Below are 43,747 nucleotides of genomic sequence, written 5' to 3' on the forward strand. Positions count from 1 at the left end.
AGCCCCGGACGCTTTGCTTATAATCCCAATCCTGCCGATTCAAAGTCGTTCCAATATCCATGGAAGCCAAACCGCAAGCCGGACCGCGCCGTACCCGGGACCGCATTCTCGATGTCTCGCTGCGCCTGTTCAATGAAGTGGGCGAGCCCAACGTCACCACCACGACGATTGCGGAAGCCATGGAGATCAGCCCAGGCAATCTCTACTATCACTTCCGCAACAAGGACGACATCATCAACTCGATCTTCGTGCGCTTCGAGCAGGAGATGGAGCGGCGCCTGAAGATGCCGGAAGACCACAAGGCCACGCTTGGGGAGAGCTGGGGCTACCTGCAGTACATGTCCGAGTTCCTGTGGAACTACCGTTTCCTGTATCGCGACATCAATGACCTGCTGGCGCGCAACCGGATGCTGGAGACCAACTTCAAGCGCATCGTGGAGCAGAAGAAGCGCTTTGCGCTCGAAATCTGCCGCCAGTTCCAGGAAGACGGCGACATGGAAGCCACGCCCGAGCAGGTGGATGCAATCTGCACCAACATCGTGGTGATCGCCACTTACTGGCTGTCGTTCCAGTTTGTGCAGCATCCGCGCCAGTACAACGATCCCGAGCAGATTCGCGGCTATCTGCACGGATCGAGCTATCACATCTTCTCGATCCTGGCACCGTACCTGCGCGGCAAGGCGCGCGATGCGTTCGACCAGCTCGCGCGCGAGTACGCCGCCCAAAAGGCAGAATCTGAGGCCGCGAAGGCTGACAAGGAAAGAAAGTGAAATCGGTTTGTGTCTATTGCGGGTCGAGCCCCGGCTTTCGCCCCGAGTACGCCGAAGCGGCGCACGCGCTGGGTCAGGCCATGGCGCAGCAGGGCCTGTCGCTGGTCTATGGCGGCGGCAAGGTGGGCCTGATGGGCGTCGTGGCGGATAGTGTTCTGGCGCACGGCGGCACGGCCATCGGCATCATTCCGGATGCGCTGATGCAGAAGGAAGTGGGTCACCGCGGCCTGACGGAACTACACGTTGTGCGCAACATGCACGAGCGCAAGCAGATGATGGCTGACCGTGCCGATGCCTTTATCGCCATGCCTGGCGGCGTGGGCACCTTCGAAGAACTGTTTGAAACGTTCACGTGGGCGCAGCTCGGCTATCACGACAAGCCGATCGGCCTGCTCAACGTGGCGGGGTTCTACGATGGAATGCTCTCGTTCCTGAGCCACACGGTGGGCGAGGGCTTCCTGAAACAGGTGCATGCCGACATGCTGCACGTGTCGCCTTCCCCGGCAGACCTGCTAGGCAAGCTGGCCGCGGCGCCACGCGTGCATGTGGACAAGTGGCAGGAAGGCCGCGAGAAGGCCTGAATCAGTGCGGATTCTGCCCCGAGGGTGACCGTTCTTGACGCCATCCGGAAGCGGGCTGGCAATTTTGGCTGAATTGCGATTTTTTGTTGCCGCGGCGTGGTGAATACTCCGGATACCGTAACTCATGCATCGAGGAGATCATCATGAAGCGTATCCACTATGGAATCGCCGCACTTTTCGTCGCCCATTTAGCGGCTTTCGCCACGACGACTCTAGCGGCAGAATCGGCGGATCTGGCAGTCAAGGGTATGATCCGGCCTGCCGCGTGCGATATCTCACTTTCCGATAACGGCGCCGTCAACTTCGGCAATATTTTTGTCAAGGATCTTAGCGATACCACCTTCAACAGGATCGGCGGAAGAAACCTGACGCTGACAGTGACCTGTGATGCGGCGGCCATGTTCGGTATCACTGCCACGGATGGACGCGCGGGAACGGCTACGCCTGGCGCTGCTGCCTTCTTGCATTCAAATCAGAACGACGCGGCTGCATTCGGTGTTGGTAGCGTGGATGGCACGAACGTTGGCGCGTACCTTCTCTATCGCTCGGCGGCCGCGAATGGCGACGGCAATGCCATTGTGTCGCTTTCCACCAATAACGGCGGCACAACGTGGACCAGTGCCTGGGACGCCAACAATGCCTTTGTCCCGGGAGCCCGAATGCACGCCTGGGCAGCGACCGGCCAGACGGCCCCCGGCAGTTTCCAGAGCGTCAGCCAAACCTATACGGTGGCGCTTGCCCTGCCGAAGACTGGCGATTTGCCTGATCTGACTCAAGCGGTGCCCATAGATGGTCTTGCCACCCTTACCATCAACTACCTTTGATCGAGCAAGGTCGATATCCCATTGCGGACGTCGACCTACTTTGCCGCTGGGCTACCCGAACAGCATCCCCACCCACCGCACCACGTGCGGTCCGCCGATTGCGACCCACGTGCCGCCGCACAGGATCAACGCCAGCATCACCGCCGCGCTGCCGAAGTCCTTGGCGCGCTTGGACAGGCTGTGGCGCTCCAGCGAGATCCGGTCGATTGCCGCTTCCACGCTCGAATTGAGCAATTCCACGATCAGCACCAGCAGCAGCGTGCCCAGCAGCATCACGCGCTCGACCACCGATACCGGCAGGATGAACGCGCACGGCGTCAGGATTGCCACCAGCGTCAGTTCCTGCCGGAATGCGCTCTCTTCCAGGACCGCATAGCGTAGCCCCGACATCGAGTTGATCGCCGCGTGCCATGCGCGTGTCAGGCCGCGATTGCCCTTGTGCGGATTGTTGGCGATCGAGTATTCGGTTTCCACTTCAGCCGCCACCTGGGCGGCGGTCGGCCGGTGCAGCGACGGATCGGGCGGTAGCGTGGGATGGGGCTTGGCCATGATCGGGTGCGACGGAGGACGCCGGTTTGTCGGTTCCGTCCGCCACGGTTGGCAGCGGACGCAGATGGGCGAGGAACTGCTCGGACGCAGCGCGCCACGAGAATTTCTCCGCGTGGGCACGTGCCGTTGCGCGATCGATGCGCAATGCTTCCAGACAGGCCTCTCTCAAGTCTTCGTGCATCACGCCGGCAGGGCTGTCGCCGAGCACGTCGATCGGCCCGGTGACCGGATAGGCGGCGACGGGGAGCCCGCTGGCCAGTGCTTCGAGCAGGACCAGCCCGAATGTATCGGTGCGGCTCGGAAACACGAAGACGTCCGCCGAAGCATACACCTTCGCGAGTTCCGGTTGCTTCAGCACACCGAGGTAGTTTGCCGAGGGATAGCGTGCCTTCAGGCCCGCCAGCGCGGGGCCGTCGCCCACGACCCACTTCGAGCCCGGCAGATCAAGCTGCAGGAAAGCCTCGACGTTCTTTTCCACCGCCACGCGGCCAACGTACAGGAAGATCGGATGCGCGGTGTTCAGGACGTTCGGCCGCTGTGCGGTGAACACGTCGAGATCGACGCCGCGCGTCCACAGCACCCCGTGCGTGATGCCATAGTCGTGCAGATCCTTGAGCACCACCGGCGTCGGTGCCATGACCGCGCGCGCCGGACCGTGGAACCAGCGCAGGAAGCGGTATGTCCAGGCCAGCGGAATGCCGAAGCGTGCCTGCACGTATTCCGGGAAGCGCGTGTGATAGGCCGTGGTGAACGGCAGGCCGTGCTGCATCGCGTAACGGCGCGCGGCCAGGCCGAGCGGGCCTTCAGTCGCAATGTGGAGCGCGTCGGGCTGGAACGCATCGATACGGCGGCGCACCTTGGCCGTCGGCAGCAGCGAAAGCCGGATTTCAGGGTAGGTCGGGCAGGGGACCGTCGTGAATTCGAGCGGCGTGATCAGGTCCACCATGTGGCCCATGGCCTCGAGTTCGCGGCGCGTGGATTTCAGCGTGCGCACTACGCCGTTGACTTGCGGTTCCCATGCGTCGGTAACAATCAGGACTCTCATCGAATCTCCTTGCGCAAGCACCATGTTGTTGTTGGAGCGGACAGCGCACGCACTTCGCTGGCGAAGGCGTGCAGGTAGTGGATTGGGGGTGTCAGGCGGTCAACTCGGCCGTGCGGCGACGGCGGCGGCTGACCGGTACGGGTGGATCGAGAAGCGTGGTCCAGTAGACGATCTTGAGCTCGCCTTCCATGGTCTCTACCAGGGCCGACAGGCTTTCCACCCAGTCGCCATCGTTGCAGTAGAGCTGGCCGTCTACCTCGCGGATCTCGGCCTTGTGGATGTGGCCACAGACCACGCCGTCGCAGCCGCGCCGGCGCGCTTCGTCGACCATCGCGTGCTCGAACGAGTTGATATAGCTGACGGCGTTCTTGACCTGGTGCTTCAGGTATTGGGAAAGCGACCAGTAATCGAAGCCGAGCTTTGCCCGCGCACGGTTGAAGTGGCGGTTCACGGCCAGGATCATCGTGTATAGCGAATCACCGAGATAGGCCAGCCACTTCGCGTGCTGGACCACGCCGTCGAACAGGTCGCCATGCACGACCCACAGCCGCTTGCCGGTGGCGGTCACGTGGATTGCATCCTCGCGAACGGTGATGTCGCCGAACGCCATGCCATCGAACTGCCGCGCCGCTTCATCATGGTTGCCGGGAACGTAAATGACGTCGGTACCCTTGCGTGCCTTGCGCAGCAGCTTCTGCACCACGTCATTGTGGCTCTGCGGCCAATACCAGCCGCGGCGTAGCTGCCAGCCGTCGATGATGTCGCCTACGAGGTAGAGCACGTCCGATTCGTTGTGCTTGAGGAAATCGAGCAGGTAGGTGGCCTGGCAGCCCGCCGTGCCCAGATGGATATCGGACAGCCAGATCGCGCGATAGCGATGTACAGGGGGTTCGGCGTGGGGAGCAGTGCGGGGGGCGGAACTGGAGGGTTCGCGCAGCGGTGCGGCAGGTACAGAGGACAGTTCGGTGGGCGCCGGCATGTATGCCGCGAGCGCGGCTGACAGCGGGAGCGTGGCGTCAGGCTTGCCGCGCAGGCGCTGCGCGACTCTGGAAAGACGTCCGCGGGCGAATCGAATTGCTTGAACCATGGCGGCCCCGGTATCGGCGATGGCTGCATTGAGCCAGCGCGCCGTGACGGAACCGTGACGGAAACATGAACGTCACATGAACCCTGTCGGGGCGTCTCCGCGATGCAACGCGCCCGCAATTTCCGGTGCAGGAGCGATGGGTGCCCGCAGCGCCGCGAGCGCCGCCAGCGTAGCGTCCACTGCACGCCGGTCGCGCAACAGCGAAACGTGGCCAATGCCGCTGAGCGCAATATGGCTTGCTCCTTCGAACCACGAGGTGCCGGGCGGGCCGGCTATCGAATCGTGCCAACTGAATACCGAGACAATGCGCGCGCGCATCTCCGGCGTTTCCGACGCTGCCAGGGTCGTCAGCCAGGGGCTGGCCCAGCGCATCTGGCGAGCATTGCGGCCGCCGCCGAAGCGTGCCAGCGCGCAGCCGTAGTGCGGACTGCCGAGTGTCACGATGCCCGCGCACGGGGCGGGCTCATCCGCCTTGTTGGCCAGCACCTGTGCCGCGCGTGCGACGAGTCCGCCCATGCTGTGGCAGACCAGCAGCGGAGCGCTTCCCGTGCGCGCGTGCATTTCACGCAAGCGGGTCAGGAGTTTCGGCGCGTAGTCGTCGATATCGCCAAGCACCGGGGTCAGGTCGATGCCTTCGCAGCGATAGCCGGCGGCGGCCAGCGAGGGTGCCATGTCCAGCCAGACCGCATGATTGCAGCCGTAGCCGTGAACCAGCAGGACGCATGGCGTATCGGGCAGCGGAGTGGCGGGTTGTGCGAAGGCAAGTCGCGAACGGAACGGCTGTAGCCAGTTGAACATCCGGAATACGGCCCGGCATTCGGCCAGGTAGCACGCCAGTGCTTCGCGCCTGCCGAGTGGCAGTGGGGTGAGTACGTCGGGAGGTTGTGGTGGCCGGGCCGAGGCCGGGACGGCAAGCCCGCCCAACGTCGCGATGAACGCGATGCCGACACTGAGTCCGAATGTGGCCAGCAAGGCCAGGACGCCTGCCAAGGCCGCCACGGGCCACGACCAGCCCGCCCCGGCAGCCAGAGCCGCCGCAAGCCCGCCGGCTGCCGCCACCTGTACGGCAACGGCGGCGCGGCGCAGCGCGGCGGCCGTCAGGCTCATGACTTCGGCGCAGGCCTCAGATCGGTCAGCCGTGTACCGGCCAGTCGGTCATGGAGGAATTGCCTGCGCGGATCCAGCCAGGCCAGCGAAATCCAGATCAGCAGGCCGATTGCCAGTGCGCCGATAAACGGGCCCTTGGTCAGGCCGAGCGCGTGGCCCACCGCCGCCGCCGGTGGCAGCCATAGCCATGCCAGCGCAAAACGCAGCAGCGCCTGCGGCCAGCGCGGCGGTACGCCAGCGGCCGTTTCCAGTCGGATGCGCCAGGTCTGCATGGCAAGGGTCTGGCCATTGCGTTGCCAGAACCACGAGAAATAGAACGCCAGGACTAGGAACATCCATGCCTGATCGATATAGGGCCGGTCGAGCCCGATCTGCTGCAGCAGCGGTCGGGCGATCAGGTAGACCGCGCTGGCAGCCATCAGTACGCCAAACAGCAGCACGCCCTCGTAAAGCATGCAGAGCAGGCGGCGGCGCAGTGTTGGCGTGCGCGGAAACGGATCGGGAATGTGACGGGTAGAAGCGGCAGGCGTGGCGGCAGGCATAGCGCAAGGCGTAAGCGGTAAGCGGCCATTATGCCAAACACCGCTGTGGGAGCGCGTCGGGGCCGGGCCAGGTCGCGGAAGGGACGAGGAGGTGCTGGTGGAGGTGCTGGCGGGGATTACTGGCGCTGCGAGTCGGTAGTGCTGAATTCTGTCGCGGCCTCGCCGGTGACCGGCGGCGACAGCGATGGCGACACTGCCGAGGCCGCTGGCGCGGGCGCCGCTGCAACGGGTGCGGCCATCGCGGGTGCCGGAGCGATAGGTGCGGAGGCGGCCGGTGCGGCGCCTGTGGCCGCCTGCGCTGCCGAAGCAGGGCCGGCGACTGCGCCCGGGGCGCTTGCCGGCCGCTTCTCCGGATGAAGCTGGTGACCTGTATCGACCGGTGGGCGCTTGCCCGAGGGCAGCGCGCTAACCGCGCCGGGCCGGCGCGGCACCTTCTCCGCAGCGGCGAGCTTCTTTTTCTGCTCTTCCGGCAATTGCTGGTAGCGGTCCCAGGCCTCCGCTTTCTTTTCCTGCGGCAGTGTGCGCGTGATCTGGTAGTTTTCCCGGGCCAGCCGGCGCTGCTGCGGGGTCAGCTTGACCCATTCGGCCATCCGTTCCTGCAGGCGCTGCTGCTCTTCCGGCTTGAGCTTCGGGTACCGGTCGGCGATTCGTTCCCACTTGTGCCGATTCAGTTCCGGAAACGTCTCCCAGATCGGCTGGAGCGGCGCAAGGATCTGCTGGTGAGCGGGTGAAAGCTCGGCCCAGGTTGGATGCGCATTAACAATCGGGTGCGGTGCGGCTGGCTGACTGGCTGCCGGGCCCTGGGCCTGCGCCACAGGCGTGGCGATGCCGCCACAAAGTGCAGTGAGGATCAGGCCGGTTGCGAACAGTCTGGCAAACCGGCGGTGGAAGGCGTCGGAAGGGGGCGTCGCTCGAACCATTTGTTATTGCCCACGTTTCAGGTACACGTGGAAGCCCTGATCGGCGTACGCCGTCGGCGGGAGATCGTCGAGCAGCATCGCGGTATCCACGTCTGCCAGTTCCTCGACACGCTTCTGCTGTTGCCAGTGGTAGATGCCGATCAGGCCGGCACCAAGCGCCACCAGTGTCCAGACGAGGGCGAGCTTGCGCAGCCACGAACCTGCACGATGCAGTGGCGTGTCGTCCTCTTCCTCGAAGGCATAGCCATGATGGCCGCCAGGCAGGGCAAGCTGGGGCACGTGGGCGCGCACTTCCGCCTTCTTTGCGGCAAGCGCCATGCGCCGCGCGGCGGCAAGCCGTTCGGCAATGTCCGGCGGCAGTGCATCCGCCGAGGCATCTAGCGCCAGGCGGATCTCGTGGGCGAAGCGCCGATCCTGGATATCTCGTTCGTTTCTGCTCATAGTCGGACCCCACGCGCGCGCAGGGCTTGCGCCAGAGTGTGCGTTGCACGGGAACAGTGCGTCTTTACGCTGCCTTCGGAGCAGCCCATCACGGCTGCCGTTTCGGCCACGTCCATATCCTCCCAGTAACGCATCAGGAAAGCCTCGCGTTGACGTGTGGGCAGACGCTGGATTTCCTGCTCGATGATATGCATGACCTGCGCCCGCTCGACCTTGTCTGCGCTGCTTTCGGCCATTTCCGTACCGGCTTCTGCCTCCAATGTGTCGAGCAGGTCGCTATCGTCGCCATCGCGCTCGTCGCGCAGGTTCGAGAACAGCGTCACCCAGGTATTGCGTACCTTCTGGCGCCGAAACCAGTCGTGGATCGTGTTCTGGAGGATACGCTGGAACAGCGGCGGCAGCTCGGCGGCACTTTTGTCACCGTACTTCTCCGCCAGTTTGATCATGGCATCCTGCACGATGTCCAGCGCGGCCTCGTCGTCCCGCACGGCAAAGACGGCCTGCTTGAAGGCGCGTCGTTCCACGCTGGCGAGAAAGTCGGAGAGTTCCTGATCGGTGGCCATGCAGGCAAATACAGCAGTTGGGCGCGGGATTCGGGCCGAATGTGCCGCCTAAGTCCTGCGGCACCTCTGAAATGTCTGCGATCCTAGCAAAAAACACGTGGCTTCTGCCACTGCTGTATGCAAGTGCAGACATGATCGCGGCCTGTTCGGCACCTGCCGTTGCGTCGCCGCCGCGCCAGTGCCATGAATTGATGTGAATTGCCCATAGACCGCGCTGGTGCATTGCAGTATCATCGACGGTTCACGACATCAGTGGTTGTCTCATCGGACCGCTTATGAGGCGGTCTTCTCATGCAGACGCGCACCGCTTGAACCCGAGCCACAAGCCCGGCAGAGAGCATCCAAACAATTTTTTGCCGAAAATTGCAAAGGACTGAAATGAACATGCCCAGCGCGGAATTCTCCCACGCAGATAGCAATTCATCCTCCGCTCGCGAAATGATCGGAGCGGAAATCCTCGTCAACGCACTTGCCGAAGAAGGCGTCGAATACGTCTGGGGTTACCCCGGCGGCGCAGTGCTCTATATCTACGACGAGCTCCACAAGCAAAAGAAATTCGAACATATCCTGGTGCGCCACGAGCAGGCCGCCGTCCACGCCGCTGACGGGTATGCCCGTGCGACCGGCAAGGTGGGCGTCGCGCTGGTGACCTCGGGCCCGGGCGTGACCAATGCCGTCACCGGTATTGCCACTGCCTATCTGGACTCGATCCCGATGGTGGTGATTACCGGCAACGTGCCGACTCACGCGATTGGCCAGGATGCGTTCCAGGAATGTGACACCGTCGGCATCACGCGTCCGATCGTCAAGCACAACTTCCTCGTGAAGGACGTGCGCGACCTGGCCGCGACGATCAAGAAGGCGTTCTTCATCGCCGCCACCGGCCGTCCCGGCCCCGTGGTGGTGGATATCCCGAAGGACGTGTCGCGCAATTCCTGCAAGTTCGAGTACCCCAAGTCCGTGGACATGCGGTCGTACAGCCCGGTGAACAAGGGTCACTCGGGTCAGATCCGCAAGGCCGTGGCGCTGCTGCAGGGCGCCGAGCGTCCGTTCATCTATTCGGGCGGCGGCGTGGTGCTGGCGAACGCCAGCGAAGAGCTGCGCGAACTGGCTGCGCTCACCGGCCACCCGGTCACCAACACGCTGATGGGCCTGGGCGCGTTCCCGGGTACGAGCAAGCAGTTCGTCGGCATGCTTGGCATGCACGGCACGTACGAGGCCAACATGGCCATGCAGAACTGCGACGTGCTGATTGCCATCGGCGCGCGCTTCGATGACCGCGTGATCGGCAATCCGTCGCACTTCACCGCGCAGGCCCGCAAGATCATCCACATCGACATCGACCCGTCGTCGATCTCGAAGCGCGTCAAGGTGGATATCCCCATCGTCGGCAACGTCAAGGACGTGCTGCAGGAACTGATCGCCCAGATCAAGGCCAGCGACGTCAAGCCGAAGCGCGAGGCCCTGGCCAAGTGGTGGGATCAGATCGAGCAATGGCGCTCGGTGGACTGCCTCAAGTACGACCGCAATTCCGAGATCATCAAGCCGCAATACGTGGTGGAGAAGATCTGGGAACTGACGCACGGCGATGCATTTATCTGCTCGGACGTGGGCCAGCACCAGATGTGGGCTGCGCAGTTCTACAAGTTCAACGAGCCGCGCCGCTGGATCAACTCTGGCGGCCTGGGCACGATGGGCGTGGGCCTGCCGTACGCAATGGGCATCAAGAAGGCGTTCCCGGACAAGGAAGTCGTCACCATCACCGGTGAAGGCTCGATCCAGATGTGTATCCAGGAACTGTCGACCTGCCTGCAGTACGACACGCCGGTCAAGATCTGCTCGCTGAACAACGGCTACCTGGGCATGGTGCGCCAGTGGCAGGAAATCGAGTACGACAACCGTTACTCGCATTCCTACATGACCGCGCTGCCCGACTTCGTCAAACTGGCCGAGGCCTATGGCCACGTGGGCATGCGCGTCGAAAAGACTTCCGACGTGGAGCCTGCGCTGCGCGAGGCCTTCCGACTCAAGGACCGCACTGTGTTCCTGGACTTCCAGACCGACCCCACCGAAAACGTGTGGCCGATGGTTCAGGCCGGCAAGGGGATCTCCGAAATGCTGCTCGGCGCGGAGGACCTGTAAATGCGACACATCATCTCGGTCCTGCTGGAGAACGAACCCGGCGCGCTGTCGCGCGTGGTGGGCCTGTTTTCGGCACGTGGATACAACATCGAGACGCTGACGGTGGCTCCCACCGAAGACGCGTCGCTGTCGCGGATGACCATTGTCACCACCGGTTCGGACGACGTGATCGAGCAGATCACCAAGCACCTGAACCGTCTGGTGGAAGTGGTCAAGGTGGTGGACCTGACCGAAGGCGCGCATATCGAGCGCGAGCTGATGCTCGTGAAGGTGCGTGCCGTCGGCAAGGAGCGCGAGGAAATGAAGCGCACCGCCGACATTTTCCGTGGCCGCATCATCGACGTGACCGAAAAGACGTACACCATCGAGCTGACCGGCAACGGCGGCAAGCTGGATGCGTTCCTCGATGCCATCGACCGCACCGCGATCCTGGAAACCGTCCGTACGGGCGGCTCAGGTATCGGCCGCGGCGAACGCATCCTGAAGGTCTGACCGGCGCCCCCGGCAGCCAAGGCCACAAGCCGACACGCAGTATCCCGAAGCGGCGCGGCGCATCTGGACAAACAGACATCGATGCGTCTCGCCGACACCCCTGATAAGCAGATTTGAGAAATTGAAGGAACCATCATGAAAGTGTTTTACGACAAGGACGCCGACCTCTCCCTCATCAAGGGCAAGAACGTCACCATCATCGGCTACGGCTCGCAAGGCCACGCCCACGCGCAGAACCTGAAGGATTCGGGCGTGAACGTGACCGTTGGTCTGCGCAAGAGCGGCGCGTCGTGGAACAAGGCCGTGAACGCCGGCCTGCAGGTCAAGGAAGTGGCCGAGGCCGTGAAGGGCGCCGACGTGGTCATGATCCTGCTGCCGGACGAGCAGATCGCCGACGTGTACAAGAACGAAGTGGACGCCAACATCAAGGAAGGCGCTGCGCTGGCCTTCGCCCACGGCTTCAACGTGCACTACGGCGCCGTGATCCCGCGTGCCGACCTGGACGTGATCATGATCGCCCCGAAGGCCCCGGGCCACACCGTGCGCTCGACGTACTCGCAAGGCGGCGGCGTGCCGCACCTGATCGCCGTGCACCAGAACAAGTCCGGCGCCGCCCGTGACATCGCCCTGTCGTACGCCACCGCCAACGGCGGCGGCCGCGCCGGCATCATCGAGACCAACTTCCGCGAAGAAACCGAAACCGACCTGTTCGGCGAGCAGGCCGTGCTGTGCGGCGGTACCGTCGAGCTGATCAAGGCTGGCTTCGAAACGCTGGTGGAAGCCGGCTACGCGCCGGAAATGGCCTACTTCGAGTGCCTGCACGAACTGAAGCTGATCGTCGACCTGATCTACGAAGGCGGCATCGCCAACATGAACTACTCGATCTCGAACAACGCCGAGTATGGTGAATACGTCACCGGCCCGCGCGTTGTGACCGAAGAGACCAAGAAGGCCATGAAGCAGTGCCTGACGGACATCCAGACCGGCGAATACGCCAAGAGCTTCCTGCTCGAGAACAAGGCCGGCGCCCCGACCCTGATCTCGCGCCGCCGCCTGACGGCCGAGCACCAGATCGAGGAAGTGGGTTCGAAGCTGCGCGCGATGATGCCGTGGATCGCCAAGAACAAGCTGGTCGACCAGTCGAAGAACTAAGCAGTACCTAAGCTGTACCGGGCGAGGCAGGGCGCCGCAGGCGCCTTGCGTACCCTGGAAGCCGCCGGGTTTTCCGCCAGTCTCCTGTGTTGCAGGAGACATTTTGGCGGGGGCCGGGCGGCTTTTTGCTATCCTTGTCGGGTTTTTCAGGCAGTGGCCTGATTTTTTCCATTTTTCGCGGCAATACACCCGACTGACACACCAGCGCGCACAATGTGTGTGGCGTGCCTGGCGCCTTGTCCTGGCGCGAACAACTAGACCTCTCTTGCATGAACTATCCTCATCCGCTGATCGCCCGTGAAGGCTGGCCGTTCCTGGCTGGCGCATTCATCATCTCGCTGCTGGTGCATGTCAGCGCGGGCTTCTGGTGGGCGTTGCCGCTGTGGATCATTACGATTTTCGTACTCCAGTTCTTCCGTGATCCGCCCCGGCCGATTCCGTCCGCGCCCAATGCGATCCTGGCGCCGGCCGACGGCCGCATCGTCGTGGTCGAGAAGACGCAGGACCCCTACGCCGGCCGCGAGGCGCTGAAGATCAGCGTGTTCATGAACGTGTTCAACGTGCACTCGAACCGCTCGTCGCTCGACGGCAAGGTCGAGAAGCTCGAATATTTTCCCGGCAAGTTCGTCAACGCCGATCTCGACAAGGCTTCGGTCGAGAACGAGCGCAATGCCGTGGTGATCCGCCGCGCGGCCGATGGCCAGGTTGTGACGCTGGTGCAGGTGGCCGGCCTGGTGGCACGCCGTATCCTCTGCTACACGAAGGTCGGTGAAACGCTCTCGCGCGGCCAGCGCTATGGCTTCATCCGTTTCGGCTCCCGCGTGGACGTGTACCTTCCGGTGGATGCCCGTCCGCGCGTGACGATCGGCGAGAAGGTCTCGGCCTCGTCGACCGTGCTGGCCGAGCTGGACGTTCAGGCGTAATCACCGTTGCGACAGGGGACACTGAATGGGTGCCTTCAACCGACGCAACAAGCGCGTCAATAATGGCAACGTGACGCACTTGCGTCCGTTCCGCCACAACCAGCTGCGCAACGATCCGGATTACGGTTCCGACGAGCACGATCTCGAGTACGTGCGTCCGCGCCGCCGCGGCATCTATCTGCTGCCCAACGCCTTTACCACTGCCGCACTGTTCGCGGGCTTCTTCGCGATCGTGCAGGCGATGAACATGCGTTTCGACGTGGCGGCCATTGCGATCTTCGCGGCGATGGTGCTCGACGGCATGGATGGCCGAGTGGCTCGTATCACGAATACGCAGAGCGCATTCGGCGAGCAGTACGATTCGCTGTCGGACATGACTTCGTTCGGCGTGGCGCCGGCCCTTGTCATGTACGAATGGATCCTGCATGACCTGGGCAAATGGGGCTGGATCGCCGCCTTCGTCTACTGCACCTGTGCAGCGTTGCGCCTGGCGCGCTTCAACGCCAATATCGGCGTGGTGGACAAGCGGTTCTTCCAGGGGCTGCCAAGCCCCGCCGCCGCAGCGCTGGTGGCTGGCTTTGTCTGGCTGGCAATCGACAACAAGCTGCCGGTCAAGGAGCTGTGGATGCCGTGGGTCGCGTTTGCGATCACGCTCTATGCGGGCCTGTCGATGGTGTCGAACGCACCGTTCTACAGCGGCAAGGCGCTGGACGTGCGCTATCGCGTGCCGTTCGGCATGATGGTGCTTGTGCTGGTGCTGTTCGTTGTGGTGTCGTCCGACCCGCCAGTCGCGCTGTTCGGCCTGTTCGTCGCGTATGCGATCTCGGGCTATCTGCTATGGGCCTGGCGTGCGCTGCACGGCCAACCCGCCGGTGTCAGCAAGACACGTGCGCCGGGAAATGGCTCAGGCGGCAACTGACCCTCGACAGGAACAAAAGCGCTTTCGGGCGCTTTTGTTTTTTTGTATTGTCTTTGCGTAGCATGTTCCACCCACCCTAAGGAGAACGTCATGGGTATGTTTGACTTCATCAAGGAAGCGGGAGAGAAGCTGTTCGGCAAGGGCGAGGCCAAGGCCGCACAGGATGCGGCCGCCGCGGACCCGTCTGACGACAAGGTTGACGCTGCCAACCGCGCAGCAGGCGATGCCATCGAGGCTTATATCGCGCAGATGGGCCTCACGGCCACGGGCCTGACCATCACCGTTGACGGGTCGCAGGGCAAGGTCACGGTATTCGGCGTGGCGCCGGACCAGCCGACGCGCGAAAAGATCATCCTGTGCTGCGGCAATGTCGAGGGCGTGGAATCGGTCGAGGACAAGATGTCGGTCAACGTCGAATCGGACGAATCCCAGTGGCACACGGTGGTGAAGGGCGACACGCTGTGGGCGATCTCGCAAGCCGCCTACGGCAACGGCGCGGTGTACAACAAGATCTTCGAGGCCAACCAGCCAATGCTGTCGAACCCAGACAAAATCTACCCCGGCCAGAAGCTGCGGATTCCGCCGCAGTAATCCGCGGACAAATCTCCGGAATGGTGCTGTTGCGCGCGCGCGCCAAACCGGATATAGTCGTCAACATGATTTCGCGCCAGACCCTAACCGCCCGCACCACCCTAGGTGGCCTACTAGGCCATCAGGTCGGGTCGCGCGCGCGCTAAGGGACACCAATCGCCTTAGCGCGGAATCACCAGGATTCTTTCGAACGCCCCGGCCTGCATCGTTGCACGCCGGGGCGTTTTGCATTCTGACGCGATTACCCGGCGGCAAGATTGAGATCGGGACAGCAAGGCACAACAGGGCATAGCCCAGGAGCTCCACAAATGTCTGACAAACTCATCATTTTCGACACCACCTTGCGTGACGGCGAGCAGTCCCCCGGCGCGTCCATGACCCGCGAAGAGAAGATTCGCATTGCGCGCCAGCTGGAACGCCTGAAGGTCGACGTGATCGAAGCTGGCTTTGCCGCGAGCTCCAATGGCGATTTCGAAGCGATCCGCTCGATTGCCCAGGTAGTCAAGGATTCGACGATCTGCTCGCTGGCCCGCGCCAACGACAAGGACATCGCCCGCGCCGCAGAGGCGCTCAAGCCGGCCAACTCGTTCCGTATTCACACGTTCATTGCCACGTCGGCGCTGCACATGGAGAAGAAGCTGCGCATGACGCCGGACCAGGTGTACGAACAGGCTCGCCTGGCCGTGCGCTTTGCCCGTCAGTTCACGGATGACATCGAGTTCTCGCCGGAAGACGGCAGCCGTTCGGACATGGACTTCCTGTGCCGCGTGCTCGAAGGCGTGATCGCCGAGGGCGCGACCACGATCAACCTGCCCGACACCGTGGGCTACGCCGTGCCGGAAGGTTATGCCGAACTGATCCGCTCGGTGCGCGAACGCATTCCGAACTCGGACAAGGCGATCTGGTCGGTGCATTGCCACAATGACCTCGGCATGGCAGTGGCAAACTCGCTGGCCGCGGTAAAGCTTGGCGGCGCGCGCCAGGTCGAGTGCACGATCAATGGTCTCGGCGAGCGTGCTGGCAATACGAGCCTGGAAGAAGTGGTGATGGCCGTGAAGACGCGCCGGGACTACTTCAACATGGATGTAGGCATCGACACGACCCAGATTGTGCCGGCATCGAAGCTTGTCTCGCAGATCACCGGCTTCGTGGTGCAGCCGAACAAGGCCGTGGTGGGCGCCAATGCATTCGCCCACGCGTCGGGTATCCATCAGGACGGCGTGCTCAAGGCTCGTGACACCTACGAGATCATGCGTGCGGAGGATGTGGGCTGGACCGCCAACAAGATCGTGCTGGGCAAGCTCTCGGGCCGCAATGCATTCAAGCAGCGCCTGCAGGAACTGGGCGTCGAGCTTGAAAGCGAAGCCGAGGTCAATGCCGCATTCACGCGCTTCAAGGAACTCGCCGACCAGAAGGCAGAGATTTTCGACGAAGACATCATGGCAATCGTCTCCGACGAAGAGCAGGAGAACGCCAACGAACACTACCGCTTCGTGTCGCTCTCGCAGCGCTCGGAAACCGGCGAGCGTCCGCATGCCCGCGTAGTGTTCAACATCGATGGTGCCGAGCAGACTGGCGAAGCAGAAGGCAATGGTCCGGTGGACGCCACGCTGCACGCGATCGAAGGCAAGGTCAACAGCGGCGCGGAACTGGTCCTGTATTCGGTGAACGCAATCACCGCCGGTACGCAGGCCCAGGGCGAAGTGACGGTTCGACTCTCCAGGGCCGGCCGTATCGTCAACGGCGTGGGTACCGACCCCGACATCGTCGCCGCTTCGGCCAAGGCCTACCTGGCCGCACTGAACAAGCTGCACGACAAGGCCGTGCAGAAGATCAACCCGCAGATCTGATCCCGAATCCTGCGATGCCGATGGCGGGGCTCACAAGGCCCTGACCGTCATGAAACGCCCGCCAGTTGCGTGTATCCCGCAACGGCGGGCGTTTTGTCATGCTGGGGATGCGACACACGGCGGTGTCGCCACACCGATCGATCCGTGCGAATGTCACGCATCTTTTTCGAATTCGTCCCAATGCCGCGCGAAATTCGATCAATCCTGCGCCATCTGCGGCGATTCAAGTCCATTGCCGGCGCATGCGCATCTGCCTTAACATCGCTCGCTTTGCGGGCAGATTGGAGCGGTGATGGCCGGTATTCGACGGAACGGGTGGCGTGTCTGGGCAGCAGCCGCGCTTTTTTGCGTGACGGCAATTGCACAGGCGCAGGGGCAGGCTGGTGCGCCGATCCGGCTCGGGATGATCGATGGCCTGTCCGGGCCGTTTGCCAATGCGGGGGAGGCCGTGGTGCGCAACCTGCGCATCGCCATCGAGCGAATCAATGCGCGCGGCGGCGTCAGGACTGCCGACGGCCCGCGCCCGCTGGAACTGGTGACATTCGATAGCAAGGGCAATGTCGACGAAAGCCTGATCCAGTTTCGCAGCCTGATCGACAAGCGCATTCCGTTCGTACTGCAAGGCAATAGCTCTGCCGTGGCCAGCGCACTGGTGGCGGCGGTCAACCGGCAAAACACGCGCCAGCCCGATGCCCGCGTGCTGTTCCTGAACTATTCGGCCGTCGACCCGACGCTGACCAATGAGAATTGCAGTTTCTGGCATTTCCGCTTCGATGCAAGCTCGGACATGCGCATGCAGGCGTTGACAGAGGCCATCCGCAGTGAACGCTCGGTGCGAAAGGTCTACCTGATCGACCAGGACTACAGCTTTGGCCACCAGGTAGCACGATCGGCGCGCGAAATGCTGGCGGCCAAGCGGCCCGATATCCAGATCGTCGGCGACGAATTCCATCCAATCGGCAAGATCAAGGACTTCGCACCGTATATCGCCAAGATCAAGGCCAGCGGTGCCGATGCGATCATCACCGGCAACTGGGGCAACGACCTGACGCTGATGGTCAAGGCCGCGCGCGAGGGCGGGCTCAATGCGCGCTTCTATACGTTCTATGGCAACGGGCTGGGCGCGCCTGCGGCGATGGGCGATGCGGGCGTTGGTCGGGTTCTCGCCGTGGCCGAGTGGCACCCGAACGTTGGCGGCGCGGCATCCGACGCGTTCTACCAGTCGTTCCGGGCGCGCTACCCGGACCCGAAGGATGACTACGTGCACCTGCGCATGCAGATGATGGTGGAGATGCTGGCGAGAGCCATCGAGCAGGCCGGTTCCACCGACGCCGTGGCCGTGGCCTATGCGCTCGAAAACATGCGCTACACCAACGAGTTTCACGATGCCACGGTGCGCGCCGACGATCATCAGGTCCTGCAGCCGCTCTATGTGTCCGTCATGGCGAAGCAGGGCGGCGACGTACGGTTCGACAACGAAGGCTCGGGCTACGGCTTTCGTACCGTAAAAAAGCTCAAGACCGCGCAAACCACATTGCCAACCACGTGCCGCATGGAGCGCCCGCCACGCAATTGAGGCAAGGTCACGGCCCGGGATTTCGCTGCGCGGAGGATTCGGCTATAATGCGCGGCTGTCGTCCGAAGGCCACCTGGCTGGCTGGCGACAGATGCCTCAAGTCATTCAGGCACGACGCAAGTGGCGCATCCCGCGCTGCAGCGTTCGCAAGTGAAAGGAAATCATCATGGCAATTGCCAACAAGTCCGAAGTCATCCAGAAGTTCGCCCGCGGCGCCAACGACACGGGTAGCCCCGAAGTCCAGGTTGCTCTGCTGACCACCCGCATCAACGAACTGACCCCGCACTTCAAGGCCAACATGAAGGATCACCACAGCCGCCGCGGTCTGCTGCGCATGGTGAGCCGTCGTCGTCGCCTGCTGGACTACCTCAAGGCCAGCGACGCCGACCGTTACCGCGCCCTGATCGAAGCCCTGGGCCTGCGCAAGTAAGGTCTGCGGATGGCAGCACGAATCCTGCGAAAGTTGTACAAGCACGATTTCACGTGAGGCCGCAATGCCTGCGTCAGCACCGCTGAGGCAGGCATTTTGCTTTTCTGGTCCGGCGTTTGATCGCGGGATTGGTACTTGATAGTGATGTTTGCTTCACTAAATGGCTGGGTGCTGGTACCCGGCACCGTTGCGCCATGTCGTGCGACGGAGTAAGTTACTTCGCTCTTTATCGCGCTCTCTAGCGCATTGACACCGGAGCCGGCGCCAAGGAATTGGGGTTTTGTGTCATTCCATCGCGTACTGCATCGTCCAGCACTGTCACGGATGGTGGCGCGATGGAATGGCATAGCACTTCCCTGAGACTGCGAACCCGGGTGCCTCCGGCAGTTCGCCTGCCGCTGCAAGCGCAGGCGTCGCCGACCGTGCATGTGTACGGCCGGCACGCATGAAATTCAAGGAACGCTCATGACCATGTTCAACAAGATCGTCAAGGAATTCCAGTGGGGCCAGCATACGGTCCGCATGGAAACCGGCGAAATCGCTCGCCAGGCGTCTGGCGCCGTGATCGTCGACGTGGAAGACACCGTGGTGCTGGCCACCGTGGTGGCAGCCAAGAGCCCTAAGGCGGGCCAGGACTTCTTCCCGCTGACCGTCGACTACATCGAAAAGACCTACGCAGCCGGCAAGATCCCCGGTGGCTTCTTCAAGCGTGAAGGCCGTCCGTCCGAGAACGAGACGCTGACTTCGCGCCTGATCGACCGTCCGCTGCGCCCGCTGTTCCCGGAAGGCTTCTACAACGACGTGCAGGTGGTGATCCACGTGCTGTCGATCAACCCGGAAGTCCCCGCTGACATCCCGGCGCTGATCGCCTCGTCGGCTGCGCTGGCCGTGTCGGGCATCCCGTTCAACGGTCCGGTGGGCGCCGCCCGCGTCGGCTACAAGGACGGCCAGTACCTGCTGAACCCGACCCGTTCGCAGATCGCCTCGTCGGATCTGGACCTGGTGGTTGCAGGTACGGAGCGTGCCGTGCTGATGGTGGAATCGGAAGCCAACCAGCTGTCGGAAGACGTGATGCTGGGCGCCGTGGTGTACGGTCACGAGCAGATGCAGATCGCGATCAACGCGATCCACGACCTCGTGCGCGAAGGTGGCAAGGCCGAGTGGGACTGGGCCCCGGCAGCCAAGAACGAAGCGCTGATCGCCAAGGTCACCGAGATCGGCCTGCCGCTGCTGCAGGAAACGTATCAGCTGCGCCAGAAGTCGGCCCGCAGCGCCAAGCTCAAGGAAGTCTACGCAACGGTGCAGGCCAAGCTGGCCGAAGCTGGCGTGGAAGCCGACAAGGTGGAAGTCGGCAACGTCCTGTTCGATCTGGAAGCCAAGATCGTGCGTGGCCAGATCCTGGCTGGCGAGCCGCGTATCGACGGCCGCGACACGCGTACCGTGCGCCCGATCGAAATCCGTTCGTCGGTGCTGCCGCGCGCGCACGGCTCGGCGCTGTTCACCCGTGGTGAAACGCAGGCCCTCGTGGTCGCCACGCTGGGCACCAAGAGCGACGAGCAGATCATCGACGCGCTGGCTGGCGAATACCGCGACCGCTTCATGCTCCACTACAACATGCCCCCGTTCGCCACCGGCGAAACCGGCCGCGTGGGTAGCCCGAAGCGTCGTGAAATCGGTCACGGCCGTCTGGCCAAGCGTGCACTGATCCCGGTGCTGCCGAAGGATGACGAGTTCGCTTACACGATCCGACTGGTGTCGGAAATCACCGAATCGAACGGCTCGTCGTCGATGGCCTCGGTGTGCGGCGGCTGCCTGGCACTGATGGACGCCGGCGTTCCGGTGAAGGCGCACGTGGCCGGCGTGGCCATGGGCCTGATCCTGGAAGGCAACAAGTTCGCAGTGCTGACCGACATCCTCGGTGACGAGGATCACCTCGGCGACATGGACTTCAAGGTTGCCGGTACCGATTCCGGTATCACCGCGCTGCAGATGGACATCAAGGTGCAGGGCATCACCAAGGAAATCATGCAGGTGGCACTGGCGCAAGCCCGTGAAGGCCGCATGCACATCCTGGGCGCGATGCAGGGTGCCATGGGCCATGCCCGCACCGAACTGTCGGCGCACGCACCGCGCATGATCACGATGAAGATCCATCCGGACAAGATTCGCGAAGTGATCGGCAAGGGCGGCTCGACGATCCAGGCGCTGACCAAGGAAACCGGCACGACCATCGACATCCAGGAAGACGGCACGATCACGATCGCGTCGACCTCGACCGATGGCATGGCCGAAGCCAAGCGTCGCATCGAAGGCATCACCGCGGAAGCCGAAGTGGGCAAGATCTACGCCGGCACCGTGCTGAAGCTGCTGGACTTTGGCGCCATCGTCAACATCCTGCCGGGCAAGGACGGTCTGCTGCATATCTCCGAGATCGTCAACGAGCGCGTCAAGGACATCAAGGACTGGCTCAAGGAAGGTCAGCAGGTTCGCGTGAAGCTGATCCAGGCTGACGAGAAGGGTCGTCTGCGTCTGTCGCTGAAGGCTGCGCTGGCCGAAGAGGGTGGCAGCATCAGCCCGATCGTGCACGGCGACGCACCGGCTGCTCCGGCATCGCCCGAACAGCAGCAGTAAGCTGACGGTAAGCGCGGGGTAACCGCGTAGTACCCAAAAAAAGCGGCTGGCGATGTCCAGCCGCTTTTTTGTTTACACTGCCGGACAGTTTCTGAATCCGGGTTGCGCGCGGTACGCAGCTTCGCTGCCACGCGCGATGCAATGCGCGACATTAATGAGGAGTCATCATGAAAGCCATCGAGATCCGTGAATACGGCGCCCCCGAAGTTCTGCAGGAAACGCAGCGTCCCGATCCGGAGCCGAAGGCCGGTGAGATCCTCATTCGTGTCGCCGCTTCCGGCATCAATCGTCCCGATGTGTTCCAGCGCACGGGCAACTATCCGGTGCCTCCCGGTGCTTCCGATTTGCCGGGGTTGGAGGTGGCGGGCGTGGTGGTTGGCGGCGACTTGTCGAATCCGGCAAATCGTTTCGGCCTGAAGCAGGGCGACCGTGTCTGTGCGCTGGTGCAGGGCGGCGGTTACGCTGAACTGTGCACGGCGCCGATCGAACAATGCCTGCCGGTGCCTGCGGGCCTGAGCGATATCGAGGCTGCCGCACTGCCCGAGACGTTCTTCACGGTGTGGAGCAACGTGTTCGACCGTGGGCAACTTGGCAAGGGGCCGCGCGGCGCAGCCGAAACGCTGCTGATCCAGGGTGGTTCAAGCGGCATCGGCACCACGGCCATTCAGATTGCAAAGGCAATGGGCTTCAAGGTGTTCGTGACTGCGGGCAGCGATGACAAGTGCAAGGCGTGCGAGGCATTGGGCGCCGATCGCGCGATCAACTACAAGACGCAGGACTTCGTGGCCGAGGTCAAGGCACTGACCGAGGGCAAGGGCGTCGACGTGATTCTCGACATGGTGGCGGGTTCCTATCTGGCGCGCGAACTGTCGTGCATCGCCGATGACGGCCGCATCGTGATCATCGCGCTGCTTGGTGGCGCCAAGGCGGAGATCCCGCTCGGCGATATCCTGCGTCGGCGCATCACGATCACGGGTTCGACGTTGCGTCCGCGTCCGGCGTCGTTCAAGGGTGCCATTGCAGCAGCGCTGCACCAGAATGTCTGGCCGCTGCTGGCATCGGGCAAGATCAAGCCGGTGATCCATACGGTGTTCCCGGCTGCACAGGCTGCAGACGCGCATCGGCTCATGGAATCGAGCGAGCATGTTGGCAAGATCGTCCTGACCTGGTGATTGGGCAGGCGCATCGCAGATTCTGACGTGCCTGACGTGCCGGTGGCCCTTTCAGTGGCGCTTCGATCGCTGGCCGTCTGCGTTTTCCGCCCGCGCTGGCGGTCCCCCTTGCGCCACGCTACAATAGCGGGTTTGATTTGAGGGGGACCCTTGTGAGACAAAAGCTGGTCATCGGCAACTGGAAGATGCACGGCAGCCTGGCCGCCAATGCGGCCCTGTTGGAGGGCATCAAGGCCGCACCCGCACGCGCGAAGCTGGCGGTCTGCGCGCCGTTCCCGTATCTCGCCCAGTGCCAGACGCTGCTGACAGGGTCTCAGATTGCCTGGGGCGCACAGGATGTGTCGGCCGAGGCGCGTGGCGCCTTCACCGGTGAGGTGGCGGCATCGATGCTCGGAGAGTTTGGCTGCGGCTACGTGCTGGTCGGTCACTCGGAGCGCCGCACCTACCATGGCGAAACCGATGCGGCAGTGGCCACCAAGGCATTGCGCGCCCTGGAATTCGGCATCGTTCCGGTGGTGTGTGTCGGTGAAACACTGGCCGAGCGCGAAGCCGGTCAGACCGAGGCTGTCGTGGGCCGCCAGTTGCAGGTGGTGCTCGATGCGCTCTCTATCGAGCAACTTGGACACATTGTGCTTGCCTATGAGCCCGTCTGGGCAATCGGCACGGGCAAAACCGCCACGAGCGCCCAGGCGCAGGAAGTGCATGCTGCGCTGCGTGCCCGCGTGGCTGCGAAGGACGCCGGCGTGGCGGCACGCATGGCCATTTTGTACGGCGGCAGCGTCAAGCCTGATAATGCCGTCGAGCTGTTTTCCATGTCCGATATCGACGGGGGGCTGATTGGTGGCGCCTCGCTGAAAGCGGATGATTTCCTCGCGATCGGCAACGCCTGAATGCCGGATGCGACTGTCTGATCAGGCAAGTTCGAAACGAATTTAACCAAATGGCAATCTTCAAGACTTTGTTGGTAATCGTGCAGGTTCTGTCCGCGCTCGGCGTGATCGGTCTTGTCCTGCTGCAGCACGGCAAAGGTGCCGATGTCGGTGCGGCGTTCGGATCGGGTGCCTCCGGCAGTCTGTTCGGTGCCTCGGGCTCGGCAAACTTCCTTTCTCGTACCACCGCTGTCCTGGCTGCACTGTTCTTCTGCAGCACGCTGGGTCTCACGCTGCTTGGCAACTACAAGCAGTCGGCATCGCTGGGTGTGATGGGCGCCGCGCAACAGCAGTCGGCCCCGGCCGCCGCCGCGCCGGCATCCGCCCCTGCTGCAGCCGCTGCGGCCTCGGCTCCGGCTGCGCCGGCAGTGCCCAAGTAATTGCAATAATTGAACAGTGTGTTCATGGATTCCTGATTTTATTTGCAGTTGTGCATTGAACAAATCAGGAATCCTAGTTAGAATGCAGGGCTTGAAACGATTCCCCAGCGACGGGGCGAAAGTCAGAGGACATACTCCTCGGCGGACGTTCCGGAGGGTGTAAAAACCCGGCGCAAGGCAACATTGTTTCTCCCCCAGCCGACGTGGTGAAATTGGTAGACACGCTATCTTGAGGGGGTAGTGGCGAAAGCTGTGCGAGTTCGAGTCTCGCCGTCGGCACCAAACAACTTGATCGGAAGATCGTGTCGCACCTGTGTCATGCACGGGATGCAACATGACTTTCCGGCAGTCCGCAAGGCGGCGCCGTAGCTATGACGGGATGGCGCTTGGGGTGGGCAACAGGACGCCGCTTCAGCTGGTGCTGTTGACAACATTCCAGATAAGGCTGGCCGTATCTTGACTCTCGAAGCCTACTTCCCCGTCCTCATCTTCATCCTCTTTGGAGTCGTGCTCGGTGTAGCACTGATGTCCATTGGTCGGATTCTCGGTCCCAATAAGCCTGACGCAGCGAAGCTGTCGCCGTACGAGTGCGGCTTCGAAGCATTCGAGGATGCGCGCATGAAGTTCGACGTGCGCTACTACCTCATCGCCATTCTCTTTATCCTGTTCGATCTCGAAACTGCCTTCCTGTTTCCGTGGGGCGTAGCCCTCAAGGACATCGGTTGGCCGGGATTCATCGCCATGGGCGTGTTTCTGCTGGAATTCATCGTGGGCTTCGTCTACATCTGGAAAAAGGGCGCGCTCGATTGGGAGTGATGTGAAATGGCAATCGAAGGCGTTCTCAACGAAGGCTTTGTCACGACGACCGCTGACAAGCTGATCAACTGGACCCGCACGGGTTCCCTGTGGCCCATGACGTTCGGTCTGGCCTGCTGTGCAGTGGAAATGATGCACGCCGGCGCCGCGCGTTACGACATGGACCGTTTCGGCGTGATCTTCCGCCCGTCGCCGCGTCAGTCCGACGTGATGATCGTGGCCGGTACGCTGTGCAACAAGATGGCCCCCGCGCTGCGCAAGGTCTATGACCAGATGGCAGAGCCACGCTGGGTGATCTCGATGGGCTCGTGTGCCAACGGCGGCGGCTACTATCACTACTCGTATTCGGTGGTGCGTGGCTGCGACCGCATCGTGCCGGTCGACATCTATGTTCCGGGCTGCCCGCCGACAGCGGAAGCGCTGATCTATGGCGTGATCCAGCTCCAGAACAAGATCAAGCGTACCAACACCATCGCGCGCAAGGGCTGACATGGCGAACCTGGATACCCTCAAGGCTGCGCTCGAGAAAGTCCTCGGCAAGCGCGTCCAGAATCTGATCGAGGCCACCGGCGAGCTGACGCTGATCGTCAAGGCTGACGATTACCTCGAAGTCGCGCGCCTGCTGCGCGACGATCCCTCGCTGCGTTTCGAACAACTCCTCGACCTGTGCGGCGTGGATTATTCCGACTACGGCGATGGCACCTGGGACGGCCCGCGTTTCGCCGCTGTCTCGCAACTGCTGTCGGTCACGCACAACTGGCGTCTGCGCCTGCGTGCATTTGCGCCGGACGATGATTTCCCGGTGCTCCCGTCGGTCCTCAATATCTGGAACTCGGTGAACTGGTTCGAGCGCGAAGCGTTCGACTTCTACGGCATCGTGTTTGAAGGCCACCCGGACCTGCGCCGAATCCTGACTGACTACGGTTTTGTCGGCCATCCGTTCCGCAAGGATTTCCCAGTCTCGGGCTACGTCGAAATGCGTTACGACCCGGAACAGAAGCGGGTCATCTACCAGCCGGTGACGATCGATCCGCGCGAAATCACGCCGCGCGTGATTCGCGAGGAAAACTACGGCGGCACGCAGCACTGAGAACCGCGTCATGGCAGATATCAAGAACTACACCCTCAACTTCGGTCCCCAACACCCGGCAGCCCACGGCGTGCTGCGTCTGGTGCTTGAACTGGACGGCGAAGTCATTCAGCGTGCCGATCCGCACATCGGCCTGCTGCACCGTGCCACCGAAAAGCTGGCCGAGCAGAAGACCTGGATCCAGAGCGTCCCCTACATGGACCGTCTCGACTACGTGTCGATGATGGTCAACGAACACGCGTACGTGATGGCGATCGAGCGCCTGCTTGGCCTCGAGGTGCCGATTCGCGCCCAGTACATTCGCGTGATGTTCGACGAAATCACCCGTCTGCTGAACCACCTGATGTGGATCGGCTCGCACGCGCTGGACGTGGGTGCGATGGCGGTGTTCCTCTACGCGTTCCGCGAGCGCGAGGACATGTTCGACATGTACGAGGCGGTGTCGGGCGCACGCATGCACGCGGCCTACTATCGCCCGGGCGGCGTCTATCGCGACCTGCCTGACACGATGCCGCAATATCGCGCATCGAAAGTCCACAACGAGAAAGCCATCAAGGTCATGAACGAAGCACGTTCGGGCTCGCTGCTGGACTTCATCGAGGACTTCACGAACCGTTTCCCGACCTATGTCGACGAATACGAGACGCTGCTGACCGATAACCGTATCTGGAAGCAACGTCTGGTAGATATCGGCGTGGTCAGCCCGGAGCGTGCGCTGCAGATGGGCTTTACCGGCCCGATGCTGCGTGGTTCGGGCATCGAGTGGGATCTGCGCAAGAAGCAGCCGTACGAGGTCTACGACAAGATGGACTTCGACATCCCCGTGGGCACGGCGGGCGACTGCTATTCGCGCTACCTGGTGCGTGTGGAAGAAATGCGCCAGTCGAACCGCATTATCAAGCAGTGCATTGACTGGCTGCGTCGCAACCCGGGCCCGGTGATCACCGAGAACCACAAGGTGGCGCCGCCGTCGCGCGTCGACATGAAGTCGAACATGGAAGAGCTGATTCACCACTTCAAGCTCTTCACCGAAGGTATGCACGTGCCGGCAGGCGAAGCCTACGCCGCAGTGGAACACCCGAAGGGCGAATTCGGCATCTATGCGATCTCGGATGGCGCGAACAAGCCGTACCGTCTGAAGATTCGTGCCCCGGGCTTTGCCCACCTGGCCGCGCTCGACGAAATGGCCAAGGGACACATGATTGCTGACGCGGTAACGATCATCGGCACGCAGGATATCGTGTTCGGCGAGATCGACCGCTAAGGGATACCGGAAGACGAGTATTCCGCCACAGGCCGTTGCCCGGACGACGATTCGGGCGTGTTCGGCCGGCCCCGGTAGTAACGGTGGCGGCAGGCGAATGCCTGCGACGGACCGGCAAGGGATGCGAGGAGCGTCCCGGGCCGGCAGAACATGGCAGCGACGGCTGCAAACCAGCGAAGCCCTGCACGGCGCGGCTTCGCCGTATTACTGCAATGACTATGCTATCAGCAGAAGCTCTCAAGGAAATCGATCGCGCGATCGCGAAGTATCCGGCCGACCAGAAGCAGTCGGCCGTGATGGCGGCACTCGCCGTGGCACAGGGCGAGGTGGGCTGGGTTTCCCCCGAAGTCATGCAGTTCGTTGCCAGCTACCTGGAAATGCCGCCCGTGTGGGTGGAAGAGGTGGCCACGTTCTACAACATGTATGACACCAAGCCGGTGGGCAAGCACAAGCTCGCCGTCTGTACCAACCTGCCGTGCGCGCTGTCTGGCGGCGAGCGGGCTGGCGAATACCTGAAGCGCAAGCTCGGGATCGACTATAACGAGACCACCGCGGACGGCTGCTTCACCCTCAAAGAGGGCGAGTGCATGGGCGCATGCGGCGACGCACCGGTGATGATCGTCAACAACACCCGCATGTGCAGCTTCATGAGCGACCAGAAGATCGACGCACTGGTCGACGAGCTCAAGTCCGAAGCCGCCGCCAAGGGGGACAAGTAACATGACCTGTCTGCATGACCGTCACATCAAGCCGCTGATCCTGGCTGGCCTGGACGGCAAGAACTGGCACCTCGAAGACTACGTCAAGCGTGGCGGCTACAAGCAGCTTCGCCGCATTCTCGAGGAAAAGGTAACGCCCGAGCAGGTGATCGCCGACGTCAAGGCGTCGGGTCTGCGCGGCCGCGGCGGTGCAGGCTTCCCGACCGGCCTGAAGTGGAGCTTCATGCCGCGTGCGTTCCCGGGCCAGAAGTACCTGGTCTGCAACACGGACGAAGGCGAGCCGGGCACGTTCAAGGATCGCGACATCATCCGCTACAACCCGCATGCGCTGATCGAAGGCATGGCCATCGGTGCGTACGCGATGGGCATCACCGTGGGCTACAACTACATCCACGGCGAGATCTGGAACGAATACAAGATCTTCGAGGAAGCCCTCGAAGAAGCGCGTCGCGCGGGCTTCCTGGGGGACAACATCCTGGGTTCGGGCTTCAACTTCCAGCTGCATGCCCACCACGGTTATGGCGCATACATCTGCGGCGAGGAAACCGCGCTGCTGGAGTCGCTGGAAGGCAAGAAGGGCCAGCCGCGCTTCAAGCCGCCTTTCCCGGCCAGCTTCGGCCTGTATGGCAAGCCCACCACGATCAACAACACCGAGACGTTCGCCGCGGTGCCGTTCCTGCTGGAAGTCGGCCCCGAGAACTACCTGAAGATGGGCAAGCCGAACAACGGCGGCACCAAGATCTTCTCGATATCGGGCGATGTCGAGCGTCCGGGCAACTACGAAATCCCGCTGGGCACGCCGTTCGCAACGCTGCTGGACCTTGCAGGCGGCATGCGCGGCGGCAAGCGCATCAAGGCGGTGATCCCGGGTGGTTCGTCCGCACCGGTGGTGCCAGGTGAAATGATGATGGCGTCGGACATGGACTACGATTCGATCGCCAAGGCCGGCTCGATGCTGGGCTCGGGCGCCGTGATCGTCATGGACGAAACGCGCTGCATGGTGCGCTCGCTGTTGCGCCTGTCGTATTTCTACTTTGAAGAGTCGTGCGGCCAGTGCACGCCGTGCCGTGAAGGCACCGGCTGGCTCTATCGCATGGTGAATCGTATTGAACACGGAGAAGGCCGCCAGGAAGACCTGGACCTGCTCAACAACGTCGCGGAAAACATCATGGGTCGCACTATTTGTGCACTTGGTGATGCCGCGGCGATGCCGGTACGCGGCATGCTGAAGCACTACTGGAAAGAGTTCGAATATCACGTCGAACACAAGCAGTGCATGGTCCCGGCCCATTCCTGAAGCGTGGCAGAACATGGTTGAACTCGAGATCGACGGCAAGAAGGTAGAGGTTGCGGAAGGCAGCCTCGTGATGGAAGCGGCCCGCAAGCTGGGCACGTACATCCCGCACTTCTGCTACCACCGCAAACTGTCCATCGCGGCGAACTGCCGCATGTGCCTGGTCGAAGTGGAAAAGGCGCCCAAGGCGCTGCCCGCCTGCGCCACCCCGGTGACGCCCGGCATGAAGGTCTTCACGAACTCCGAAAAGGCCGTCAAGGCCCAGAAGTCCGTGATGGAATTCCTGCTGATCAATCACCCGCTCGACTGCCCGATCTGCGATCAGGGCGGCGAATGCCAGTTGCAGGATCTGGCCGTGGGCTACGGTGCTTCGGAGTCGCGCTACAAGGAAGAGAAGCGCGTGGTGTTCCACAAGAACGTGGGCCCGCTGATCTCCATGGAGGAGATGACGCGCTGCATCCACTGCACACGCTGCGTACGCTTTGGCCAGGAAGTGGCCGGCGTGATGGAGCTGGGCATGCTGGGCCGCGGCGAGCATTCGGAAATCACGACGTTCGTCGGCCAGACCGTGGATTCGGAACTGTCCGGCAACATGATCGACCTGTGCCCGGTCGGCGCGCTGACCAGCAAGCCGTTCCGCTACTCGGCCCGTACGTGGGAACTGGCCCGCCGCAAGTCGGTGTCGTCGCACGACGGCCTGGGTGCCAACCTCGTGGTCCAGACCAAGAACCAGCGCGTGATGCGCGTGGTGCCGCTGGAGAACGAGGACGTCAACGAATGCTGGATCTCCGATAAGGACCGCTTCGCATACGAAGGCCTGAACAGTGCCGACCGTCTGACCCGCCCGATGCTCAAGCAGGGTGGCGAATGGATGGAAACGGACTGGCAGACCGCGCTCGAATACGTGGCCAACGGTCTGGCAAGCATCAAGCGCGATCATGGCGCAGACCAGATCGCCGCGCTTGCCAGCCCGCACAGCACGCTGGAAGAGCTGTTCCTGCTGGGCAAGCTCGTACGTGGCCTGGGCAGCGACAACGTCGACTTCCGCCTGCGTCAGACCGATTTCTCGGCCGCCGTAAAGGGTGCGCCGTGGCTTGGCATGCCGGTGGCCGACGTCACCACGCTGCAACGCGCGCTGGTGATCGGCTCCTCGCTGCGCAAGGATCATCCGCTGCTCGCTTCGCGCCTGCGTCAGGCCGTGAAGAAGGGCGCTCGCGTTGCCGTGATCGGCGCCGGCGGTGAAGACCTGCTGATGCCGGTTGCTGCGCGTATCGACGCCGCTCCGTCGGGCTGGACCGCCGCGCTGGCCGGTGTGGCCCGCGCCGTGGCCGCCGCCAAGGGCGTCGTTGCTCCTGCCGGTACCGATGGTTTCGATGGTGGCGAAGCCGCCAAGGCCGTGGCCGATGCGCTGCTGTCGGGCGAGCGCCGCGCGGTGTTCCTCGGCAACGAAGCCGTACGTCATCCGCAATTCTCGGCACTGCACGCACTGGCTCAATGGATCGCCACGGAAACGGGCGCCACGCTGGGCTTCCTGACCGAGGCTGCCAACACGGTCGGCGGCCACGTCGCTGGCGCGTTGCCGCAGCAAGGTGGTGCCAATGCGCAGGCGATGTTCGACACGCCGCGCAAGGCATACATCGTGCTGAACGCCGAAGCTGAGTTCGATACCGCCAACGCTCGCAAGGCTCTGGCCGCACTGGATCAGGCAGGTACCGTCGTGGTGCTGTCGCCGTTCCGTTCGGAAGCCGCACTGCAATACGCCGATGTGATTCTGCCGGTAACGCCGTACACCGAGACCGCCGGTACTTTCGTCAACGCCGAAGGCAAGCCGCAAAGCTTCAACGGCGTGGTCCGTGCACTGGGCGAATCGCGTCCGGGCTGGAAGGTGCTGCGCGTGCTGGGCAACCTGCTGGACGTGCCGGGCTTCGACTTCGATACGGCGGAAGCCGTGCGTGACGCCGCACTGGCCCGCCCGGTGGCCGAGCAACTGAACAACTCGACCGATGCCGCGATCCGCGTGACGGCTGCTGCCGCCAACGGTATCGAGCGCATCGCAGACGTGCCGATCTATCACGCCGACCCGATCGTGCGCCGCGCGGATTCGCTGCAGCTTACCGCCGCAGCGCGCCGTGCGATGCAGGTGTCGCTGTCGTCGGACCTGTTCGCCAAGCTGGGTGTCCAGGCTGGCGATCCGGTGCGTGTGACGCAGGACGGCGCCAGCGTGGTGCTGCCGGCTGCTCTCGAAGCGACGCTGCCGGCCAACACCGTGCGCGTGCCGGCTGCCACCGAGGCCGCTGCCACGCTGGGCGCGCTGTTCGGCAACGTCTCCGTCGAGAAAGCCGTTGATCTGCCGGCTGGCAACAACGCCGCGGCAACGGCCACCGCATAAGAAGAGCGAGAAAGCAACATGATCGATTGGATTACCTCGCAAGGCCACGGCATCTTCGGGATGTACTGGACGCCGCTGTGGATTCTCATCCGCGCCGTGCTCATCGTGGTGCCTGTGCTGCTGTGCGTGGCCTACCTGATTCTGTGGGAACGCAAGCTGATCGGCTGGATGCACGTGCGTATCGGCCCGAACCGCGTGGGTCCGCTGGGCCTGCTGCAGCCGATTGCCGACGTGCTGAAGCTGCTGCTCAAGGAAGTCATGTTCCCGTCGCAGATCAACCGGGGCATGTACCTGGTCGCTCCGCTGATGGTGCTGATGCCTGCCGTGGCGGTCTGGGCCGTGATTCCGTTCCAGGCCGAAGTGGTGATGGCCGACATCAATGCCGGTCTGCTCTACGTGATGGCGATCAGTTCGGTGGGTGTGTACGGCGTGATCCTGGCCGGCTGGGCCTCGAACTCGAAGTACGCGTTCATCGGCGCAATGCGTGCCGCGGCGCAGATGGTGTCGTATGAAATCGCCATGGGTTTTGCCCTGGTGACCGTGCTGATGGTTGCGGGCAGCCTGAACCTGTCGGCGATCGTGAACAGCCAGAACACCGGCTACTTCGCCAACATGGGTCTGAACATCCTGTCGTGGAACTGGCTTCCGCTGCTGCCGATGTTCGTCGTGTACTTCATCTCGGGCGTGGCTGAAACCAACCGCCACCCGTTCGACGTGGTGGAAGGCGAGTCGGAAATCGTGGCCGGCCACATGATCGAATACTCGGGCATGACGTTCGCGCTGTTCTTCCTGGCCGAATACATCAACATGATCATCATCTCGACGATGACCTCGCTGATGTTCCTCGGCGGCTGGGCGCCCCCGTTCTCGAGCGCGCTGACCAATGCGATCCCGGGCTTCTTCTGGCTGGTGATCAAGGTATTCCTGCTGCTGTCGGTTTTCATCTGGATTCGTGCTTCGTTCCCGCGTTACCGCTATGACCAGATCATGCGTCTGGGCTGGAAGATCTTCATTCCGCTGACCGTGGCATGGCTGATCATTGTGGCGATCTGGATCAAGTCGCCGTGGAACATCTGGCACTAAGAGGCCAGGCGACGGTGCGCCGCTGCCGAGGGCAGGGCGTACCGCGCGGAAATACTTAGGAAGCAATCGTCATGCTGCTCGCCATCAAGGACTTCTTTAACAGCCTGCTCCTGAAGGAACTCTTCAAGGGCATGGCACTGACCGGCCGCTATCTCTTCGCGCGCAAGATCACTGTCCAGTTCCCGGAAGAGAAGACGCCGATGTCGCCGCGTTTCCGCGGCCTGCACGCACTGCGCCGCTACCCGAATGGGGAAGAGCGTTGCATCGCATGCAAGCTGTGCGAAGCGGTGTGCCCGGCCATGGCCATCACGATCGAATCGGACGTGCGTAACGACGGTACCCGTCGCACCACGCGCTACGACATCGATCTGACCAAGTGCATTTTCTGCGGCTTCTGCGAAGAGGCCTGCCCGGTTGACGCGATCGTCGAGACGCACATTCTCGAGTATCACGGCGAAAAGCGCGGTGACCTGTACTTCACCAAGGACATGCTGCTGGCCGTTGGCGACCGCTACGAGCCGCAAATTGCCGCGGCCAAGGCTGCGGACGCGAAGTACCGCTAAGCGTATAGAAGCAGGGCGGGGGCCGGGCGCGAACGACGCCTGGCTCCCGAAAGCGAATTTGAATCGGTCCCGCAAGGGACCAACAGAAGGATGCCGCAAGCATGCGCGGGCCACCCCGGAGGGAGCCTGTGCCGCACGGCCCAAAGAGGATCCGATAGGGACCATGGAACTCACGACCACCATCTTCTATGTCTTTGCGTTGGTGCTGGTGCTGTCTGCACTGAAAGTCATCACGGCAAAGAATCCGGTGCATTCCGCACTGTTCCTCGTCCTGGCGTTCTTCACCGCCGCGGCGATCTGGATGATCATGAAGGCGGAGTTCCTCGCCATCCTGCTCGTGCTTGTCTACGTCGGCGCCGTGATGGTGCTGTTCCTGTTCGTCGTGATGATGATCGATATCGACGTCGAACACCTGCGACGCGATTTCTGGACATACGTGCCGATGGCCTCGATCGTTGGCGCGCTGATCATCGCCGAGATGGCCATCGTGCTCGTGCGCAATTTCATCGGCACGACCAACGCCGCGCTGCCGGCAGGCGCGCAGGACCCGAACTACTCGAATACCGCTGCGCTGGGCAAGCTGATCTATACCGACTACATCTACGCGTTCGAAGTGGCCGGCATCATCCTGCTGGTTGCGATCGTCGCCGCTGTGGCGCTGACGCTGCGCCGCCGCAAGGACGTGAAGGCCCAGGACGTGGGCGCTCAGCTCCGCGTACGCCGCGACGAGCGCGTGCGCATGGTGAAAATGCCGGCCGAGGGCCGGGCCGAAGCGGATGCCGCGGCAGCCGCCAACAAGAACTAAAGCCCGGAGAATTCGCTGTGCTCTCTCTCGCTCACTTCCTCGTGCTCGGTGCCATCCTGTTTGCGATCAGCATCGTTGGCATCTTCCTGAACCGCAAGAACGTGATCGTTCTGCTGATGGCCATCGAACTGATGCTGCTTGCGGTGAACATGAACTTCGTCGCCTTCTCGCATTACATGGGCGACCTGGCTGGTCAGGTTTTCGTTTTCTTCATCCTCACGGTGGCCGCCGCCGAGTCGGCAATTGGTCTGGCAATCCTGGTCGTGCTGTTCCGCAACCTGGACACGATCAACGTGGACGACATGGATACCCTCAAGGGCTGATTCATGACCAACTACGTAACGAACCAAGACTGCTCCCCGACCGCACACCAATAAGCGTCCTATGGCAACCACGCTCAACCCCAACCTGCTGCTGGCGATTCCGCTGGCGCCGCTCGCCGGCGCCGCGATAGCCGGTCTGTTCGGTACCAAGTTCTTCGGCACGTTTTCCTCGGAGTCGCGCGGCGGCCGGATCGTGGCTCACTCGGCAACGATTCTCGGCGTTGCCATCGCATTCGTCCTGTCGGTGATGGTGCTGCTCGACGTGCTCAACGGCGCGGGCTACAACGCCACCGTGTACGAGTGGATGACGATCGGCACACTGAAGATGGAAGTCGGCTTCCTGGTCGACTCCCTCACCGCGATGATGATGGTGGTCGTGACCTTCGTCTCGCTGATGGTGCACATCTACACCGTCGGCTACATGGAAGGGGACCCCGGCTACAACCGCTTCTTCGCCTACATCTCGCTCTTCACCTTCTCGATGCTGATGCTGGTGATGAGCAACAACTTCCTGCAGCTGTTCTTCGGCTGGGAAGCCGTGGGCCTGGTGTCGTACCTGCTGATCGGTTTCTGGTACACGCGCCCGACCGCGATCTTCGCGAACCTGAAGGCGTTCCTGGTCAACCGCGTCGGTGACTTCGGCTTCATCCTCGGTATCGGCCTGCTGCTGGCCTATGCCGGAAGCATGAACTACACGGACGTGTTCGCAGCGCGCGAGCAACTGGCGACCGTGATCTTCCCGGGCACTGACTGGCTGATGATCACCGTGGCCTGCATCTGCCTGTTCATCGGCGCAATGGGCAAGTCGGCGCAGTTCCCGCTGCACGTCTGGCTGCCTGACTCGATGGAAGGCCCGACCCCGATTTCGGCACTGATTCACGCGGCAACCATGGTGACCGCCGGTATCTTCATGGTGGCGCGCATGTCGCCGCTGTTCGAACTGTCGGATACCGCGCTGTCGTTCGTGCTGGTCATCGGTGCGATCACCGCGCTGTTCATGGGCTTCCTGGGCATCATCCAGAACGACATCAAGCGTGTGGTGGCGTACTCGACGCTGTCGCAGCTTGGCTACATGACCGTCGCGCTCGGTGCGTCGGCATACTCGGTTGCCGTGTTCCACCTGATGACCCACGCGTTCTTCAAGGCGCTGCTGTTCCTGGGCGCGGGTTCGGTGATCATCGGCATGCACCACGATCAGGACATCCGCAACATGGGCGGCCTGCGCAAGTACATGCCGATTACGTGGATCACGTCGCTGGTCGGTTCGCTTGCGCTGATCGGTACGCCGTTCTTCGCGGGTTTCTACTCGAAGGACTCGATCATCGAGGCCGTGGCCGAATCGCATATCGCCGGCTCGGGCTTTGCATACTTCGCCGTGCTGGCTGGTGTGTTCGTGACCGCGTTCTACTCGTTCCGCATGTACTTCCTGGTGTTCCACGGTGAAGAGCGCTTCGGCAAGGCCGACCCTCACCACGGCAACCACCATGACGAGGAAGTTTCGCACGATCATCATCACGGCCTGGCCCCGGGCGAGAAGCCGCACGAGTCGTCGTGGGTGGTGACGCTGCCGCTGGTGCTGCTGGCCATTCCGTCGGTGATCGTTGGCGCCTTCGCCATCGAGCCGATGTTGTTCGGCGACTTCTTCAAGCACGGCGTGGCGTTCAAGGACGTGATCTTCGTCGGCGAGAACCACCACGCAATGGAAGAGCTCAAGGAAGCGTTCCATGGCTGGGTGCCGATGGCGATCCATTCGCTGACCACGCCGGTGCTGTGGCTGGCTATCGCGGGTGTGGTGCTGTCCTGGTTCTTCTACATGAAGCGCCCGGATATCCCTGAAGCGATCAAGCAGCGCTTCTCGGGTCTGTACAAGCTGCTCGACAACAAGTACTACATGGACGCCATCAACGAGGCAGTGTTTGCCCGCGGTGCGCGCCTGCTGGGTACGGGTCTGTGGAAGGGCGGTGACCAGAGTTTCATCGACGGCCTGTTCGTCAACGGTTCGGCTCGCGTGGTGGCATCGTTTGCCGCGGCAAGCCGCTACCTGCAGTCCGGTTACATCTACCATTACGCTTTCGCGATGATCATCGGCATGCTGGTGCTCCTGACGCTGACGATCACTGGCGTGATAGGCACCAAGTGATAGGCACCAAGTAAGGAAAACATAGAAATGGTTCTGTCTTTCGCAATCTGGCTGCCTATCTTCTTCGGCCTGCTGGTATTGATGTTCGGCTCCGACCGCAGCAAGGGCTTCGTGCGCTGGATGTCGCTGTTCGGCGCCGTTGCCAGCTTCGTCGTCACGCTGCCGCTGGTCTTTCACTTCGATACGGCCACGGCGGCCATGCAGTTCGTCGAACAGGCCAACTGGATCGAGCGCTTCAATATCCAGTACCACCTGGGTGTGGACGGCATCTCGATGTGGTTCGTGGTGCTGACCGCGTTCATCAACGTGATCGTCGTGATCTCGGCCTGGGAAGTGATCACCGAACGCGTCGCCGAGTACATGGCCGCGTTCCTGATGCTCTCGGGTCTGATGGTCGGCGTGTTCTCGGCACTGGACGGCCTGCTGTTCTACGTGTTCTTCGAAGCCACGCTGATCCCGATGTACATCATCATCGGTGTGTGGGGCGGTCCGAACCGTGTGTACGCGGCCTTCAAGTTCTTCCTCTACACGCTGCTCGGCTCGCTGCTGACGCTGGTTGCGTTGCTGTACCTGTACAACAAGACCGGTTCGTTCGACATCCTGACCTGGCACCAGGCCAAGCTGTCGATGGATGAGCAGATCGCGATCTTCATTGCCTTCTTCATGGCCTTCGCGGTGAAAGTGCCGATGTGGCCGGTGCATACCTGGCTGCCCGATGCCCACGTGGAAGCGCCGACCGGCGGCTCCGTGGTGCTGGCGGCGATCATGCTGAAGCTGGGTGCCTACGGCTTCCTGCGGTTCTCGCTGCCGATCGCCCCGGACGCCAGCCACTACATGGCCCCGTTCATCATCACGATCTCGCTGATCGCCGTGATCTACATCGGTCTCGTGGCAATGGTCCAGGCCGACATGAAGAAGCTGGTGGCGTACTCGTCGATTGCCCACATGGGTTTCGTGACGCTCGGTTTCTTCATCTTCAACGAGATCGGCATCGAAGGCGGTATCGTGCAGATGATCTCGCACGGTTTCATTTCGGGTGCGATGTTCCTTTGCATCGGCGTGCTCTATGACCGGGTGCATTCCCGCCAGATCGCCGACTACGGCGGCGTGGTGAACGTGATGCCGAAGTTCGCGGCGCTGTCGGTGTTCTTCGCGATGGCCAACTGCGGCCTGCCGGCCACGTCGGGCTTCGTGGGCGAATTCATGGTGATCCTGGGTTCGGTCAAGTACAACTTCTGGATCGGCCTGCTGGCCGCCACGGCCCTGATCCTGGGCGCGGCGTACTCGCTGTGGATGGTCAAGCGCGTAATCTTCGGCGACGTGGTGCACGAGCACGTGCGTGAACTGGTGGACCTGAACAAGCGTGAGTTCTTCATGCTCGGTCTGCTGGCAATCATGACGCTGTACATGGGTCTGTACCCGAAACCCTTCACCGATGTGATGCACGCCTCGGTGGTGAACCTGCTGTCCCACGTGGCACAGTCCAAGCTGTAAGCGGGGGAGAGAAATCAACATGCAATCGTCCTCTAGCCTGGCCCCCGTGGCGCCAATCATTTTCCTGGCGATCGCCGTCGCGGCGATCAACTGGATCGACCTAGCCCGTGGCAAGGGCCGCACGAGCGTGGCATATCCGCTGTCGCTGCTGACCACGCTGGTGCTGACCGTATGGTTCAGCATTAACGCGGCCGCCGGCGATACGCACTATGCGTTCGCCAACCTGGTCGTGATCGACCCGATGACCAACGTGCTGTCGGCGTTCTGTGCGCTGGGCATGCTGCTGACGCTGGTCTACACGCGCAACTACCTGTCCGAGCGCGACATGTTCGCGGGCGAGTTCTACATGCTCTCGCTGTTCGCGCTGGGCGGTCAGATCGTCATGATCAGCGGCAATAACTTCCTGACGCTGTACCTGGGTCTGGAACTGCTGTCGCTGTCGTCGTACGCACTGGTGGCCTTGCGGCGCGATTCGCGCGTGACGTCGGAATCGGCGATCAAGTACTTCGTGCTGGGCGCGCTGGCATCGGGCTTCCTGCTCTACGGCATGTCGATGATGTACGGCGCCACCGGTTCGCTGAACCTCGGCGAAGTATTCCGCGTGGTCGAATCGGGCCGCGTCAACACGACGATGCTGGCCTTCGGCGTGGTGTTCATCGTGGCTGGCCTGTCGTTCAAGCTTGGCGCTGCACCGTTCCACATGTGGATTCCGGACATCTATCAAGGCTCGCCGACCGCGGTGACGCTGCTGATCGCTGCCGGCCCGAAGGTTGCCGCATTCGCGCTGATCGTGCGCGTGCTGGTGGAAGGCCTGCTGCCGCTGGCTACCGACTGGCAGACGATGCTGGTGCTGCTGTCGATCGCATCGATCGTGATCGGCAACCTGACCGCCATCGTTCAGACCAACCTGAAGCGGATGCTGGCGTACTCGACGATCTCGCACATGGGCTTCGTCCTGCTGGGCATGCTCTCGGGCGTGGTGGCGAACAAGGCCGACGGCGCCGTGAACGCGTACAGCTCGTCGATGTTCTACTCGATCACGTACATGCTGACCACGCTTGGCACGTTCGGCCTGATCCTGGTCCGTACGCGCAAGGGCTTCGAAGCCGAGACGCTGGATGACCTGAAGGGCATGTCGCGCCGTCATCCGTGGTTCGCGCTGCTGATGCTGGTGATGATGTTCTCGATGGCCGGCATTCCGCCGACCGTTGGCTTCTACGCCAAGCTGTCGGTGCTGCAGGCCGTGGTCAAGGCTGGCATGAGCTGGCTGGCGGTGGTGGCGGTGGTGTTCTCGCTGATCGGCGCGTTCTACTACCTGCGTGTCGTCAAGCTGATGTACTTCGATGCCCCGGTTGGCGAAGAGCCGCTTGAAGCCTCGACCGGCCTGCGCTCGGTGCTGAGCCTGAACGGCCTGGCCGTGATTCTGCTGGGTCTGTTCCCGGCGGGCCTGATGGACCTGTGCTTCCAGGCCATCCGCGCCACGCTGGCCTCGTAATTTTCTGGAAGGTGACGAAATGAGTTCCTCGGCAGGCGGGTGGTTTGTCATCCTGTTGGCACTGGTATGTGCCAACCTGCCGTTCGTCAACCAGCGCCTGTTTGCGGCTGTGGGCCTGAAGTGGGCCCGCAAGCCGCTGTGGTTGCGTCTGGTGGAACTGATCGTGTGGTACGTGGTGGCCGGTTTTGCCGGCTTCGCGGTGGAAGCGAGCCTCGGCAACGCGTTCCCGCAGGGCTGGCAGTTCTACGCCATCACCGCCTGCATGATGCTGGTGTTTGCCTTCCCGGGCTTCACCTGGCAATACCTGGTCAAACATCGCACGGCCTGACGACGGCCAGATCCTCGCGCCCGGGGCCCGTGCAACACCCGGAGCGCTCATGTCCGACAAGACTCCCGCCACGTCGTCCCCCGATAACGACGAACACCTCAGGGAAACCCCCGTCGCTTCCGCGACGATTCATCGCGGCAAGTTCCTCACCCTCAAGCAGGACATCGTGCGTCTGCCTAACGGCAAGCAGACCGGGCGCGAGTACGTGCTGCATCCGGGGGCGGTGATGATGATCCCGCTGTTCGACGATGGCACGGTGCTGATGGAGCGCCAGTTCCGATATCCGATAGGTGAGGTGATGGTCGAATTCCCGGCTGGCAAGCTCGATCCGGAAGAGGGCGCACAGCGCTGCGGCGAGCGCGAGCTGCTCGAGGAAACCGGCTACACGGCACGCCGCTGGGACTACCTGACCCGGATTCATCCGGTAATTTCCTACTCGACCGAGTTCATCGACCTGTTCCTGGCGCGTGACCTGACCGCCGGGGAAGCGAGGCTCGATGACGGTGAATTTCTCGAAACCTTCATTACCCCGGTGGGCCAGGTGATCGATTGGGTACGCCAGGGCCGCATCACGGACGTCAAGACGATCATCGGCGCGTTCTGGCTCGAGAAGGTTGTCTCGGGCGCCTGGCAGCCGGGCGAACAGAGCGAACCGCCATTTCCTGCCAATCGCAGCCACGGCTGAAACGCCGCATTGCTGCTAAGCTAACGTGCTGCCTGACAGGCCTATATTGGGGCCTTCATGGGGTTTTCCCTCGGTCTGAAGCAATTGTGTTGCGGACGCATCCTGCCAGGCAAAATCGGTCACGCAAAAAATTAGCACGACCGTTCACAAAATTTCGATTCACGGCTAATATTGCCCGGACGGGCTGGAAAGATCATGAAGGTGCTCGACCTGCGCTGTGCGCAAGACCATCGTTTCGAGGGCTGGTTTGCTTCGGAGGAAGATGCGCAATCGCAGATTTCACGTGACCTCGTCCAATGCCCGGTTTGTGGCGACCATGCGGTCAGCCGCCTGCCCAGCGCGCCGCGCCTGAATCTTTCGGGTGCTACCGCGAAGCCGGCGTCGACGCAGGTCCGGAGCGACGATGAAGGCAAGGCCGATGCGCAGCAGATGATGCAGGCGCTTCAGGCCCACTACCTGACGGCGGTCCGGCAGGTGCTGGCGCAGACCGAGGACGTGGGTGAACGTTTCGTCGAGGAAGCGCGGCGCATGCACTATCAGGAGACGCCGGAACGCGGTATCCGCGGTTCGGCAACACTGGAAGACGTGCAGGCGCTGGCCGACGAAGGCATCGAGACCATTCCGCTCATCGTGCCGGATGCATTGAAGCAGACGGCCCACTGAACAAGCATCCTGTGCCCGGTTTTACCTTGCGCAGTGATGTGCAGGTAAAACAGACGGCCGGCGCCTGCCGGCACCACCAATGGAGACGGGCATGGATCTCAACTACTCGGCGGCCGACATCGCCTTCCGTCAGGAAGTGCGTAGCTGGCTTGAAGCCAACCTGCCGGCGGAAATCCGCGAAAAGGTACTTAACCACCGCCGCCCCAGCCGCGACGATCTGGTGCGCTGGCACAAGACTCTGGCAGGCAATGGCTGGTCCGCGCCGCACTGGCCGGTCGAGTTCGGCGGCACCGGCTGGAACGCCACGCAACGGCATATCTGGGACGAGGAAAACGCACGCGTCGGCGCGCCCGGCGTGCTGCCGTTCGGCGTGGCGATGGTCGCGCCGGTGATCATGAAGTACGGCAATGCCGAGCAGAAGTCGTACTACCTGCCCCGTATCCTCGACTGCACCGACTGGTGGTGCCAGGGCTATTCCGAGCCGGGCTCCGGTTCGGACCTGGCTTCGCTGAAGACGCGCGCCGAACTGACGTCGGACGGCAAGCACTACATCGTGAACGGCCAGAAGACCTGGACCACGCTGGGCCAGCACGCCGACATGATCTTCTGCCTTGTGCGCACCGACCCCGAGGCCAAGAAGCAGGAGGGCATCTCGTTCCTGCTGATCGACATGAAGACGCCGGGCATCACCGTGCGTCCGATCATCATGCTCGACGAAGAACATGAGGTGAACGAAGTCTTCTTCGACAACGTCAAGGTGCCGGTGGAAAACCGCGTTGGCGAAGAGAACCGCGGCTGGACCTACGCCAAGTACCTGCTTGGCCACGAGCGTACCGGCATCGCCCGCGTGGGCAATTCCAAGCGTGAACTGGGCTTCCTGAAGCGCGTGGCGCGCCAGCAGCAGAAGAACGGCAAGCCGCTGCTTGAGGACCCGGTGTTCGGCGCCAAGGTCGCCGCGCTGGAAATCGAACTGATGGCGCTTGAGATCACCGTGCTGCGCGTGGTGTCGAGCGAGGCGGCGGGCAAGGGCCCTGGTCCCGAGGCATCGATGCTCAAGATCAAGGGCACCGAGATCCAGCAGATGCTGACCGAGTTGATGGTGGAAGCCGTCGGTCCGTACGCCCAGCCGTTCGATCCGGCTTACCTCGAGTGCGAGCATGAGCATGCCGTGACCGGCTACGACGATGCCGCGCCGCTGGCCGCGTACTACTTCAACTATCGCAAGACCTCCATCTACGGCGGTTCGAACGAAATCCAAAAGAACATCATCAGCCAGATGATTCTGGGGCTGTGAGGAGACACGCAACATGAACTTCAATCTCAGCGACGAACAGAAGCAGTTGGCCGACGCGATCCGCCGATTTGTAGAAAAGAGCTACGATTTCGAATCGCGCAAGAAGAACATCAAGACCGCGAATGGCTACGGTGAACAGGCCTGGGGCAACCTGGTCGAACTGGGCCTGACCGCGCTGCCCGTGCCGGAAGCGCAGGGCGGTTTCTCGGGCACGGCCGTCGATATGATGGTGGTGCAGCAGGAACTGGGCCGCGGTCTGGTGGTGGAGCCGTACTTCGCTACCGTGGTGGCCGCGCAGGCGCTGAAGCTGGCCGGCGGCCAGGAGTCGGTGCTCGAACAGGTTGCCGGCGGCGAAGTGAAGCTGGCCACGGCATTCAACGAGCCGCAGGCGCGTCACGAACTGAACAACGTCACCGTGACGGCCAAGGGCGGTAAGCTCAACGGCCGCAAGGTGGTGGTGATCCACGGCGCCCAGGCTGACAAGCTTGTGGTGTCGGCGCGCACCAGCGGCGCCCAGTCCGACCGCGATGGCATCTCGCTGTTCCTGGTCGATACGAACGGGGCCGGCGTCAGCGTCAAGGACTACCGTACGATCGATAATCTGCGGGCCGCGGACGTGACGTTCCAGGACGCGCCGGCCACGCTGATCGGTACGGAAGGTAAGGGCTGGGACGTGCTCGAGGCCACCGCCGACTACGCTGCCGTGCTGCTGTGCGCGGAAGCCGTGGGCGTCATGGACATGCTCAATGCCGCCACGCTCGAATACGCGAAGACGCGCCAGCAGTTTGGCGTGCCGATCGCGCGCTTCCAGGCGCTGCAGCACCGCATGGTCGAAATGATGATCCACGCGGAGCAGTCTCGCTCGATCACGCTGCTGGCTGCTGCCCGCTTCGAAGAGGCGAGCCCCGAGGAGCGCCGCCGCTACGTGTCCGCCGCCAAGGCGCGCGTGGGGCAGGCTGCGCGTTCGGTGGGCCAGGAGGCCGTGCAGATCCACGGCGGCATGGGGGTGACCGACGAACTGCCGGCCGCGCACATGTTCAAGCGGCTTACGCTGATCAACACGACGTTCGGCGACGTGGACCACCATCTGGGCCGCTTCGCCAGTCAGCCCGGCTTCCAGGAAGCTGCCTGAGCATCGCGTTAGATTGCAAACCGCGCCGGTTGTCCCGAGCGCGGTTTTTTCTTTGGAGGCATGATGTCCAAGATGTATTTCGAGGATTACGTCGTCGGCAGCGAGCACCCGTTCGGCAGCTACACCGTTACCGAGGAGGAGATCCTCAGTTTCGCGCGCCAGTACGATCCTCAGCCGTTTCACGTCGACAAGGCCGCAGCCGCGCAGAGCATCTATGGCGGCCTGATTTCCAGTGGATGGATGACCTGCAGCATCATGATGCGGCTGCTGGTGCTTTCGATGGGGGATCGCTCGACCAGCATGGGGTCGCCCGGCGTGGACGAGGTCCGCTGGATCAAGCCGGTTTACGCCGGAGACACGCTGACGGCTGTGCTGCGTGTGCTGGAGACCCGCCCGTCGAGTTCCAAGCCTGACCGTGGCGTGGTCATGACGCAGTGGGTGGCGACCAACCAGAAGGGTGAGGTTGTCTGCACGGTCAAGGGCATGGGGATGTACAAGCGGCGGCCGAATTAATATCGCTTGGTTTCTCCCCTCTCCCGCAAGGCGGGAGAGGG

General features: G+C 62.5%; 44 protein-coding genes and 1 tRNA gene. 37 read left to right on the top strand and 8 right to left on the bottom strand.

The window, feature by feature from the left end; all coding sequences use genetic code 11:
• Window positions 1–59: 59 nt before the first annotated feature.
• From B552_RS0106065 to B552_RS0106075, 3 genes are all read left to right on the top strand, one after another.
• Window positions 60–770: a TetR/AcrR family transcriptional regulator gene (locus B552_RS0106065; RefSeq protein ID WP_019448115.1), complete on the top strand. Its 711-nt coding sequence runs from the start codon at window positions 60–62 to the stop codon at window positions 768–770.
• Entirely contained in the window at window positions 767–1,351 is a 585-nt protein-coding gene (locus tag B552_RS0106070) for a TIGR00730 family Rossman fold protein (RefSeq protein WP_026035378.1), read from the top strand. The genes B552_RS0106065 and B552_RS0106070 overlap by 4 nt, the downstream gene beginning before the upstream one ends.
• A 143-nt stretch (window positions 1,352–1,494) precedes the next feature.
• Complete coding sequence (locus B552_RS0106075; protein WP_019448117.1) at window positions 1,495–2,175, top strand: DUF1120 domain-containing protein; 681 nt, start codon at window positions 1,495–1,497, stop codon at window positions 2,173–2,175.
• Window positions 2,176–2,226: 51 nt separating this feature from the next.
• Here B552_RS0106075 and B552_RS28285 read toward each other — a convergent pair whose 3' ends face one another.
• From B552_RS28285 to B552_RS0106115, 8 genes are all read right to left on the bottom strand, one after another.
• Window positions 2,227–2,724 (bottom strand): diacylglycerol kinase, encoded by a 498-nt coding sequence (locus B552_RS28285; RefSeq protein WP_019448118.1) that lies wholly within the window; start codon window positions 2,722–2,724, stop codon window positions 2,227–2,229.
• Entirely contained in the window at window positions 2,651–3,769 is a 1,119-nt protein-coding gene (locus B552_RS0106085; RefSeq protein ID WP_019448119.1) for a glycosyltransferase family 1 protein, read from the bottom strand. The genes B552_RS28285 and B552_RS0106085 overlap by 74 nt, the downstream gene beginning before the upstream one ends.
• A gap of 91 nt (window positions 3,770–3,860) precedes the next feature.
• On the bottom strand, window positions 3,861–4,856 hold the full coding sequence (locus B552_RS0106090; RefSeq protein WP_019448120.1) for a UDP-2,3-diacylglucosamine diphosphatase: 996 nt from the start codon (window positions 4,854–4,856) through the stop codon (window positions 3,861–3,863).
• A gap of 72 nt (window positions 4,857–4,928) precedes the next feature.
• Entirely contained in the window at window positions 4,929–5,963 is a 1,035-nt protein-coding gene (locus B552_RS0106095; protein WP_019448121.1) for an alpha/beta fold hydrolase, read from the bottom strand.
• Window positions 5,960–6,505 carry an RDD family protein gene (locus B552_RS0106100; protein ID WP_019448122.1) on the bottom strand — a complete coding sequence of 182 codons (546 nt, stop codon included), beginning with the start codon at window positions 6,503–6,505 and terminating at the stop codon, window positions 5,960–5,962. Before B552_RS0106100 ends, B552_RS0106095 begins: the two co-directional genes overlap by 4 nt.
• A gap of 116 nt (window positions 6,506–6,621) precedes the next feature.
• Window positions 6,622–7,425: a DUF3106 domain-containing protein gene (locus B552_RS0106105; protein WP_019448123.1), complete on the bottom strand. Its 804-nt coding sequence runs from the start codon at window positions 7,423–7,425 to the stop codon at window positions 6,622–6,624.
• Between the two features lie 3 nt (window positions 7,426–7,428).
• Window positions 7,429–7,866, bottom strand: coding sequence for a DUF3619 family protein (locus B552_RS0106110; protein ID WP_019448124.1), 438 nt, complete (start codon window positions 7,864–7,866; stop codon window positions 7,429–7,431).
• Window positions 7,863–8,429: an RNA polymerase sigma factor gene (locus tag B552_RS0106115; protein ID WP_019448125.1), complete on the bottom strand. Its 567-nt coding sequence runs from the start codon at window positions 8,427–8,429 to the stop codon at window positions 7,863–7,865. Before B552_RS0106115 ends, B552_RS0106110 begins: the two co-directional genes overlap by 4 nt.
• 378 nt (window positions 8,430–8,807) lie before the next feature.
• On the opposite strand from B552_RS0106115, the gene B552_RS0106120 reads away from it, so the two are divergent.
• The 34 genes from B552_RS0106120 (at window position 8,808) to B552_RS0106285 (ending at window position 43,706) form a co-directional block, all read left to right on the top strand.
• Window positions 8,808–10,571 (top strand): acetolactate synthase 3 catalytic subunit, encoded by a 1,764-nt coding sequence (locus tag B552_RS0106120; RefSeq protein ID WP_026035379.1) that lies wholly within the window; start codon window positions 8,808–8,810, stop codon window positions 10,569–10,571.
• Window positions 10,572–11,063 carry an acetolactate synthase small subunit gene (gene ilvN / locus B552_RS0106125; protein ID WP_008643328.1) on the top strand — a complete coding sequence of 164 codons (492 nt, stop codon included), beginning with the start codon at window positions 10,572–10,574 and terminating at the stop codon, window positions 11,061–11,063.
• A 135-nt stretch (window positions 11,064–11,198) separates the two neighbouring features.
• Window positions 11,199–12,215: a ketol-acid reductoisomerase gene (ilvC, locus tag B552_RS0106130; protein ID WP_019448127.1), complete on the top strand. Its 1,017-nt coding sequence runs from the start codon at window positions 11,199–11,201 to the stop codon at window positions 12,213–12,215.
• A gap of 269 nt (window positions 12,216–12,484) precedes the next feature.
• Window positions 12,485–13,138 carry a phosphatidylserine decarboxylase gene (locus B552_RS0106135; protein WP_019448128.1) on the top strand — a complete coding sequence of 218 codons (654 nt, stop codon included), beginning with the start codon at window positions 12,485–12,487 and terminating at the stop codon, window positions 13,136–13,138.
• Window positions 13,139–13,163: 25 nt separating this feature from the next.
• Entirely contained in the window at window positions 13,164–14,057 is an 894-nt protein-coding gene (pssA, locus tag B552_RS0106140) for a CDP-diacylglycerol--serine O-phosphatidyltransferase (RefSeq protein ID WP_019448129.1), read from the top strand.
• A gap of 90 nt (window positions 14,058–14,147) precedes the next feature.
• On the top strand, window positions 14,148–14,648 hold the full coding sequence (gene lysM, locus B552_RS0106145; RefSeq protein ID WP_019448130.1) for a peptidoglycan-binding protein LysM: 501 nt from the start codon (window positions 14,148–14,150) through the stop codon (window positions 14,646–14,648).
• A 308-nt stretch (window positions 14,649–14,956) separates the two neighbouring features.
• The gene (locus tag B552_RS0106150; protein ID WP_019448131.1) at window positions 14,957–16,498 is read left to right on the top strand and encodes a 2-isopropylmalate synthase; all 1,542 of its coding nucleotides are present in this window, start codon (window positions 14,957–14,959) and stop codon (window positions 16,496–16,498) included.
• A 292-nt stretch (window positions 16,499–16,790) separates the two neighbouring features.
• Complete coding sequence (locus tag B552_RS0106155; protein WP_019448132.1) at window positions 16,791–18,074, top strand: branched-chain amino acid ABC transporter substrate-binding protein; 1,284 nt, start codon at window positions 16,791–16,793, stop codon at window positions 18,072–18,074.
• A gap of 166 nt (window positions 18,075–18,240) precedes the next feature.
• Complete coding sequence (rpsO, locus tag B552_RS0106160) at window positions 18,241–18,504, top strand: 30S ribosomal protein S15 (RefSeq protein ID WP_019448133.1); 264 nt, start codon at window positions 18,241–18,243, stop codon at window positions 18,502–18,504.
• 465 nt (window positions 18,505–18,969) lie between these two features.
• The gene (gene pnp / locus B552_RS0106165) at window positions 18,970–21,135 is read left to right on the top strand and encodes a polyribonucleotide nucleotidyltransferase (RefSeq protein ID WP_019448134.1); all 2,166 of its coding nucleotides are present in this window, start codon (window positions 18,970–18,972) and stop codon (window positions 21,133–21,135) included.
• Window positions 21,136–21,302: 167 nt separating this feature from the next.
• Window positions 21,303–22,307 carry an NAD(P)H-quinone oxidoreductase gene (locus tag B552_RS0106170; RefSeq protein ID WP_019448135.1) on the top strand — a complete coding sequence of 335 codons (1,005 nt, stop codon included), beginning with the start codon at window positions 21,303–21,305 and terminating at the stop codon, window positions 22,305–22,307.
• 152 nt (window positions 22,308–22,459) lie between these two features.
• A complete protein-coding gene (gene tpiA / locus B552_RS0106175) occupies window positions 22,460–23,197 on the top strand; it encodes a triose-phosphate isomerase (RefSeq protein ID WP_026035380.1) in 738 nt (245 codons plus the stop codon).
• 50 nt (window positions 23,198–23,247) lie between these two features.
• Window positions 23,248–23,616 carry a preprotein translocase subunit SecG gene (secG, locus tag B552_RS0106180; RefSeq protein WP_019448137.1) on the top strand — a complete coding sequence of 123 codons (369 nt, stop codon included), beginning with the start codon at window positions 23,248–23,250 and terminating at the stop codon, window positions 23,614–23,616.
• A gap of 197 nt (window positions 23,617–23,813) precedes the next feature.
• Window positions 23,814–23,898, top strand: a tRNA-Leu gene (locus B552_RS0106185).
• A 174-nt stretch (window positions 23,899–24,072) separates the two neighbouring features.
• On the top strand, window positions 24,073–24,432 hold the full coding sequence (locus B552_RS0106190) for an NADH-quinone oxidoreductase subunit A (RefSeq protein WP_026035381.1): 360 nt from the start codon (window positions 24,073–24,075) through the stop codon (window positions 24,430–24,432).
• A gap of 6 nt (window positions 24,433–24,438) precedes the next feature.
• Window positions 24,439–24,921: an NADH-quinone oxidoreductase subunit B gene (locus tag B552_RS0106195; protein WP_008643342.1), complete on the top strand. Its 483-nt coding sequence runs from the start codon at window positions 24,439–24,441 to the stop codon at window positions 24,919–24,921.
• 1 nt (window position 24,922) lies between these two features.
• Window positions 24,923–25,522 carry an NADH-quinone oxidoreductase subunit C gene (locus B552_RS0106200; protein ID WP_019448139.1) on the top strand — a complete coding sequence of 200 codons (600 nt, stop codon included), beginning with the start codon at window positions 24,923–24,925 and terminating at the stop codon, window positions 25,520–25,522.
• A gap of 10 nt (window positions 25,523–25,532) precedes the next feature.
• On the top strand, window positions 25,533–26,786 hold the full coding sequence (locus tag B552_RS0106205; RefSeq protein ID WP_019448140.1) for an NADH-quinone oxidoreductase subunit D: 1,254 nt from the start codon (window positions 25,533–25,535) through the stop codon (window positions 26,784–26,786).
• A 218-nt stretch (window positions 26,787–27,004) separates the two neighbouring features.
• Window positions 27,005–27,505 (top strand): NADH-quinone oxidoreductase subunit NuoE, encoded by a 501-nt coding sequence (gene nuoE, locus B552_RS0106210; RefSeq protein ID WP_019448141.1) that lies wholly within the window; start codon window positions 27,005–27,007, stop codon window positions 27,503–27,505.
• A gap of 1 nt (window position 27,506) precedes the next feature.
• Window positions 27,507–28,802 carry an NADH-quinone oxidoreductase subunit NuoF gene (gene nuoF / locus B552_RS0106215; protein WP_019448142.1) on the top strand — a complete coding sequence of 432 codons (1,296 nt, stop codon included), beginning with the start codon at window positions 27,507–27,509 and terminating at the stop codon, window positions 28,800–28,802.
• 13 nt (window positions 28,803–28,815) lie between these two features.
• Entirely contained in the window at window positions 28,816–31,188 is a 2,373-nt protein-coding gene (gene nuoG, locus B552_RS0106220; protein ID WP_019448143.1) for an NADH-quinone oxidoreductase subunit NuoG, read from the top strand.
• A gap of 18 nt (window positions 31,189–31,206) precedes the next feature.
• Window positions 31,207–32,271 carry an NADH-quinone oxidoreductase subunit NuoH gene (gene nuoH / locus B552_RS0106225; protein WP_019448144.1) on the top strand — a complete coding sequence of 355 codons (1,065 nt, stop codon included), beginning with the start codon at window positions 31,207–31,209 and terminating at the stop codon, window positions 32,269–32,271.
• Between the two features lie 71 nt (window positions 32,272–32,342).
• Window positions 32,343–32,834: an NADH-quinone oxidoreductase subunit NuoI gene (gene nuoI, locus B552_RS0106230; RefSeq protein WP_019448145.1), complete on the top strand. Its 492-nt coding sequence runs from the start codon at window positions 32,343–32,345 to the stop codon at window positions 32,832–32,834.
• A gap of 163 nt (window positions 32,835–32,997) precedes the next feature.
• Window positions 32,998–33,639: an NADH-quinone oxidoreductase subunit J gene (locus B552_RS0106235; protein ID WP_019448146.1), complete on the top strand. Its 642-nt coding sequence runs from the start codon at window positions 32,998–33,000 to the stop codon at window positions 33,637–33,639.
• 17 nt (window positions 33,640–33,656) lie between these two features.
• Window positions 33,657–33,962 (top strand): NADH-quinone oxidoreductase subunit NuoK, encoded by a 306-nt coding sequence (gene nuoK / locus B552_RS0106240; protein ID WP_026035382.1) that lies wholly within the window; start codon window positions 33,657–33,659, stop codon window positions 33,960–33,962.
• A gap of 61 nt (window positions 33,963–34,023) precedes the next feature.
• Entirely contained in the window at window positions 34,024–36,102 is a 2,079-nt protein-coding gene (gene nuoL, locus B552_RS0106245) for an NADH-quinone oxidoreductase subunit L (protein ID WP_019448148.1), read from the top strand.
• Between the two features lie 27 nt (window positions 36,103–36,129).
• On the top strand, window positions 36,130–37,596 hold the full coding sequence (locus B552_RS0106250; RefSeq protein ID WP_019448149.1) for an NADH-quinone oxidoreductase subunit M: 1,467 nt from the start codon (window positions 36,130–36,132) through the stop codon (window positions 37,594–37,596).
• Window positions 37,597–37,615: 19 nt separating this feature from the next.
• A complete protein-coding gene (gene nuoN, locus B552_RS0106255) occupies window positions 37,616–39,091 on the top strand; it encodes an NADH-quinone oxidoreductase subunit NuoN (RefSeq protein ID WP_019448150.1) in 1,476 nt (491 codons plus the stop codon).
• 19 nt (window positions 39,092–39,110) lie between these two features.
• Complete coding sequence (locus tag B552_RS0106260; RefSeq protein WP_019448151.1) at window positions 39,111–39,419, top strand: DUF2818 family protein; 309 nt, start codon at window positions 39,111–39,113, stop codon at window positions 39,417–39,419.
• Window positions 39,420–39,468: 49 nt separating this feature from the next.
• Window positions 39,469–40,104 (top strand): NUDIX hydrolase, encoded by a 636-nt coding sequence (locus B552_RS0106265; RefSeq protein WP_019448152.1) that lies wholly within the window; start codon window positions 39,469–39,471, stop codon window positions 40,102–40,104.
• 195 nt (window positions 40,105–40,299) lie between these two features.
• On the top strand, window positions 40,300–40,767 hold the full coding sequence (locus B552_RS0106270; RefSeq protein ID WP_019448153.1) for a DUF1178 family protein: 468 nt from the start codon (window positions 40,300–40,302) through the stop codon (window positions 40,765–40,767).
• A gap of 91 nt (window positions 40,768–40,858) precedes the next feature.
• Window positions 40,859–42,061: an acyl-CoA dehydrogenase family protein gene (locus B552_RS0106275; protein ID WP_019448154.1), complete on the top strand. Its 1,203-nt coding sequence runs from the start codon at window positions 40,859–40,861 to the stop codon at window positions 42,059–42,061.
• 13 nt (window positions 42,062–42,074) lie between these two features.
• Window positions 42,075–43,193: an acyl-CoA dehydrogenase gene (locus B552_RS0106280; RefSeq protein ID WP_019448155.1), complete on the top strand. Its 1,119-nt coding sequence runs from the start codon at window positions 42,075–42,077 to the stop codon at window positions 43,191–43,193.
• Between the two features lie 63 nt (window positions 43,194–43,256).
• Window positions 43,257–43,706 carry a MaoC family dehydratase gene (locus B552_RS0106285; protein WP_026035383.1) on the top strand — a complete coding sequence of 150 codons (450 nt, stop codon included), beginning with the start codon at window positions 43,257–43,259 and terminating at the stop codon, window positions 43,704–43,706.
• The last annotated feature ends 41 nt before the right edge of the window (window positions 43,707–43,747 follow it).

It is taken from the genome of Cupriavidus sp. BIS7, assembly GCF_000292345.1.
Lineage (GTDB): Bacteria > Pseudomonadota > Gammaproteobacteria > Burkholderiales > Burkholderiaceae > Cupriavidus.

Excerpts from the sequence above, each read along its gene's own strand:
- B552_RS0106065 (WP_019448115.1), top strand. The coding sequence starts at position 60 with ATGGAAGCCAAACCGCAAGCCGGACCGCGCCGTACCCGGGACCGCATT.
- B552_RS0106075 (WP_019448117.1), top strand. The coding sequence starts at position 1,495 with ATGAAGCGTATCCACTATGGAATCGCCGCACTTTTCGTCGCCCATTTA.
- B552_RS28285 (WP_019448118.1), bottom strand. The coding sequence starts at position 2,724 with ATGGCCAAGCCCCATCCCACGCTACCGCCCGATCCGTCGCTGCACCGG.
- B552_RS0106085 (WP_019448119.1), bottom strand. The coding sequence starts at position 3,769 with ATGAGAGTCCTGATTGTTACCGACGCATGGGAACCGCAAGTCAACGGC.
- B552_RS0106090 (WP_019448120.1), bottom strand. The coding sequence starts at position 4,856 with ATGGTTCAAGCAATTCGATTCGCCCGCGGACGTCTTTCCAGAGTCGCG.
- B552_RS0106095 (WP_019448121.1), bottom strand. The coding sequence starts at position 5,963 with ATGAGCCTGACGGCCGCCGCGCTGCGCCGCGCCGCCGTTGCCGTACAG.
- B552_RS0106100 (WP_019448122.1), bottom strand. The coding sequence starts at position 6,505 with ATGCCTGCCGCCACGCCTGCCGCTTCTACCCGTCACATTCCCGATCCG.
- B552_RS0106105 (WP_019448123.1), bottom strand. The coding sequence starts at position 7,425 with ATGGTTCGAGCGACGCCCCCTTCCGACGCCTTCCACCGCCGGTTTGCC.
- B552_RS0106110 (WP_019448124.1), bottom strand. The coding sequence starts at position 7,866 with ATGAGCAGAAACGAACGAGATATCCAGGATCGGCGCTTCGCCCACGAG.
- B552_RS0106115 (WP_019448125.1), bottom strand. The coding sequence starts at position 8,429 with ATGGCCACCGATCAGGAACTCTCCGACTTTCTCGCCAGCGTGGAACGA.
- B552_RS0106120 (WP_026035379.1), top strand. The coding sequence starts at position 8,808 with ATGAACATGCCCAGCGCGGAATTCTCCCACGCAGATAGCAATTCATCC.
- ilvN (WP_008643328.1), top strand. The coding sequence starts at position 10,572 with ATGCGACACATCATCTCGGTCCTGCTGGAGAACGAACCCGGCGCGCTG.
- ilvC (WP_019448127.1), top strand. The coding sequence starts at position 11,199 with ATGAAAGTGTTTTACGACAAGGACGCCGACCTCTCCCTCATCAAGGGC.
- B552_RS0106135 (WP_019448128.1), top strand. The coding sequence starts at position 12,485 with ATGAACTATCCTCATCCGCTGATCGCCCGTGAAGGCTGGCCGTTCCTG.
- pssA (WP_019448129.1), top strand. The coding sequence starts at position 13,164 with ATGGGTGCCTTCAACCGACGCAACAAGCGCGTCAATAATGGCAACGTG.
- lysM (WP_019448130.1), top strand. The coding sequence starts at position 14,148 with ATGGGTATGTTTGACTTCATCAAGGAAGCGGGAGAGAAGCTGTTCGGC.
- B552_RS0106150 (WP_019448131.1), top strand. The coding sequence starts at position 14,957 with ATGTCTGACAAACTCATCATTTTCGACACCACCTTGCGTGACGGCGAG.
- B552_RS0106155 (WP_019448132.1), top strand. The coding sequence starts at position 16,791 with ATGGCCGGTATTCGACGGAACGGGTGGCGTGTCTGGGCAGCAGCCGCG.
- rpsO (WP_019448133.1), top strand. The coding sequence starts at position 18,241 with ATGGCAATTGCCAACAAGTCCGAAGTCATCCAGAAGTTCGCCCGCGGC.
- pnp (WP_019448134.1), top strand. The coding sequence starts at position 18,970 with ATGACCATGTTCAACAAGATCGTCAAGGAATTCCAGTGGGGCCAGCAT.
- B552_RS0106170 (WP_019448135.1), top strand. The coding sequence starts at position 21,303 with ATGAAAGCCATCGAGATCCGTGAATACGGCGCCCCCGAAGTTCTGCAG.
- secG (WP_019448137.1), top strand. The coding sequence starts at position 23,248 with ATGGCAATCTTCAAGACTTTGTTGGTAATCGTGCAGGTTCTGTCCGCG.
- B552_RS0106195 (WP_008643342.1), top strand. The coding sequence starts at position 24,439 with ATGGCAATCGAAGGCGTTCTCAACGAAGGCTTTGTCACGACGACCGCT.
- B552_RS0106200 (WP_019448139.1), top strand. The coding sequence starts at position 24,923 with ATGGCGAACCTGGATACCCTCAAGGCTGCGCTCGAGAAAGTCCTCGGC.
- B552_RS0106205 (WP_019448140.1), top strand. The coding sequence starts at position 25,533 with ATGGCAGATATCAAGAACTACACCCTCAACTTCGGTCCCCAACACCCG.
- nuoE (WP_019448141.1), top strand. The coding sequence starts at position 27,005 with ATGCTATCAGCAGAAGCTCTCAAGGAAATCGATCGCGCGATCGCGAAG.
- nuoF (WP_019448142.1), top strand. The coding sequence starts at position 27,507 with ATGACCTGTCTGCATGACCGTCACATCAAGCCGCTGATCCTGGCTGGC.
- nuoG (WP_019448143.1), top strand. The coding sequence starts at position 28,816 with ATGGTTGAACTCGAGATCGACGGCAAGAAGGTAGAGGTTGCGGAAGGC.
- nuoH (WP_019448144.1), top strand. The coding sequence starts at position 31,207 with ATGATCGATTGGATTACCTCGCAAGGCCACGGCATCTTCGGGATGTAC.
- nuoI (WP_019448145.1), top strand. The coding sequence starts at position 32,343 with ATGCTGCTCGCCATCAAGGACTTCTTTAACAGCCTGCTCCTGAAGGAA.
- B552_RS0106235 (WP_019448146.1), top strand. The coding sequence starts at position 32,998 with ATGGAACTCACGACCACCATCTTCTATGTCTTTGCGTTGGTGCTGGTG.
- nuoL (WP_019448148.1), top strand. The coding sequence starts at position 34,024 with ATGGCAACCACGCTCAACCCCAACCTGCTGCTGGCGATTCCGCTGGCG.
- B552_RS0106250 (WP_019448149.1), top strand. The coding sequence starts at position 36,130 with ATGGTTCTGTCTTTCGCAATCTGGCTGCCTATCTTCTTCGGCCTGCTG.
- nuoN (WP_019448150.1), top strand. The coding sequence starts at position 37,616 with ATGCAATCGTCCTCTAGCCTGGCCCCCGTGGCGCCAATCATTTTCCTG.
- B552_RS0106260 (WP_019448151.1), top strand. The coding sequence starts at position 39,111 with ATGAGTTCCTCGGCAGGCGGGTGGTTTGTCATCCTGTTGGCACTGGTA.
- B552_RS0106265 (WP_019448152.1), top strand. The coding sequence starts at position 39,469 with ATGTCCGACAAGACTCCCGCCACGTCGTCCCCCGATAACGACGAACAC.
- B552_RS0106270 (WP_019448153.1), top strand. The coding sequence starts at position 40,300 with ATGAAGGTGCTCGACCTGCGCTGTGCGCAAGACCATCGTTTCGAGGGC.
- B552_RS0106275 (WP_019448154.1), top strand. The coding sequence starts at position 40,859 with ATGGATCTCAACTACTCGGCGGCCGACATCGCCTTCCGTCAGGAAGTG.
- B552_RS0106280 (WP_019448155.1), top strand. The coding sequence starts at position 42,075 with ATGAACTTCAATCTCAGCGACGAACAGAAGCAGTTGGCCGACGCGATC.
- B552_RS0106285 (WP_026035383.1), top strand. The coding sequence starts at position 43,257 with ATGTCCAAGATGTATTTCGAGGATTACGTCGTCGGCAGCGAGCACCCG.